The 57671-nt window shown below is 36.0% G+C and carries 58 protein-coding genes (1 of these 58 cut by a window edge); 9 read left to right on the top strand and 49 right to left on the bottom strand.

The window, feature by feature from the left end; translation table 11 throughout:
• The 7 genes from N8A89_RS12620 to N8A89_RS12590 form a co-directional block, all read right to left on the bottom strand.
• Nucleotides 1-191 carry the 5' portion of a hypothetical protein gene (locus tag N8A89_RS12620; protein ID WP_281542570.1) on the bottom strand. The gene continues 508 nt to the left of window position 1, outside the view, so the window shows 191 of its 699 coding nt (coding positions 1-191); its start codon is at nt 189-191; the stop codon falls past the left edge of the window.
• A gap of 365 nt (nt 192-556) precedes the next feature.
• Nucleotides 557-727, bottom strand: a complete 171-nt coding sequence (locus N8A89_RS12615) for a hypothetical protein (protein ID WP_281542569.1) — start codon at nt 725-727, stop codon at nt 557-559.
• A gap of 9 nt (nt 728-736) precedes the next feature.
• Nucleotides 737-1126: a hypothetical protein gene (locus tag N8A89_RS12610; RefSeq protein WP_281542568.1), complete on the bottom strand. Its 390-nt coding sequence runs from the start codon at nt 1124-1126 to the stop codon at nt 737-739.
• A 166-nt stretch (nt 1127-1292) separates the two neighbouring features.
• On the bottom strand, nt 1293-1769 hold the full coding sequence (locus tag N8A89_RS12605; protein WP_289644405.1) for a hypothetical protein: 477 nt from the start codon (nt 1767-1769) through the stop codon (nt 1293-1295).
• Between the two features lie 173 nt (nt 1770-1942).
• Complete coding sequence (locus tag N8A89_RS12600; protein ID WP_281542567.1) at nt 1943-2458, bottom strand: hypothetical protein; 516 nt, start codon at nt 2456-2458, stop codon at nt 1943-1945.
• A gap of 217 nt (nt 2459-2675) precedes the next feature.
• Entirely contained in the window at nt 2676-3935 is a 1260-nt protein-coding gene (locus N8A89_RS12595; RefSeq protein WP_289644404.1) for a serine hydrolase, read from the bottom strand.
• Entirely contained in the window at nt 3932-6847 is a 2916-nt protein-coding gene (locus N8A89_RS12590) for a PEP/pyruvate-binding domain-containing protein (protein WP_281542566.1), read from the bottom strand. Before N8A89_RS12590 ends, N8A89_RS12595 begins: the two co-directional genes overlap by 4 nt.
• A 226-nt stretch (nt 6848-7073) precedes the next feature.
• Here N8A89_RS12590 and N8A89_RS12585 point away from each other — a divergent pair, with 226 nt between their 5' ends.
• A complete protein-coding gene (locus N8A89_RS12585; RefSeq protein WP_281542565.1) occupies nt 7074-7382 on the top strand; it encodes a hypothetical protein in 309 nt (102 codons plus the stop codon).
• 179 nt (nt 7383-7561) lie between these two features.
• Entirely contained in the window at nt 7562-8311 is a 750-nt protein-coding gene (gene ppgK, locus N8A89_RS12580) for a polyphosphate--glucose phosphotransferase (RefSeq protein ID WP_281542564.1), read from the top strand.
• Nucleotides 8312-8346: 35 nt separating this feature from the next.
• On the opposite strand, the gene N8A89_RS12575 is transcribed toward ppgK, so the two are convergent.
• The 5 genes from N8A89_RS12575 to N8A89_RS12555 form a co-directional block, all read right to left on the bottom strand.
• Nucleotides 8347-9246 carry a DUF6503 family protein gene (locus tag N8A89_RS12575; RefSeq protein WP_281542563.1) on the bottom strand — a complete coding sequence of 300 codons (900 nt, stop codon included), beginning with the start codon at nt 9244-9246 and terminating at the stop codon, nt 8347-8349.
• Between the two features lie 33 nt (nt 9247-9279).
• A complete protein-coding gene (locus N8A89_RS12570; RefSeq protein ID WP_289644403.1) occupies nt 9280-10068 on the bottom strand; it encodes an SDR family NAD(P)-dependent oxidoreductase in 789 nt (262 codons plus the stop codon).
• 233 nt (nt 10069-10301) lie between these two features.
• The gene (gene typA / locus N8A89_RS12565; RefSeq protein ID WP_281542561.1) at nt 10302-12101 is read right to left on the bottom strand and encodes a translational GTPase TypA; all 1800 of its coding nucleotides are present in this window, start codon (nt 12099-12101) and stop codon (nt 10302-10304) included.
• Between the two features lie 106 nt (nt 12102-12207).
• On the bottom strand, nt 12208-12750 hold the full coding sequence (locus N8A89_RS12560) for a hypothetical protein (protein WP_281542560.1): 543 nt from the start codon (nt 12748-12750) through the stop codon (nt 12208-12210).
• Between the two features lie 68 nt (nt 12751-12818).
• Nucleotides 12819-15218, bottom strand: a complete 2400-nt coding sequence (locus tag N8A89_RS12555) for a TonB-dependent receptor (protein ID WP_289644401.1) — start codon at nt 15216-15218, stop codon at nt 12819-12821.
• Between the two features lie 197 nt (nt 15219-15415).
• Between N8A89_RS12555 and N8A89_RS12550 the strand changes: the two genes are divergently transcribed.
• From N8A89_RS12550 to N8A89_RS12540, 3 genes are read left to right on the top strand one after another with little or no spacing between them, the layout of a single operon-like run.
• The gene (locus N8A89_RS12550) at nt 15416-16006 is read left to right on the top strand and encodes a hypothetical protein (RefSeq protein ID WP_281542558.1); all 591 of its coding nucleotides are present in this window, start codon (nt 15416-15418) and stop codon (nt 16004-16006) included.
• A 20-nt stretch (nt 16007-16026) separates the two neighbouring features.
• A complete protein-coding gene (locus N8A89_RS12545) occupies nt 16027-17097 on the top strand; it encodes a sensor histidine kinase (protein WP_289644400.1) in 1071 nt (356 codons plus the stop codon).
• Nucleotides 17094-17816: a LytR/AlgR family response regulator transcription factor gene (locus N8A89_RS12540; RefSeq protein WP_289644399.1), complete on the top strand. Its 723-nt coding sequence runs from the start codon at nt 17094-17096 to the stop codon at nt 17814-17816. Before N8A89_RS12545 ends, N8A89_RS12540 begins: the two co-directional genes overlap by 4 nt.
• Here the strand turns inward: N8A89_RS12540 and N8A89_RS12535 are convergent.
• On the bottom strand, nt 17813-18397 hold the full coding sequence (locus tag N8A89_RS12535) for a hypothetical protein (RefSeq protein ID WP_289644398.1): 585 nt from the start codon (nt 18395-18397) through the stop codon (nt 17813-17815). The two genes, N8A89_RS12540 and N8A89_RS12535, sit on opposite strands and share 4 nt — an antisense overlap.
• A 73-nt stretch (nt 18398-18470) precedes the next feature.
• Between N8A89_RS12535 and kdsA the strand changes: the two genes are divergently transcribed.
• The gene (gene kdsA / locus N8A89_RS12530; RefSeq protein WP_289644397.1) at nt 18471-19289 is read left to right on the top strand and encodes a 3-deoxy-8-phosphooctulonate synthase; all 819 of its coding nucleotides are present in this window, start codon (nt 18471-18473) and stop codon (nt 19287-19289) included.
• On the opposite strand, the gene N8A89_RS12525 is transcribed toward kdsA, so the two are convergent.
• From N8A89_RS12525 to N8A89_RS12385, 29 genes are all read right to left on the bottom strand, one after another.
• Complete coding sequence (locus N8A89_RS12525) at nt 19286-19666, bottom strand: DUF1801 domain-containing protein (protein WP_281542552.1); 381 nt, start codon at nt 19664-19666, stop codon at nt 19286-19288. The two genes, kdsA and N8A89_RS12525, sit on opposite strands and share 4 nt — an antisense overlap.
• 545 nt (nt 19667-20211) lie before the next feature.
• Nucleotides 20212-20568: a cupin domain-containing protein gene (locus N8A89_RS12520; RefSeq protein WP_054557928.1), complete on the bottom strand. Its 357-nt coding sequence runs from the start codon at nt 20566-20568 to the stop codon at nt 20212-20214.
• 201 nt (nt 20569-20769) lie between these two features.
• The gene (locus tag N8A89_RS12515) at nt 20770-21681 is read right to left on the bottom strand and encodes a leucine-rich repeat domain-containing protein (protein ID WP_054557929.1); all 912 of its coding nucleotides are present in this window, start codon (nt 21679-21681) and stop codon (nt 20770-20772) included.
• Between the two features lies 1 nt (nt 21682).
• Nucleotides 21683-22252 (bottom strand): type 1 glutamine amidotransferase domain-containing protein, encoded by a 570-nt coding sequence (locus N8A89_RS12510; protein WP_289644396.1) that lies wholly within the window; start codon nt 22250-22252, stop codon nt 21683-21685.
• A 329-nt stretch (nt 22253-22581) separates the two neighbouring features.
• On the bottom strand, nt 22582-22806 hold the full coding sequence (locus N8A89_RS12505) for a hypothetical protein (RefSeq protein ID WP_241240861.1): 225 nt from the start codon (nt 22804-22806) through the stop codon (nt 22582-22584).
• A 112-nt stretch (nt 22807-22918) separates the two neighbouring features.
• On the bottom strand, nt 22919-23869 hold the full coding sequence (locus N8A89_RS12500) for an alpha/beta fold hydrolase (RefSeq protein WP_054557930.1): 951 nt from the start codon (nt 23867-23869) through the stop codon (nt 22919-22921).
• Nucleotide 23870: 1 nt separating this feature from the next.
• Entirely contained in the window at nt 23871-24731 is an 861-nt protein-coding gene (locus tag N8A89_RS12495; protein ID WP_054557931.1) for an alpha/beta fold hydrolase, read from the bottom strand.
• 302 nt (nt 24732-25033) lie between these two features.
• Nucleotides 25034-26467 carry an amidohydrolase family protein gene (locus N8A89_RS12490; RefSeq protein WP_054558033.1) on the bottom strand — a complete coding sequence of 478 codons (1434 nt, stop codon included), beginning with the start codon at nt 26465-26467 and terminating at the stop codon, nt 25034-25036.
• Nucleotides 26468-26637: 170 nt separating this feature from the next.
• Nucleotides 26638-27570 carry an NAD(P)-dependent alcohol dehydrogenase gene (locus tag N8A89_RS12485; protein WP_054557932.1) on the bottom strand — a complete coding sequence of 311 codons (933 nt, stop codon included), beginning with the start codon at nt 27568-27570 and terminating at the stop codon, nt 26638-26640.
• 85 nt (nt 27571-27655) lie between these two features.
• Complete coding sequence (locus N8A89_RS12480) at nt 27656-28561, bottom strand: TolB-like translocation protein (RefSeq protein WP_054557933.1); 906 nt, start codon at nt 28559-28561, stop codon at nt 27656-27658.
• Nucleotides 28562-28589: 28 nt separating this feature from the next.
• Nucleotides 28590-29159, bottom strand: a complete 570-nt coding sequence (locus N8A89_RS12475) for a hypothetical protein (RefSeq protein ID WP_054557934.1) — start codon at nt 29157-29159, stop codon at nt 28590-28592.
• Between the two features lie 345 nt (nt 29160-29504).
• Nucleotides 29505-30446 carry a tryptophan--tRNA ligase gene (gene trpS, locus N8A89_RS12470; protein WP_281542548.1) on the bottom strand — a complete coding sequence of 314 codons (942 nt, stop codon included), beginning with the start codon at nt 30444-30446 and terminating at the stop codon, nt 29505-29507.
• Nucleotides 30447-30508: 62 nt separating this feature from the next.
• Nucleotides 30509-31186 (bottom strand): hypothetical protein, encoded by a 678-nt coding sequence (locus N8A89_RS12465; RefSeq protein WP_054557936.1) that lies wholly within the window; start codon nt 31184-31186, stop codon nt 30509-30511.
• Nucleotides 31187-31251: 65 nt separating this feature from the next.
• Complete coding sequence (locus N8A89_RS12460) at nt 31252-31872, bottom strand: hypothetical protein (RefSeq protein WP_241240862.1); 621 nt, start codon at nt 31870-31872, stop codon at nt 31252-31254.
• Nucleotides 31873-31967: 95 nt separating this feature from the next.
• Complete coding sequence (locus N8A89_RS12455; protein WP_164674148.1) at nt 31968-32129, bottom strand: glycine zipper domain-containing protein; 162 nt, start codon at nt 32127-32129, stop codon at nt 31968-31970.
• Between the two features lie 383 nt (nt 32130-32512).
• Complete coding sequence (locus N8A89_RS12450; RefSeq protein ID WP_054557939.1) at nt 32513-33037, bottom strand: GNAT family N-acetyltransferase; 525 nt, start codon at nt 33035-33037, stop codon at nt 32513-32515.
• A 62-nt stretch (nt 33038-33099) separates the two neighbouring features.
• The gene (locus N8A89_RS12445; protein WP_281542546.1) at nt 33100-33708 is read right to left on the bottom strand and encodes an amidohydrolase family protein; all 609 of its coding nucleotides are present in this window, start codon (nt 33706-33708) and stop codon (nt 33100-33102) included.
• Complete coding sequence (locus N8A89_RS12440; RefSeq protein WP_281542545.1) at nt 33705-34592, bottom strand: amidohydrolase family protein; 888 nt, start codon at nt 34590-34592, stop codon at nt 33705-33707. The genes N8A89_RS12445 and N8A89_RS12440 overlap by 4 nt, the downstream gene beginning before the upstream one ends.
• Nucleotides 34593-34722: 130 nt before the next feature.
• The gene (locus tag N8A89_RS12435) at nt 34723-35634 is read right to left on the bottom strand and encodes a type 1 glutamine amidotransferase domain-containing protein (RefSeq protein ID WP_281542544.1); all 912 of its coding nucleotides are present in this window, start codon (nt 35632-35634) and stop codon (nt 34723-34725) included.
• Between the two features lie 75 nt (nt 35635-35709).
• A complete protein-coding gene (locus N8A89_RS12430; protein ID WP_289644395.1) occupies nt 35710-37110 on the bottom strand; it encodes an alpha/beta hydrolase family protein in 1401 nt (466 codons plus the stop codon).
• A gap of 109 nt (nt 37111-37219) precedes the next feature.
• Nucleotides 37220-37816, bottom strand: a complete 597-nt coding sequence (locus N8A89_RS12425; protein WP_054557943.1) for a hypothetical protein — start codon at nt 37814-37816, stop codon at nt 37220-37222.
• A gap of 7 nt (nt 37817-37823) precedes the next feature.
• A complete protein-coding gene (locus N8A89_RS12420) occupies nt 37824-38309 on the bottom strand; it encodes an RNA polymerase sigma factor (RefSeq protein ID WP_054557944.1) in 486 nt (161 codons plus the stop codon).
• A 174-nt stretch (nt 38310-38483) separates the two neighbouring features.
• Nucleotides 38484-40280 carry a helix-turn-helix domain-containing protein gene (locus N8A89_RS12415; RefSeq protein ID WP_054557945.1) on the bottom strand — a complete coding sequence of 599 codons (1797 nt, stop codon included), beginning with the start codon at nt 40278-40280 and terminating at the stop codon, nt 38484-38486.
• 432 nt (nt 40281-40712) lie between these two features.
• The gene (locus tag N8A89_RS12410) at nt 40713-42932 is read right to left on the bottom strand and encodes a CocE/NonD family hydrolase (RefSeq protein WP_206507180.1); all 2220 of its coding nucleotides are present in this window, start codon (nt 42930-42932) and stop codon (nt 40713-40715) included.
• A 45-nt stretch (nt 42933-42977) separates the two neighbouring features.
• Entirely contained in the window at nt 42978-43586 is a 609-nt protein-coding gene (locus tag N8A89_RS12405; protein WP_054557946.1) for a hypothetical protein, read from the bottom strand.
• Between the two features lie 129 nt (nt 43587-43715).
• Entirely contained in the window at nt 43716-44438 is a 723-nt protein-coding gene (locus N8A89_RS12400) for a LytR/AlgR family response regulator transcription factor (RefSeq protein WP_054557947.1), read from the bottom strand.
• The gene (locus tag N8A89_RS12395) at nt 44425-45516 is read right to left on the bottom strand and encodes a sensor histidine kinase (protein ID WP_054557948.1); all 1092 of its coding nucleotides are present in this window, start codon (nt 45514-45516) and stop codon (nt 44425-44427) included. Before N8A89_RS12395 ends, N8A89_RS12400 begins: the two co-directional genes overlap by 14 nt.
• 325 nt (nt 45517-45841) lie before the next feature.
• On the bottom strand, nt 45842-48997 hold the full coding sequence (locus N8A89_RS12390) for an ABC transporter permease/M1 family aminopeptidase (protein ID WP_281542539.1): 3156 nt from the start codon (nt 48995-48997) through the stop codon (nt 45842-45844).
• 137 nt (nt 48998-49134) lie between these two features.
• On the bottom strand, nt 49135-50022 hold the full coding sequence (locus N8A89_RS12385) for an ABC transporter ATP-binding protein (protein ID WP_126591578.1): 888 nt from the start codon (nt 50020-50022) through the stop codon (nt 49135-49137).
• Between the two features lie 208 nt (nt 50023-50230).
• Here N8A89_RS12385 and N8A89_RS12380 point away from each other — a divergent pair, with 208 nt between their 5' ends.
• Genes N8A89_RS12380 through N8A89_RS12370 form a run of 3 tightly spaced genes read left to right on the top strand, consistent with a single transcriptional unit; the run spans nt 50231 to nt 51721 of the window.
• Entirely contained in the window at nt 50231-51022 is a 792-nt protein-coding gene (locus tag N8A89_RS12380) for a sensor histidine kinase (protein WP_126591579.1), read from the top strand.
• The gene (locus N8A89_RS12375; protein WP_289644391.1) at nt 51022-51582 is read left to right on the top strand and encodes a LytR/AlgR family response regulator transcription factor; all 561 of its coding nucleotides are present in this window, start codon (nt 51022-51024) and stop codon (nt 51580-51582) included. Before N8A89_RS12380 ends, N8A89_RS12375 begins: the two co-directional genes overlap by 1 nt.
• Nucleotides 51521-51721 (top strand): LytTR family transcriptional regulator DNA-binding domain-containing protein, encoded by a 201-nt coding sequence (locus tag N8A89_RS12370; RefSeq protein WP_289644390.1) that lies wholly within the window; start codon nt 51521-51523, stop codon nt 51719-51721. The genes N8A89_RS12375 and N8A89_RS12370 overlap by 62 nt, the downstream gene beginning before the upstream one ends.
• Nucleotides 51722-52019: 298 nt before the next feature.
• Here N8A89_RS12370 and N8A89_RS12365 read toward each other — a convergent pair whose 3' ends face one another.
• From N8A89_RS12365 to N8A89_RS12335, 7 genes are all read right to left on the bottom strand, one after another.
• Nucleotides 52020-52706, bottom strand: coding sequence for a DUF4386 domain-containing protein (locus tag N8A89_RS12365; protein WP_126591581.1), 687 nt, complete (start codon nt 52704-52706; stop codon nt 52020-52022).
• 31 nt (nt 52707-52737) lie between these two features.
• Complete coding sequence (locus N8A89_RS12360) at nt 52738-53781, bottom strand: serine hydrolase domain-containing protein (RefSeq protein WP_126591582.1); 1044 nt, start codon at nt 53779-53781, stop codon at nt 52738-52740.
• 39 nt (nt 53782-53820) lie between these two features.
• Complete coding sequence (locus N8A89_RS12355) at nt 53821-54675, bottom strand: CPBP family intramembrane glutamic endopeptidase (RefSeq protein WP_126591583.1); 855 nt, start codon at nt 54673-54675, stop codon at nt 53821-53823.
• A 126-nt stretch (nt 54676-54801) separates the two neighbouring features.
• Nucleotides 54802-55911 (bottom strand): acyltransferase family protein, encoded by a 1110-nt coding sequence (locus N8A89_RS12350; protein ID WP_054557955.1) that lies wholly within the window; start codon nt 55909-55911, stop codon nt 54802-54804.
• 21 nt (nt 55912-55932) lie between these two features.
• On the bottom strand, nt 55933-56535 hold the full coding sequence (locus tag N8A89_RS12345; protein WP_054557956.1) for an ankyrin repeat domain-containing protein: 603 nt from the start codon (nt 56533-56535) through the stop codon (nt 55933-55935).
• A 187-nt stretch (nt 56536-56722) separates the two neighbouring features.
• Entirely contained in the window at nt 56723-57331 is a 609-nt protein-coding gene (locus N8A89_RS12340; RefSeq protein WP_054558036.1) for a hypothetical protein, read from the bottom strand.
• A 134-nt stretch (nt 57332-57465) separates the two neighbouring features.
• Nucleotides 57466-57591 carry a hypothetical protein gene (locus N8A89_RS12335; protein ID WP_257786209.1) on the bottom strand — a complete coding sequence of 42 codons (126 nt, stop codon included), beginning with the start codon at nt 57589-57591 and terminating at the stop codon, nt 57466-57468.
• Between the last annotated feature and the right edge of the window lie 80 nt (nt 57592-57671).

The raw sequence follows: 57671 nt of genomic DNA, 5'->3' as shown, positions 1-57671 counted from the left end.
AATCTAGGGGGAATCGAGTCTGTGAATTGGTAAAAACCAAGATATGCCAATACTGATTGTATAATTGACCAAATAATAATTAAGAGAGTCAACTTTTTAGGCTTTTCATTAGAATAATGAAACAGTCCAATTGTTAATATACAAGTGATTATAAAAATTAAGTCAATCCAATTTGGAAGATTTTCAATCATTCTATTCGTTTTTTCGAATGCTCCACAAAGGTCTCGGCTATGGCAAGTAGGGCAGGGAAGGAAACTTTTCGTTTCCGTCTGGTCTACGAGCCAGAGCTTTTTGTTTAGTAATTATCTTTATTTTTTTAATTGCCAAATCCAAAAGATTTGGCAATTAAAAAAATTACACAAACCCTGCGACTAAGCCCAAAGTCCGTATTGTTAATAGGTTTTATAATGTGCTTTAATTATTTCAGTTCTATTATCTCCGATTTATTGATACGAAACAAAAAGATTTTGCTAAAACCAGAGCTAATGGGATATTCAACTTTGATATTAGAAAAAGTGCCGGCATAATAATTACCTTCCTTTATCAACAGCCAATGCTAATCGCATTTCTGGTAATTTTTAAGTTTTTCTTCCTTCTTCAAAATAATTGGTTTAATGTGAGCATTTGTCATATCTGAAACTATTCCACCATCTGGTTTTTCATCATACGATTCTTCGAGTCCATCATAGCGTCCAAGTCGAATTGAATCAATTTCCTCCGGCAGCATTTTGAAGTCTTAAATTAAAACTCCATGCTTATTCTTTAGCTGCATCAAATGATTAATAGAAGCTTTAAAGGCTTTCATCACTAATTCTTTTTCCTTTGACTTTGTCAAATGATGAAAATCGCTGAAATGAATTGAAATATGAAAACTGAAGTCAACGAATTTTTGAAGCTCTAGGATTAATTTTTCCGTAAACTTACTCCTGTCCGATGAGCGTTGTTGATATTTTGAGTGACCATTATACGAATCCTGGAAAATTTCGGTAAGCTCTATTCCGATTTTCTTTTTTGCAGCTTGAATAAGAAAATCGGGCTTTTCTGTCTTTTCAATTTCTCCTTTAGGGAAAGGTTTATAGCAACACTTAAATTGCTCTAGAACATATTTTTCCTCCTCTGTTGTCATTTTTTATATTACCCATAACGTTTAGCTATGATTAGTTGCGATTGGAAATCCGACAGGATTTTCCAAGTTCGGAATCCAGCCGTTTTAAAGATAAGGTTTTTCAATTAGGGCAGGAGGTAAAGCTGAATTATAGCATCGATGTTGTATGCCGTTATCATTAAGTATTCTACAGGATAGACAGTCTATTATCTAATTCTGTCCAAAATTTATTATGAAGTTCCCTGTCACCGCCATTCAATACGAATAGAATCTGCGATATATTGTGATATTTAGGATCGACAAGCCATTTCGCCCCTTCGTTGTGTTCAGTTGTCTGTCTCATATCTTGAATGTAAGGTAATAGCTCCTTGCAATTGCATTCAGATTTTTGATTGATTGAGAAGTATTTTTCAAAAAAAGGCATAATTTCAGTAAATAGTTTTTCCTCCATTTCTTTAGTAAATGAAACACGCAAATAACTGTGAAGTTTCTTTTTAATAGAGGCTTTTCCTCTTTTTGAGAAAGTTGGTCGCACGCTATTACTTTGGCTGATTGATATTATGTGCTCAACTATTCCATCATCAATATTATTGAGCTTGATTTCCTTTTTGAGACAGTTCGCGTAATATTTCTTTAGAGATTCATTTAGATATATTCTGCTCATAGTTGATACATGACATTATTAATGGTATACAACGGCTCGTGTATGATTAGTTGCGGACTTTTCCAACGGAAAATGTCCGCCTGGTACTAAAGATAATTGATTGCAAAGGATTCCGTTTTAGGAATCCGACCGCAATTAATTATACACCGTGTTGGCAACTGGTTTTATTCCTTTCATTCCTCCGTTTCAAATCCGTAAATGGTGGTTTGCATTCCAGCAATTTTCCATTCTCCATTTACCTTTTCCATAAGTCTTGTTTCACGTTTTAGTCCTCGAATCGAGTCTTGTTGCTCATAGGTAACCCACGCTCCATTTCCATAAAGCCGTACATTGATTTTGTCCAATAGCTCAGGAACTGGTTCAGGTTCAGGATGTTCCTCTATAAATGTTTTGACGAACAGACTTATTTTTTCCCAGCCGACTGATTCCGAAAAAGTACTGTCCGCAAAGTCCACATAAACTTTTGATATGTTGGCGTCGTGGACCCAATTTTTAGTCCAAGCTTCGTAATCCCTTTGAAAAGCATCTTTTGTTTCGTTGTTCAATCTTTCCAAAATCACTTGTTTTTCCAATTCCGGATTTATTTGCTCACTAACAGTCCCATTATTTTCGGGGTCTTTCTTTTCACCACAACTTGCGAAGATGAAAAGTGTCAATATTGCTGATGATAATAAATTTCTGATTTTCATTTCCTTGTTTTTTTCTTGTTGCCAACAGTTGTGTAAACGTAAGAGCACGTTTATTTCTACTATCTCCACAATGTAATAAAAATCGGGTCAATACCCATATTCATTGTTTATAACGGTATAGCATACCATTACAAACGAAAACAAACGTTTAAAATCGGGTAAAAAAAGACCCAGTTCAATAAGCTGGGTCTTTAAAATAAATCGCTTTTTAATCTAACTATTTTCTAATAATCTTATCAATATTTCCTGCCAAGTACATATGGTCACTTGCGGAGTTTTTACGTAGTACGTTGGTCATCAATACAACCATATACCTGCAATTGTCCGGGTGTTCTACTATAATCACCGAATTCATAAAATTGGTTACGTTCCCCATGTATTTACCACAGGCCTCACCTTTGCTTCGGTCACATTTGTACAACGAACCGGATTTAAAATACACCGCTGCTTCCTTAAGTGCCGGTGACTGCGCATACCGTATCCTACGATCGGTCATATACATCAACCGCTTCATTTCTAGGCTAGACTTTTCGTCCACGACCTTACCTTGTTCCAGCTGAATCAGGAATTTCATTAATCCTTGTGGCGAACCAATACTACCGCCCTTGTCCCCTACATAGGTATTGGCACCTCGGGTAAAAAAACTGCCCAGTCGCCATTCATCGGCTCTTATTCCCAAATCCCGTAAGGGCAGGTTCACTACATCGTTGCCCAAATCCGTTAGTTCCTTTCTTGGGGTTTCCTTAAAATAGGCATCCGCCTCATCTTGGGTCAGCTCCGGATATTTCTCGCCAAAGACGGCCATCAGCACTACTTCGCGCCAAACGATACTTGCCGCACCGTTATTACTTACGGACAACATATGGTCCGTCCACTCATATAAGGTGAAAACATCGCTGGCGATTACCTGGCGTTTTACCAAAGTGTTCTTTTCAATATTGTAAATGGGAATGGTGTGCTCGTCCGTGAGTCCCCAAACCCCTGCTTTAACCGATTTGTTCTTCAACAGTTCCGTACGTTTTTCCCATGAGTCCGGATAAATTTTGGCCAACTGTACGAACAATCCATTCAAAACTGCCAGTTTTCCGACACTTCCCGGTTGGTAGCCGGCGGTTTCGTTGCGCTCTGCGTAGCGGATATCATTCACATCGGAAATATCCAAAACGGTTAACGAATAACTTCTGTCCAAACCACGGAACAAGGCGTTGATTTCCTTTTGAAAATCTTCATCCACAGTCATAAGCCCCATGGCGCTATCTTCCTTCCGTTCCAATAGATTCAGTTGAATCTCCTCCCACGATTTCATCGCACCGACAGGTAAGGTGCTGGCATCCTTAATTTCGCCGCTTTTAATACGTTCCAATCGTTTTAAACGTTTTATTCCGGTGCGCTCATAACCGTCTATAGGGTAATACGTATACGTGGTAAAGGCCGAAGCGACCATTACTACCAGGACTATAAGGATATATTTTCTCATTGTAATTTTGTTGAAAGTGAAATTGATTTGCTGCCATCTATTTTAGGGGTGATATACTCCAAGTAACCAGAACTCACTGCCTTTTTGTTCTCCACGAACGGACGTATTTGAAATAACCAAAGCTTGTTGTCCTCAAATCCCAGTTCTACATCGTAGGCACCCTCATAATCGGACTTGGTTTCTTTTGGAAGCTTTTTCCGAATGGTTGTAGCCAAATCCCTGATCGCCTCAAGGTTCTTGTTATTTAGTACAGGCTGCTCAAAAGATGCTGTTTTTTTTCCGGTGCCTCCGGTTTCCGGCAAACTGTTGTAATAAATTTCCCGAGCCGGGGCCAACAAACGGTATCCGCCGTCATGCTTTATGGTATAGGTCTCAGCAGATTGGCCATCCACAGCACCTCCTGCTCCACGACTAAAGGCAACCGTTAAGTCCTTGTCATTGCCGGAATTAATACCTTTGGTAATCAATACCCCTGAGTAATCTACATCCACACTGGGAATCACCAAAATAGAGGGAAATACATTCTCCGGGTTCAATAGATATTTTTGACGCCATTTAAAACTCCGCTCCGTGTAGGGAGATGCCCATACCTCTTTTACCCCGTTTAGGATTTTCTCCTTGTCCAATACATTGAACAGGGTAAGGTTTAGACCGGCGCCGGTAAAATCCTTCAAGTCCTCCATATTGGTATCACTTCGCAAGAAAACCGGAATCGAACCCAAATCTTTACCAAGAATTTTGATGAAACTGGTCTCCAGTTCAGAAAGAAAACTCTCTTTAAGCGGCATCTTTTTTATGGCAGCACGCAAGGTTTCCAATTGCCTAAGTTGAAAATTCTCCACCTCGGGATCCGGAACGTTGGCGCTCCTCATTTTTTCGGCCTCAGCAAACATCTCGTTTAGAAATCTCCAATACGAAACATTTTGTCCTGGCATGTTCTGATCCATGTGGTCCCTAAAAATACCGAAAGGAATAACCAAGCCCTCAACCACCTGCTCGGGGAACATCTTTTTCAATTGGCCCAGATTGGCGGCTTTTGGGCCGCATAACTCACCGGAATCACTGGCGTCCACATTTCGCATATTCAGGACACTCGTATTGTCCAACCGTATTTCCTCAATAGGTACTTCAATCTTATCCGTATTCCGTTCCTTCTTGGCAAAGAGTTCCCTTTCCTGGGCGGTCATTTGCGCTTCAGGTTTTAAAATCACGTTTCCTTTATTGGACACCGCATAAAAGACCCGTTGGCCGTCATATTTCTTTAAACTCTGTAAATTCTCATCCGATAAGGCGGCATTGGGAATTCCCAAATTACGGGCCAGCAATTGCACGTGTGACACCATGTTGCCCTCTGCCACCGTAGCAATTCCGGCCACTGGTTTTAGGTCGGATGGGGAACGTTGGAAAATGTAAATCTTATCCGAAGACACTTCAATATCCTCGGATGACCCGCCGATAACGACCAACTCCCCAAAAGCATAACCCGGGTTTAAGCCACGGAAAGAACTTTGATTGGGAATATCCATTACCTTATTCGTCAATTCCGATTCTTTAGCAATAAAATCTCCTAACTCCCCAACACTTTTGCCCAAATGCAAGGCTATGGAACCCCTTATCCGATCATCAATAAAACCGTACGCCTTTGGCTCAAAACCGGTGTAGGCATCCACGATATTCTGGTAATTGGCTTTAACCATAGCAGCGCTCCATTCCACGGCTCCGCGGGCGGTTTCCAAAATGGTCGTCAATTCCGCCAAGCTTAGTTCCTCTTTTTCAGATTGGCTCAAAGTGCTGGTAATTTGATCCCATTCCCAAAGTTCCAAATAACCTGCTCCCGTCACCGCCGTACCAAGCGCACATATCTTTTCCAGCTGCTCGCTTACGGTATTAGGTTCCCATTTCTGTGCGTTTTGGAATAAAATTTCCTCCAGTTTTAATGAAATATCCAATAGCTGTAAGCGCACCACAGGGTTCTTCTCGGAAAGGATACCTTCCCTGATGTCCAATAGCAAGGCTGCCGTCTCCGAAACCAACATTGAAGATGGTAAAGTTGGATTTACAAAATCGGCATAGTTCTTTAGCTTATCCCCTAACGGGCCAGTTTTGGCCAGGGTTGCTTTATCCACACGTTTTTTAACGTCCACAGGAGCGAAAAAATCTCTCATGGTGAGTACCAGACCATCCAACTTTTTATTCAAATCTGACGTGAGCTTTGCACTATTTTTTTGTTTAAAATCGATTACCTTTTGGATATCCGATTTCTCCGGAAGACTATGAATCTTAACCCTGAGGTCCATGAAAGGTAGGTAGGCATCCGAAATAACTTTGGATTGGCTACGCATCAATTGGGAGATATTGTCGTCCCCACTATGTGGTACATCCCTTAACGATTGCCGAATAAGGAAATAGTTCTGCTCCAGCACCTCATCTTTCGAGACCAACCATTTGTAAAAATCCACGCCCCAGGATTCCTCGTCCTCTACTTGTACCGCACCGCGATAAAACTGTCCTTTTTGATTGATCCAGCCATTGTCCACGGTTCGCAGGTATTTGTCCAATTGGTACTGTTTCAACCTGGAATGATCGGCTTCCTTATCCCAAAACTCTTCTTTGGTAGTATAGGCCAAAATCTGTCCCAAATAAATATGATGCGCTTTTCCAAGGGCAACTACCTCATCCTTGTACCTTGCGTGCTGCACCCCGGGACCAATGTTTTCGGGACAGGGATCTTTTGGGGCACGGACACTACCGTCCGTACAGAACCAACGGATGTCCTTGTAAGGGCCTCGAATATCATTCTTATAGGTATTTACCTGGACCTTTATCTGTTCAAAGGGAAGTTCTTTCTGAGCAGTGAGGATATAAAATCCACAAATCATCAATAGTGATGATAATAGGTAACGTTGCGTCATTTTTTTGAGTTAGCTGAAATCAAATTATATGCCAAAGGTAATATCAAATTTGGTGAGTTATCAAAATTCTTCTTAAAAAGATAGTGCTGTTTCTATAACTGAAAATCAACAATTTAATAGGTAATTCATCGTTGTAAATATGTCTAAAAATTTGTACTACTGTATGAAAATATTTACGTCATTTGTAACATAATTTTAGACCAATAATTAATTAAAAAAATAAATAATGAAAACACTTTTAGTTTCAATTTTCCTAGTAGTTGCATCCTTTTCAAATCTTGTCGGACAAGAAACCGAAACAATGACGGGTACCTTCAACGGCTATGAGGATGGCGTATTTAATTTTACGGATACCGATGGTTATTCTATGGAATTCAATCACATATCCGATAAAGCAAAAGCGATGATTGACTTGACTCAAGACCAGTTTGTTGGAAAGCTTTTTCAGGTCACCTTTACAAGTGAAACCGAGGTTGACGACGAGGACGAAGAGATGACCAGCAATACCATAGTCGGTATAAAGGTCATCGAATAGTAGCTTTGGCGTACACTTAATTAGCGCAAGGGTTACAATTGTTGCATCATTTCAAAGGGACTTCGAGTCCCTTTTTTAATGCTTAAAGATCTTTAGCGATGGAGGGTTTGGACAAAATTGAATCAAATTCCAAGAGCCAATTCTTTTTCGTTACTTTGCGCATAACATAAAAGATTAGCATGGAAATTCTAGGTATAGATGTTGGCGGTTCGGGTATCAAGGGAGCTATAGTAGACGTGGAAACAGGTGAAATGTTGACGGAGCGTCACCGTATCAGCACTCCCGAATCGCGCAATCCTGAAGACATGGCCAATGTTGTAGCAGAAATCGTAAAACATTTTAATTATAAGGGAAAGGTTGGTTGCGGTTTTCCAACAGTCATTAAAAAAGGTATTTGCAAATCTCCTGGAAATTTAGACCCTAGCTGGCTCGGGGTAAATATTGAAAAACTTTTTGAAGATAAGACCGGTTTGGATTTTACGGTAATTAATGATGCCGATGCAGCGGGTTACGCGACTATGACCTATGGTATTGGACAAGGCAAAAAAGGTCTTGTGGTCATGATTACCATCGGTACCGGTCTAGGTAGCGGCGCCTTTTTTGATGGTCGTCTGATTCCGAATTTTGAACTGGGCCAAATCCCCTATAAAAAATATAAGAAAATTGAACTTTGGGCTGCCGGTTCTGCGATGGAACGCGAGGGTTTGAGCTACAAGAAATGGGGAAAGCGGTTTAATAAGTTTTTGAAGTACGTTGACCTTATTATAGCACCCGACCTTATTATTCTTGGTGGCGGTGCATCCAAGGATTTTGATGAGTTTAAGGATTGTATTACCATTGAAACGCCTGTTATACCAGCAGAACTAAGAAACCAGGCCGGTATTATTGGTGCAGCGGCGGCAGCAATGCATAAAGCACCTAAAATCTAAAACTACAAGCGCCATTATTTTTTATAAAGGAGTACTTATTCTATCACCTTCGCACCTTCGGGCATGTCAAAGAAATCTTGGGGAAGATTATTTTCAAAATGAACGTCCGACACATCGATCTTGGTGATATACTCACCAGGTTCTTCATCCTCCGTAAGCCAATGTGTTTTGTAACCCGTTGGGAAGAGAATTCCGTCCACCCTGTTTTCGCCAATAACTTCCATAAATTTTTCAGGCAAATGTCCACCATCCTTAAAGTAGGCAGGATAGGATACGATGTATCGGATAGCGCTTAAAAGATGGTTATCCTCTTGAAAATAAAGAATATAATAATCGTCCGGAGCGTCCCCGGTACCTTCGTCAAAAGTGACCTTTACCACATCATGGGATTTGTTCTTGTACATCTTTTTAGGCAAGACCTCTAGATTGACGCCTTCTCCGTCCAAAATAAAAGGTTGTCCTAAAAAATAAATTGGGGTCAAGGCCCAAAACTTGGTGTCGTACTTAAAAGCCGTACTATCTTGAGCTTTCATCCAAGCCGTATCACCGGTCCAACCATAATGCGCCGTACTATCCGTAGTACTTGTATGTCTGGCCTTATTGCTCCAAGTGTCTATGGTTTGATAACTGTCGCGCTGCGTACTACCATCCACCGGTTGATAGTTAAACCGAAAGGACAAAGGTCCGTTAGAATACCACTTTGCCAAGCCCCCATGGGCCTCCATGGCATTCCACACAATGCTGCCCGCCTCGGTTTCTTCTAGCTTCGACTTCGCTTTTTCAACACGATTTAAAATCCAAGACTGGGGAATGTATTGAGAAGACTCCGTTTCCGCTGGGTTAGCTTTTGCCTCTACTTCGGTTTTGGATTTCTCCTTACAGGCAATTGTCGTCAATAAAACTAGGATTATTAGGGCTTTGGAATAAATGCGCATCGTATAACTATAATTTTTTGAAATTGACCAATCTTAGATTGCCCTATGATTTGCACTTTTCTCTTCCCATTGTTTGTAGTTCTTGGCAATCTGTGCATCAAACTTTGCAGGACTCTCAAAGTTCATTTTATTTTCCATCAGTCGTTTCTCTCCACCAAAGATTACATGTAATTCCTTTTTCATTAAACCTTCCAATGACCTTTGTGCGACCATCTCCGGAGAATCCATTTCTCTTTCTTTAAACTTTTGCATCATATCGGTATCTGTTGCCGTCGGGTAAGCACAAGTGACGCTTATCTTGTGTGGAGCAAGCTCTCTTCGTGTAGCATCGGAAAATTGTCGGACAGCCGCTTTTGTACTCCCGTACACAGTGTAGAAGGGCATTCCCAAAAGACCAAGTCCCGAGGAAATATTAAGGATGGCTGCCTCCTCAGAGGATTTTAGTAACGGAATACAATATTTCGTAAGCAAAAGGACTGCGGTAAGATTCACCGCAACTTGATCATACAGATCTTCATCTGAAATATCTTCCAAGGGACCGGCGGATATAATTCCCGCATTATTGATAAGAATATCCAAATACCCCCATTTATCCTCTATTCTGGCAGCGGCTTCCCTGAGCACATCTATATCGGCCACATCGCCCGCAATACGCAAAAACTTCACTTCCTGAAATTCGGTGGCAAGTTTTTTAAGGTTTTGTTTATCCCGTGCGATTACGGCAATATGTCGAACTCCATTTTTAACCAGTTCTTCTACCAAGCATTTGCCAATACCACGGGTACCTCCCGTTATCAAAACTTTTTTTCCTTCAAAGTCCATAAACACTAAAATTGATTTAGGTTGTATTCTTAGCCTTAAAATAGAGAAATTAGGACGCCCATACCAAGAAATACTATTGGGAATGAGAAGAATTATCAAAGCACCAATTTTGGATACTCCTCTTTACGGAATCATCAAAAAGAAACCCCTTTTACCTACCTAAATTTTGCAACCTTAATTTTGGAAAACTTAAACGTGCATAAAAAAACCCTGAGGTCATCAGGGCTTTTGTCTTATGCTATTTTATTCCGTTTCCGGTCGTTCTCCGTGAGGTAAATCTTCCGAAGCCTTAGATGTTTTGGTGTAACTTCCACATACTCATCTTTCTGGATGTATTCTAAAGCTTCCTCCAAAGAGAACTTGATGGCCGGAACAATTTTAGCTTTATCATCCGCTCCTGAGGAACGCACATTCGACAACTTTTTTGTTTTGGTGATATTGATAACCATATCGTCACCACGAGAGTTCTCGCCAATGACCTGACCTTCATAGATATCCTCACCTGGATCTACGAAAAACTTACCCCTATCCTGTAGTTTATCAATTGAATATGGTATCGCTTTTCCTTTTTCCATGGAAACTAAAGAACCGTTCTGTCTCTGTGGTATATCGCCTTTCATGGGCTGATACTCCAAAAAGCGGTGTGCCATGATGGCTTCACCGGCCGTTGCGGTCAATAATTGATTACGTAATCCGATAATACCCCGTGATGGAATCAAAAACTCGCATACCATGCGATTTCCTTTGGCTTCCATACTGGTCATCTCTCCCTTACGGATAGAGACCATTTCCACGGCCCTACCTGAAACTTCTTCCGGTAAATCTATGGTCAAACTTTCGATAGGTTCACATTTCACACCATCAATCTCCTTGATGATTACCTGTGGTTGTCCTATCTGTAATTCATATCCTTCTCGCCTCATGGTCTCTATTAATACCGAAAGGTGTAACACCCCACGGCCAAAAACCAAAAACTTATCGGCACTATCCGTTTCGTTAACGCGCAAGGCCAAATTTTTCTCCAATTCACGCTCCAAACGTTCTTTGATGTGTCTTGATGTCACGAATTTTCCGTCCTGACCAAAGAAAGGACTGTCGTTAATGGTGAACAACATACTCATCGTAGGTTCGTCAATGGCGATGGTCTTTAATCCTTCCGGATTTTCTAGATCGGCAACAGTATCGCCAATCTCAAAACCTTCTACACCAACCAAAGCACAAATATCCCCAGTTTCAACCTGCTCAACTTTCTTACGACCCAGGCCTTCAAAAATGAACAACTCCTTTATTTTCGATTTTACGATACTTCCGTTTCTTTTGACCAAAGAAATTTGTTGACCTTCTTTTAATATTCCTCTTGTTAACCTACCAATTGCGATACGACCCGTGAATGAGGAGAAATCCAAGGAAGTAATCAACATTTGCGTATTACCTTCCGTTGGTTTGAACGTCGGGATATGCTCAATAACCATATCCAAAAGCGGTTCAATGGAATCGGTTTCGTTCTTCCAATCGTCACTCATCCAGTTGTTCTTCGCCGAACCGTAAACGGTAGGGAAATCCAATTGCCATTCTTCTGCACCCAGTTCAAACATTAAATCGAATACCTTTTCGTGCACTTCTTCTGGCGTACAATTTTCTTTATCTACCTTATTGATGACAACACATGGTTTCAACCCTAAATCAACGGCCTTTTGCAATACAAAACGTGTTTGTGGCATAGGCCCCTCAAAAGCATCCACTAATAAGAGAACGCCATCGGCCATATTTAATACGCGTTCCACTTCCCCACCAAAATCGGCGTGACCGGGCGTATCAATAATGTTTATTTTGGTATCCTTATAAACTACGGAAACGTTCTTGGAAGTAATGGTAATACCACGTTCACGTTCCAAATCGTTATTATCTAGAATGAGGTCGCCCGTATTCTCGTTTTCACGGAAAAGGCTACAATGGTACATGATTTTATCCACCAAGGTGGTCTTACCGTGGTCAACGTGTGCAATGATTGCAATATTCTTAGTGTTGGACATTAGGGTCTATTTTAAGCGTGCAAAGATACTTCTATTTTTCACTCCGCAACTTAAAGTTATGTTATTTTTATCTTACTGATTTTGAGATGGTTTGCTTTGAGAAGGACTACTTTTTTCTTCCACCGATCACCCAACCCAACCTGGCGTCAACCAGTATTCCCGGATCCGTGCTAAAATTGTCTATAAAAATAGCGGGGCCAAAGGATACGCCCCAATAAAAGCCCTTAGGTCGTGTACGCTGAATACCATATACGGCGGCCACATTGTAAAAATAATCGGAAGTGAATTCCAAATCCCCAATTAATGGGGTTCCAAACTGGAATTGATTTAAAAAACTGATGTAATTCCCTGAGTTTCCTGAAATGTTCTTGTTTTTTCGAAGTCGCCTATCCATATTCACATAATTCCTGTACTCTGCCTGAAGGCCCGGATAAATGCCAAACTCGGTATCCCTATCAGAACCCCCGTTTATGGCAAAGCCAATGATGGCCTCAAAATTCAAGGTAGAAGTTTCTGCAAGACCCAACTCATAGGAGACTCCTGGCAAGAGTGCGTTAACCTTAAAAAGACCATCCTCAACTTTTTTGTCTGGTTGTGCGTTAATCCCGATTACGGAGCTGAAAAGGAAAAGAAAGAAGTATTTTTTCATAATTGGTTTTTAATTTAAAATTGATTCTGGGTATGCAATCAATTTCTATACCAATAGTGATTTCAATATCAGTTTTCTATTCTATCTTTTTCATCTTCCAATCCGGTCTTTCTGCTACGGGCCTTTTTTATCTCATCCCTTCCAAAATCATAGCTGACACTAAAGGCTACTTGCCTACTATCGCTACCTCCGCTACCATCAATGAACAGGTCACCAAATTGATTGGTTCCTTGCCAAGGTATGGTATACAGAATATCATTAAAGGACAATCGGGTGGTTAGTTTATCGCCTAAAAATTTCTTCTGAAAAGCTAGGTTCAAAGAGCCTAATGCCTTGATGGTGTAGGTTCCTCCCCAAACACTCGGGGAACTGTACCATCCGGAAACTTCCATAGTGATAGCGCTTGGCAAGGTAAACGTATGTTGCATGTACATGGACAGCGTTTCTTGTTTTAGCGATATAAATTCTGCACTATTTGCTTTATAAGAACTGGTGTAGGCATTAAGACTTAAATAGACATTCCACCAGTCCTTAATTTTCTTCGGATAGGAAATACCCAGATTGATAATTTCTTGGTCCGCGACATTCCTTGTTGTTATAAAACTTCTGTTCCCTTCCTCAGGTACGGTTACCCTAGCAAAAAAATCGGATACATAGCTATAACTCAAAGAGGTGGTCAACCTGTAATTGTACGTGTGCGAGAACTTTATGTTATCCGTGTACTGGGGTTGTAGGAAAGGATTTCCCTGACTGGAGTAAAGTTCGTCTATCACGTATTCAAAAGGATTTAGGGACTCGTAAGTAGGTCTTTGTATACGTTTACTGTACGTTAATGCAAACTGATTTTTTCGATTTAGTTGATAGGTCAGCCCCCCGGATGGAAACCAGTTCGTATAATTACGTTTTACTTGGTCCTGCTCGTTCTGCTGCATGCTTAACAGGTTGCCTTCGGATATTGTGTTCTCCATACGGAGACCTGCCTGAATATTCCACTTTTCCCATTTGTAATTATAGTTGATGTATCCTGCATTAATTTTTTCTGTGTATTCAAAAGTATTACTACGGGTATTATCCAGTATGAAATCACCGTTGATTCGATTAAAGAAGTCGAAAATATTATTGGACCGTACATTGGATAATTTAAAGCCTAGACCCAGTTTACCCTTAAACAAGTTTTGTTCGTAATCCGTTCTAAACGTGGTAATGGAAATATCCGTTGGCGTTACCTGCCGCGTAGCATTTTCCCTAATTATTTGCGTTTCTGCCCCATTGAAATATATGTTTGGCTGTATGGATGCTCGATCACTATCGTATTTACCAAAATCCAAATCCATATTCAAACTATATCCTAGCGTGTCCGCATATTTATAGTTTAGGTTTCCGTTTAGATTGTACGAGGTGCTGGAACTCCTATTATCGGATACCAATACACTATCGTTCACCCTTGTTCCCACGGGTCTTATGGGCGTCCTGGAATTGCTTTCATTAAAACTGTTATTAAAATTTCCGTTTATTATAGCACCCACCGTACTCTTGTCCGTCGCGTAGAAATCATAACCCAATTTCAAATTGTTGCTATTTCTATCATTGATGCTGTTCGTCCGGGCCAATAATTGCGTACCTGACTGGGTTCTTAGTAAATTTAGATATCCAGTGCTCTTACCGAAGCGGTTACTGTAGGTCCCATATAAATTCCCCTTCTTTGAGCGGTTGTTGAAATTTATACTGCTATTGGTACGGGCAAAATCACCTACGGTCACACCTGCAGTGATGCTGCCGTTAGTTCCCAAACTTTTATCTTTTTTTAGCTTAATGTTGATGATGCCGGCACTACCCGCTGCGTCATATTTGGACGAGGGCTGTGTAATAATTTCAATGGCCTCAATATCGGTAGCCTGTAGACTTTCCAGATAATTCATTAAATCCTCCCCTTGTAGCACAGAGAGTCGGTCATCTATAAAAAACTGTACCCCCGCTTTGCCTTCAACGATTATGCCACCGGAATTATCTATAATTACCCCAGGGGCCTTTCGCAAGAGCTCAAAGGCACTGGTACCCGTTGCGTTTATGGTATTCTCTACGTTGAAAACCGTTTTATCCGCCAGTACTTGTACCATGGGTTTCTCTGCGACCACTTCTACCTCATCCAGCATTTCCGCAGTTGTCTCCAAAACAATATTACCCAGGTCTAAAGAAGTTTCAGTTAATTGAACTTGTTTTTGATAGTCCGCAAATCCGATGTTGGTAATATTCAGATTGAAGGTACCGCTCGGCACATTCTTGATTTCAAAATAGCCCTGTTCATTGGTAATGACCGCTTTTACCAACGTAGAATCTTGTACTTGATTCAGTGTCACAGCTGCGAAAGGAACAGTCTCTTGCTCCTGGGAAAGAACCCGCCCGGAAATGGATTGCGCATTTGCCTGAGTACAGCTAATTACTAGAAATAATGTAAAAATGATTCTCATGTTTTTTTGTGCTTAGCTTATATGCCCAAAATACTTGCTTTTGTTACAGATTAAAAAGTCCAACCTGATGAACGGGCCTATGTGGGGTTGAATCGCCCAAGGACCGTTCAACCCCACATAGGGCCACTCGTCTGAAAGTGCTTTCAAAAATAAGGTTGGTCCCTTAGATTTGGGTGAGAATCAAAAAATAAACTATTATGAGAATTATACTATTACTACTGTCTTTATTTCTAAGTTACTTCGTTTCGGCACAAGATTATTTTGCGCTGGTTGTCAAGAATGATAACACTACTTATAACTATCCTGAAAATGCGGAGATTACCGTAATTGATAGTGTAGGAAATAAGACTATGATTACAAAAAATGATGCGGTTACACTAAAAGGTGATTACACCTTGTCCATTGCCACTCCATGGCAAACAGAGCCCGAAATCCTGAAAAGTGATGGGGGTATTTTAGAGATCTTCATACTCCCGGTAGAACGAAGGAACTGGACACCAGAAATAGATGAGAATTCAGAAACTGTATGGTATGAACCAAAGGATGATTCCCCATCACTTGAGCGGAAAGAAATTATGTATTCAAAAAAGAATCCGGAACGCTATAATGTATTGGCGGTTTTCAACAACGGTCTTGTCTTTAAATATGAGGATGGTAACGTTAGGGCCTGGTTGGATAACGAAGAGGTTCACGTAACAAATCATTATCTTGTGGAAACGCCAGAGGGTCTTTTAAAAGTAAGTTTTGACCCAGAAGATGGCGCGTTTTGGTATGTCTTTGATATTTAATGAAATTATAGAACTCAGTAATGCTCAAAAAACAAAATACCGTATTTAATAATTCTACCGTAAAGGAAGTAGGGGCAATATTGCTGTTCTATTTTGCCTTTGCATGGCTATATCGTATTGTTCTGTGGTATAACGGCATGCGCTATATTGAAGGTGGATTTTGGGGTTGGCTGAATCTTCGTGGTTTTTGGCTTGCCTCGGGAAGGCAATATCTTTTCTTACTTCTGGGTTCTGTAGTCATATGGTTTTTGGGATACTATCTATTGCGCCACAAATCACGGAAACTACAACTTGGGGTAGTGCTACTACTTCTTCCTGTAGTAACTTATTTCATAAGGGAAATTAGATATATAATTATTGATGCTATAGGGGAAAATAGATTGACTGGTTCCGGAGAAATCTGGGATTGGTATATTCCCCTACTTTTTCTATTCTTCCAATTTAGCTGTTTCTTTGCCTACCGCTATTTTGTGGAAAACCAGCGAAAAATTATACTGGAAGGAGAACTTAGACAAGCCGCACTCAAGAGTGAGTTATCGGCCATAAAAGCACAACTTAATCCACATTTTCTCTATAACGTATTCAATACCATCAACGCTTCCATACCCCCGGAAAATGAAAATACCCGGAATATGATTGCGCAACTTAGTGACCTTTTCAGATACCAATTACAAGCTTCCCAATCCGAATTGGTTCCACTCAGGGATGAATTGGAGTTTGTAAAGAAATATTTGGATTTGGAGAAAGCACGGTTTGACGAAAGGTTAGACATTGACATTAACGTACCCGAGGAACTATTGGACGAAATGGTGCCTCCTATGTTGCTACAGCCTCTCGTAGAAAATTCTGTTAAGCATGGCCTGGCCAGTCTCATCGACGGGGGTTCCATAGCAATAAATATTAAAAAAAGTGAAGGGAAGCTGAAATTTGAGATTTCGGATACGGGTATTGGGATTAAGGATAAATCATCGGTATTTAAAAAAGGAATAGGCTTAACAAATACACGTTTACGTTTACAAAAGATGTATAATTCCCAATTAGAGTTAGTGGACAATGAGCCGCAGGGACTTACTATTAAATTTTCCCTATGAAAAAGGTGCTGATAGCAGATGACGAAAAAGCTGGAAGACATCTTATTAAAGAATATATGGTGGATTTTCCTGATCTTATCTTGATAGCCGAGGTCAATAACGGGGTAGACGCCGTTAAGGAAATAAATAAGTTTAAACCAGATTTGGTCTTTCTGGACATTCAAATGCCCGGGTTAACCGGCTTTGAAGTATTGACCAGGCTAGAGGAAATACCCAATATTATTTTTTCTACCGCTTACGACAAATATGCGCTCCAAGCTTTTGAAGTCCACGCCATAGACTACCTGCTGAAACCCTACACGAAAGATCGCTTTAAGAAAGCCATAGAAAAACTGAATCAGACTACGGAAAAAGTGGGCTCTTTGGCACAATCCCTACTCATGGATAAAGCAGAATATCCAGAGCGGGTTTTGGTAGAGAAAAAGGATAAGCTCATCACTATTGCCGTATCCGATATCATTTGGATAGAAGCCTATGGAGATTACTCAAAATTGCATACGGCGAAGGACATTTTGGTCAGCAACTACGGTATATCCTCATTAGAAGATAAATTGAATCCAAAATCCTTTCTACGGGTACATCGCTCTTCCATCATAAATTTGAACAAAGTGAAAGAACTGCATAAATATGGGAAGTCCTACGACATTACCATGGTGAATAACGAAGTTGTTCGGGTCAGTAGAGGCTACATGGATGCCATCAAAAAAATAATGCTCTAATCAAATGTGGGTTTTCTTGATTTTCGTTTGGTCGCCACCCAACCGAAGGTAAAATTGAACAGCGGACCATAACCCGATGGAACTCCGTCGCCACGGTAATAACCCGCACCTAGTTCCGCATTAAAATTGAAGCCGTTTTCATAAGTGCGCTGAATACCATAAGTAACCCCGTAAACGCCCAAGTTAAAATCATCGGGTCCCTCAATATTGGTTGCCAATCGCGCTTGGGAGAAAAAAATACTTCTAGCGGCCGCTATGTAATTTCCAGAATTGCCCGAAACATTCTTGTTCATAGCTATTCTTCTATTAAAATTATGATAATACCTTACCCTTGTGTGGAGTGTCAGTCCTAAGGCGTAACCCTCTTCGTAGGTGGCGTATCCCAAGCCTAATCCTCCCGAAGCGCTCACATTCTTAAAAAGACCAAGCTCATAACTGATACCGGGACTTAGTAAATCGAACTTAAACTGATGCCGTTCCAGATTTACGATACCCCACCCCTTTTCATTTAGACCACTGATTTGCGCTTTTAGCCCAAGCGATAGTAAAATTGCTAAAATCGTGAAGTAATTCTTCGTCATAGGTTCTAGGTTGCTGAGCTAAATCTAAAAAGGAAACCACAACTAAATACTATCTTTATGCAAAATTTAAGAAATGGACCTTACCAAAATACCGCAGATCAAACATACCGCTTCCAATAATTTCTTTTTGCTCTCCGGACCTTGTGCTATTGAGGGCGAGACAATGGCCATGCGCATTGCAGAACATATTGTCACAATTACAGATGATTTAAAGATACCTTACGTTTTTAAAGGCAGCTTTAAAAAAGCCAACCGAAGCCGACTGGATTCCTTTACCGGAATAGGTGACGAAAAAGCACTTAAGATATTGCGAAAGGTATCTGAGACTTTTAAGATACCCACGATTACCGACATTCATACCGAACAAGATGCTGCTATAGCGGCCAAGTATGTGGACATACTTCAAATTCCGGCCTTTTTAGCACGTCAGACAGATTTAGTCGTAGCAGCGGCAGAAACAGGAAAAACGGTAAACATTAAAAAAGGACAGTTTATGAGTCCGGACAGTATGAAGCATGCCGTTAACAAAGTAACGGAAACGGGAAATGAACAAGCCATCATCACGGAACGTGGGGCAATGTTCGGATACCAAGATATGATCGTTGATTTCCGAGGTGTACCTACCATGCAACAATACGCACCTGTGGTACTGGACGTCACCCACTCGTTACAACAACCCAACCAGTCCTCTGGAGTAACAGGGGGTAGGCCTGCACTAATTGGTACAATGGCCAGAGCTGGTATTGCAGCCGGAGTTGACGGGCTTTTTATAGAAACCCATTTTGATCCAGCTAACGCCAAGAGTGATGGCGCCAATATGCTAGATTTAAGTTTGATGAAAAAGCTATTGACGGACTTGGTCGCACTTAGAACAGTTGTGAATCAATTTTAGCGCAAATCTTCACGCTTATAAAAGCCATTTTTTCTAACAGCGTAGGCGTCTTGTAGCACTTCCATCAAGACCACATCATCTATTTGTTCGAGCGATGTATAACGAAGGGACCGTACCACCTTTCGCTTCTCAGAAACCATTTTATCCAAATGCGTGGTCAAATACGCTGAATTCCAAAATCCGAGGTCTACGAAATTTTTCTTTAGAGAAACGTTCATATAGCAGAGGGGCGACTTCCCGCAATAGAAACAGGGAATGTTCCACTTATACTTTAATTCAACCCCTGGAATATTGTTTTCTATGACCATCTGCAGGTGTAACAAGATGCTTCTAAAAGGTTCCGGTTGCCGCAGTATATAATTTTCTGCCGGGTTCATAACCCGGAGGCCGAGGGTTCAAGTCCCTCTCTCGCTACAACTAATCCGTTGAAATTGAATGATTTACATTCAGTATCAACGGATTTTTTTTTGAAGCTCACGGTATACGGTAGCGTATGCGGTTACTAATTAAATCATATAAAATACTGTTATTCTGTACTTTAAAAATCTAAAACCGTCGGGTTTATAATATTTAAGCTAAATCTAAATTTACTATTATTTACTATTCTGTAAATGAGGAAGGGGTTAAGCGTCTTTTTAGTACCAAATAGTCACCCAAACGTAAACACTTTATGTGATATTAGTGATATCAAATGGGTTCCTTAAACACAAAAAGGCAATGATTCCAAAAAAATCCAACCCTTTAATGATTGGATTTTCTCGGTCGGGGTGGCAGAATTGCAACTTTTCATTATAATTAATTATATATCAATCATTTATACAGAATCCTAATTTTATCTGCTTCTTTAGGTTGTGTATAAGCGAATGCTACAATCAACAACAATAGCAGACTTAAACACCTTTTTTTATAGTTCATTATCATACTAGATTTGATTTTTAATAGGCTTAGTAATTTCATTAACAACCTCTCCTGTATGCAATGTTGATTTATTTTCAATAAGCATTATATGGCATTCGTTTTTAGAACTTACCTTATGACTGATTCCCTTTTTCACAATAAACAAGTCTCCCTTTTTCATGGTAAACGGTTCTTGATTTTCTATTTCAAACAGAAGCGCTCCTTTGATAATAAGAAATAATTCATCTTCATTTTTATGATGATGCCAAGGAACTTTATTACCCTGTATTTTCACCAGTTTTATAAAAACATCATTTACTTCACCAATTATTTTTGGAGCATAGTAGTCATTAATGGTGTTTAGTTGTTCGGTTATATTCATCTCAAAATTTGATTATAATAATAGTACTCTATTCTTTGATTATCATGAATATCCACAAGCTCAATATCAGATAGTAAAATCCCGAAATAAATAGGGTGCCAATAATTTTACTTATGTCTACTATAATGAAATATTGTTCTATTGCATTTTATAGTAAGCCCGCAAATTAAATAGATTGTATCTCAAAGTTTTATGGCGTTTTTAATTGCAATCAGCATTTAGCTCTTGATAATCTGATTTAGAAATCTGTGGTATACTTTGTCCATCAAGAACTTTAATGCATGACAGATTTGGATTTCTATCTACTTTTAAATCAATAAGGTTTTGATTAAAACTCACGTTTAACCTATCCAGTGAATTACTGGTGATATAAAGATGCGTTAAATCATTATTTTCTAAGAGATTAATAGTTTGCAGCTCATTATCAGAAACCAGTAATGTTTCTAACTTTTTATTTGAAATCACCTCTAAACTTTGCAATTTATTTGATGTTAAAAGTAGGTTTTTTAGATTTGGATCTGAACTAATGTCGAGTGAATACAAATCATTATTACTCATATGTAAAACCTCTAACGACTCGCTAGAAATACTAAAAGTTTCAAAATAATTCCAAGACAAATCCAAGTCTTTTAATTCACCTAATTCTGATAATCCAACTACTGAATTCATTTCATTAGCAGTCAAATCAAGTAAAACTAGTTTACTGTTGTTGCTAATATCAATACTTAACAATTTATTACCCGCAAGATTTAACGTATCCAAATTTAAATTATCACTTAAATCAATTTGTGCTATATCATGCTGGGTGGCAATTAATTTCCTTAAACTAGTGAAGCCTTCTATTCCTGTTAAATCAGTAATAGCTCCATAATCTAGATTGCTTAAATCAAGGGTAGCTATTCCTTCAGCATCACTGCTTAGCATTTGCTGATTTATAATACCATCAGAATCTACACCTGTTTTTATAAGTATCGCTTCAAAACTTGAATCGGGTATGCTTACATAAGCACGATTAAAACCTGCAATATTATCACCATTTGAGCATGAAACTGTACTACCCATCAATACTATTATGCAAAAATATGTTAGTGAAATTTGGTTGGCTTTTTTCATTTTATTGACTGATTTCTCGATTATTTAAATTTTCGATTATTTTTAATGCTACATCTTTAGATGATAAATAATTTTGACCTGTAATTACATTTCCTTGTACCTCTACATGTACCGAGTTTCTAGGAGAATATTTAAATATTCCACCTCTTTCTTCTATGGTCTTTTGAATTAAAAAAGGGAATTGCTTAAAATATTCGGCACCCTCTTTTTCATAAGCTTCTGGGTATCCACTAATTATTTTATTATTTACCAAGTACTTCCCATCTTTTGTTTTTAAATCAACAATACCAGCCGTTCCATGACATACTGAAGAGACAATACCATTATATTCTTCAAAAATGGTCATTGTTATTTTTTGAATTTCTTTATTCTTAGGCACATCATACATTGCACTTCCACCTCCGATATAATGAACCGCTTTATAATCTTTTGCAATAATTTCTTTAGGCTTTTTGGTGTGTTTTAAAGCATACATAAAGTATTCACTGTAAAGCAGTTTTTTTTGGAGTGCGTCAGATGTATTAATATAAGCTAGTGGAATACTACCTCCATATGGACTAACGAAGTCCACAGTAAACCCTTCCTTTTTAAACGTATCATAAGCATTAACAATTTCAGAGAAGCTATTACCCGTTGGAAGTTTAGATGTTCCATGGAATGAGGCATTGGATACTATAAATAATATTTTATCACCATTTTGGTTACTTTTTTCACTGCTAGCAGTTTTGCTAATAATTTTCCACTCGTTTTCAATTTTTTTAAAAGAAACAAATCAATGTATCTTAAACCACTCTTAGGGATAATAATTTCTGCTTTTGCAGTAGCAACACCTTCAAAGTTGTCAATCGATAAAATGTTACCTATTCTTCCCGTAAATTCTCCTTCTTTTTTATTTTTATATCAACTTGCATATTCTTTGACAGGAACGGTCCAAAGTGTTTTGTTACTTTTTTCTAAATACAGGTTTGCATTGGTATAAAATGCTTTTTCAATAAGTGCAGATTTATTGTAAGAAGTACCATTTATATAATTTAAAAGCGTGTTTTCTATTTTAGATACTTCCGTTTGTGCAAAAACTGAAGCGTTTAACATTAGGAATCCGATGAATAAAAGAAAATGTTTCATACGTATTTTTAGTATTGTTAATTAAATGGATTCAAAAATTAAGGCTTGTCTATAGTCTCAAACAAATTCTGCTCCTTCTCTATAAAATACCATTCTTGTTTCCATTTCTTTTTTAACCATTAAATTTTGCCAACCATTTTAAAATCGATTCATTTGTTTCATGTGGTAACTCTTGTTGAATGTGATGGCCACACTCTAGACAAATCACATCCAGATTCGGAACAAAATCCTGTAGCCTTTCAAATTTTGGAATCATATCTAGATTACCATAGATCATAAGTGTAGGCTGTTTGATGATTGGGTCTATATCTGCTAATACGTGCCAGTTTCGGTCAAGGTTTCTATACCAATTAATAGCGCCATTAAACCCAGAATTTTTAAAGGCCGTTACAAATACAGACAAATCAACGTCGTTCATAATAGGCTCACCAAAAGGCTTTTCCGCTTTTGCAAGATTCATCATTAACATTCCTGGTTCTGGTGGTGCAAGAGGCACATTCTTACGAAATAAATTACGAAGAAAGTTTTCTGCATGATTCTCTAACACAGCATCTGCTACTCCTGGTTTTTTATTAAAATGAACAAAATAGAAATCTTCACCAAAAATCTCTTCCATAAACTGAATCCATGGTTTTTCACCTCGTTCTTGATAAGGTAATGCAAGATTTAGTATTTTATTGACACGCTCTGGATGCAAGAGTGCAAGGTTCCAAACTACATTTGCGCCCCAATCATGCCCCACAAAAACAGCATCTCTGTAGTTGTAATAATCAAGTAAGGCCACTAAATCATCTGTTAAATGGGTTATATCATATGCCGTTACTTCTTTAGGGCGCGATGAATTGCCATATCCTCTTTGATTTGGAACAATGACATGATAACCAGCTTTAGCAAGCGCTGGTATTTGATAACGCCAAGAAAAGGCATGTTCGGGAAAGCCATGACAGAGTACAATTGGATTGCCAATATTTTCTTTACCCGCTTCAAATACTTCTAACTCAATTCCATTTATTGAAATTATATTGGATTTGGGAAATTTTAAAGATTTAATTTCTTGTATCATTTCAGTGCCTGTTTTTATCAATAATTAAATCTTCTATTTTTTTAAAATCCTTTGAATTTGGTACGTGTTTAGCATCTTCAATCAAAACAACTTCTTCTATAGAAGAAAATATTCGTTTTGCTCTTTTAATCATTTTTTTTCCGGGAAACATGATATCCTTTTCACAGGCAAAAATGGTAATCGGTGTTTTTATTCTATTTGCATCATTTTTAGATAGTATTGGTAAAGGAGAAAAATCCATATTGCAGTGTTGAAACGTAGAAGACATAAACTCTAATGCAAAATCATCGTATTCAGAAAAAAGTACGTTCATTACCTTTTTAATGTGCTTTTGATTGTTAGTTTTTATAAACTTTTTTAATGGTAGGAACATTTTAAACAAACCTACAAGAGGATTACCATTAACAATATAGACTGGTGCAATTAAGAATACCTGTTTTATAGTCGTTTCATTAAACACTAGTGCTTTTAAGCTAATGAAACCTCCAAAGGAAAAGCCTACCAGGGTCACGTCTTTCAGTCTTAGTTTTATGATTACTTCAATAAGCCATTTTCCATAATCTAAAGATTTCATGTCTAATCGATTCTCTGCACTTTTATTGGGTTGTGCTAACACATCTACTGCATAGACACAATATTTTGAAGCTAGATTGGGGAAAGAATCTAAAATTTGTGGTGCACAACCTCCTGTGCCGTGAATCAGTACTAATGGAGGGTTTTTAGTGTCGCCAGTAATGATAACATTAGTGACTCCAAACTTTGTTTCTATAAATTTTTCTGAATATTCAATATTCAGCTCATTCAACTTTTGATTGTAAAGGGATAAGATTTTTTCTTTTCCTTCTTTTGATTTGAAAAACATGTACTGTTCGTTTTTTGATTGATGATTATGATTGATGATTATGATTGATGTATTTTGAATGTTATGACGAGCGATGATAGGTATTTGTTACACTTTAATTTTTATTATTAATAGCTCAATTTTTGTTTCTACAAATATCTATCAAGAAGCAATATGCTTCTAACCACTTATGAAGCCTTATGTATAAAGTTTGATGATAGATTGAAAATTATGACGCAGTTCTATAAATTATGATGCAAACAAGCCTTTCTATTAAATCTTATTTTAATTTTTCTGATTTCATATACATTTTTACCAGTAGTTTATTTTTCAATGATTAGGTTTTCCAAATACCTCAGAGCAGTAGCTATTAAATTCTTTCGATTTTTTGCCTTTTCATTAAAAGAATCCAAAGTCGCTCTGTCCAATTTTCGCCCCTTCACAAAAACATAGGTGGGTTTTTTAAGCGAAGACAACTTAAAAAGCGGGTTTTCATCCACTAATAACAAATTAGCAATCTTGCCCTCTTCAATAGTTCCAAGTTGATTCATCATTGAATGCGTTCGAGAAGCATTGACAGTAGCTGTTTTCAACACTTCATAATTAGAAAGGCCAGCTTCTTTGTAAAAGGCCAGTTCTGTATGAATTGAAAACCCTGGAAGCGTAACTCCAATACCACCATCAGTGCCACAAATTATAGGTACTCCAGCTTCATGCAGTTTATTAACGATGTTCATGTGAAAATCATGCTGTTTTTTTATCCGCTCAACGGTCGTAGGATCTTCTTGCTTGGCATTATACCAACGCTCAAATTGTCTTTTGCTATCATCCATTTTAATGAGTGGATTCATATACTTCAATGATTCTGAATCTAAAATGTCATCATCCATCATCATTTGATAAATATTATGAAACACCGTAAGTGTAGGACTATAACTTGTATGTTTAGACGCGGAAATAGAATCAATAACAGCCTGAAGCTTAAGGGTATCTAAATCAAACTGCAAAGGTTGCTGCACAATTTCTTCAGCATGTTCAATGGATTTGATTTGTGGGTTTAAATGATATGAAAATGGTACTTTTTGAGAAGGGTGAGCAACAATGTCCATTTCAGAAATCTTGGCTTGTTCAATCACTGCATCAAAAACTTCCTTATCCAATCCATAATACGTTTTGATGAAATCGTAACCTCTGTCTTTATATTCTACAACCTTGTCTTTAGCTTCACTCGGATTACTTAGATTTAAATTGTCATCACCAATGAATTCAGAGCCTGTTAGTTTTGGTCCTGTTGTAAAAAACGATGGTGAAAAAATATTTTCTTCCATTACATCTTCTTTAATTCTTAAATGCATTGGCATACCCCAAAGATTTCTAACTGCTGTTACACCGTTGGATAGGTAGAGTCCGAGTTCATATCTATCCCACACATGCACATGCATATCTATAAGTCCTGGTGTTAGGTATTTGTTCTTTGCATTAATAATTTCAATCCCTTTGACCTCAATAGTGTCTGCAATCTTTTCAATAACTCCTTTTTTTATATACACCATTTTATCAACTAAAACAGTGTCCTGATTCATTGGGATGACATTGACTTTTTTTATCAGGTAAGAATTATTAGATGCAGTTTCATTCTTATTAATCTCAAGGTAATTTGTTCCTGATGAATCAACCCAAAGTGTAATGATTCCTATTAGCACAAGCAGGCCAATGAGAGCGAATACAATTTTTAAAAGTCGTTTTACTATTTTCATTTGGTTAAATTTAAACATCAGATTATATCAGTCAGAAATAAGTGGTAGTTGTGGTTATATTTTTTCTTTTCCTTCTTTTGATTTGACAAAAATACACTGTTCGTTTTTTGATGCTTCGACTGGGCTCAGCACGAGTTGATGATTTATAAATTGGGAAAATCCATAGCGAGCTAAATAGTGATGACCACATTTCCTCTTTTATGACCCATCTCCACATATTTATGAGCTTCGGCCATTTTTTCTAAAGAATATACTCTATCAATAACAGGTCTTAGTTTCTCTTGTTCTGCTAACCTTTTTAAATTAAAAAAAGCTTCTTTTGGTGTTAATGGAGTGCCATGATCTATGGATATGTATTTGCCATTCAAAGCCAATACTTTTTTGCTCTTTTCTTTTAGTATCGATGATTTTGAGTTGCCTACGGCATCAATCACATATTTATACCTTTCCAATTGTTTTTCAGCATTTTCTATCGTGTAGTCAATCACCTTATCACTTCCTAAAGAAGTTACTAATTCGAAGTTTCTACCACTACAAACACTAGTGACATGAGCACCCAAATGCTTCGCCAATTGAATGACCATTGTGCCTATACTTCCTGACGCTCCATAAATTAAAACATTGTCGCCCTTGTTTATGCTCGTCTTTTTTAATAAATGAGTAGCAAGCAAGCCACCATAAGGTATCGCTGCAGCTTCCTCAAAACTAAGATTTACAGGTTTTAGGGCTAGATTCCAATCTTCTGGTAAACAAATATATTCTGCATAAGAACCAAAACGAAGTTTGGTAGGCGAGATTGAACCATACGCAAAAACCTCATCCCCAATTTCGAACAATGTTACATCTTTACCTTTACGCTCAACAATACCAGCTGTTACCATCCCCAATACAGGGTTTCTTGGACGGCCAAAACCAAATATGAGTTGGAGTATAAGTTTAGGAATGAAAGGTTCATTCATTCTCCGAATTAGAACATCGCTTGTGGTAACTGAAGTTGCATGTATCTTTATTAGTACTTCATTAGCTTTTGGTGATGGTTTTTTTACATGACTTAGCACCAGATTATCTACCTCCCCATATTTTAGACATTCTATTGCTTTCATAATTGTTTTTGTTGATAGCAAAGTTGGTTAAAATGTGGGGTACAAAAGTTCGCATTTTGAAATTGGAACAAACCTTTCCTTTTCATTATTCCTTTTTAAGAGCATAGATAACTTTTGCATCTACCCAAAAAACATCTACATTTTCAAAATCGTCTGATCCAACATTTCTACTAAAGAAAAGGTACTTGCCATCTGGCGTTATACTTGCTGAAGCTTCCCAGGCGTTGGTGTTTATTTTATCTCCCAAATTAATTCCATTACCCCAAGTACCATCTTTTTGTTTAAAACTGATGTAAATATCTGAATCTCCATAACCATCTTCTCTTTGAGCATCAAATAACAAATACGATTCATCTGGTGCTATAAAAGGATGGCTCAAAAAGGTTCCTTTATTTATTGCTTTGGGTAAGGCCTTGGGCTCTTCATGTTTACCGTTAATTAAACGCGAATAGCGAATTGGAAACGTTGAATCATTCTCTTTATAGGTGTCAAAATAGTACGTCCCATTTGAAGATGATGAGAGGCGCATAATATACATAGAATCATTACTTACAGTTGGAGGTTCTAGTTTTTGTAATTCTGACCATCCAGATTCCGTTCTTTTTAAATATCTGTCACCTAAATGCATGGTTTGTCCATCTGGGGATATTACCGGTCTTCCTATCCATGGAGATGCTATTTCAGATTTCTTCCATTCCCCATTAATTTCGCTGTATTTGTATTCGTAAAAAGCTGATTTTTTATTTTCTTCTCCTCTTCTAATAAAATAAAACGCTTTCATATCTGGGGTGAATGCACTATTGACTTCATACAAATCCGTAGACACAAGACCTGGAGCAAATGGTAAAGGTCTTAATCCTGGTGGTTTTTGTCCCAGATATGGGTTTTTAATGGTTGGTATATTATTATCTTTAGTTTTTTGTTTTTTTGCATCACAAGATTGCAAAGAAAGTATTCCAGCGATAAGTAGTGTTATGAAGGTCTTTTCCATTTTGATATTCAAATTATTATTGTTTTTGCTAAAACCTATATCCTATACGCAAGTGCATATTTAATTCCATTTCACTTTTGTTGTTTAAATAACCAGCACGTTTAGCAAATGTGTAACTAAATCCTGCACCAAGACCTGCTTCATAATTAAAGTGTTTACCTAAATTTCTTCTAATTCCCCAAGTGGGTATAATAGAAAAATCACTTACCACAGGAGCATCGTCAGTATTGAATAAGACAAACCAATCTGGATGATAACCCATTTTTAAAGCAATAAAGTTGCCACTATTCCCATCAATTCTTTTTGAGTTTTTTGAACGTTTTTCGAGGTTATAATAAAATCTTGGCTCCACAACTATTACAGGTGTTAGTAGAAATGGAGAATCATAATCATCATAATACGTAGATTCCCAAATACCAAAATCAAAACCAATCTCTGTTCTCAGTGCTAGGGTATTTGATAGTTTTGCTTCATTATATGCCCAGATTCCTAGAACTCCAGTTTGTAATCCGAATGTTGATTTTTCTACACTTGTGTTTTGAGCTTTGGCGATTAATGTTAGTCCGCACAAAGTCAAGGTAATTAAAGTTTTTTTCATGATGATGTTTTTTGATTAATGATGATTATTGATTGATTGATATTTGTATGAAGTTTACCTTCTTGAAAAAGTAGAATTAAGTAATGGTTTTAGTTATTTTGTTTTTTTGAAATGCTTCCGTTCGCTTTATTTGTTCTTCGAGATTCCATTCAAAATCAAATCTATTCTTTCAAAATAAAAAGATTGAATCGAGTCCGATTTCAGTTCTTTGCTGGATGTAGTGCTATTATATTTTCATATTCATTGCCTCAGTGACTTCACTCAACGTTCCAATAGCTGTTTCTCTCGCTTTACTTATACCTTTAAGCAAAATATCCCTGACATAATCTTTATTTTTTTCAAGCTCTATTCTTTTTTTCTAATAGGCTCAAAATATGTGTTTATGGCTTCTTCTGTTAGCTGTTTAAGTTTTCCTGAACCTTGGTCGCCAATTTTATCAGCAATATCTGTTGGACTTTTATCTGAACATAAGGAAGCTAACTTAAGTAAGTTGGAAACCTCTGGTCTGTTTTCGGGGTCGTAAGATATGTAACGACTTGAATCAGTTTTGGCAGATTTTATTAGTTTTGCTGTTTCGTCAGCTGTTGACTTTATCATAATTGAATTGTTGCGACTTTTACTCATTTTTTGAATACCGTCTAACCCAAGAATAGTAGGGGTATCAGTAAAAAATGCAACTGGTTCTGTAAAAATATTTTTATTGAATTTGGTATTAAAGCGCTTTGCAATTTTCCGAGTTAATTCTATATGAGGTAATTGATCTTTTCCAACAGGAACCACATTACTTTTACAAAACAAAATGTCAGCAGCTTGATGAACTGGATAGATATACATTCCTGCATTAATATTACTCAGTCCTGAAGCAGTAATTTCTTCTTTAACAGTTGGATTTTTGTTTAATTCTGAACTGGAAACTAATGTCAGAAATGGAATAGTTAGTTGATTTAATTCAGGAATATGACTATGTGGAAAAATATGAGTTTTATAATTTTCAGGGTCTAATCCACAGGCTAAATAGTCCAAAGTTAGTTCATAGGTGAATTTTGAAATTTCATTAAAAACATTTCTATCTGTCAACACTTGATAATCAGCAATTAAAATATAAGTCTCAATTCCCAAGCTTTGTAATTTTAATCGGTTTATAATAGAGCCAAAATAGTGTCCAAGATGCAAATTACCTGTAGGTCTATCTCCCGTTAATACGCGGTACTTTTGAGGATTCTTATACAAATCATTTTCTAATAATTTACTTTGCTCTTTTGCTTTTTCAAAACTTTTATTTATCATTTAGCTTGTTTGAATGAAACCTAACAATTAGTTAGGAATAATTAAAAATTTTTGTTCGCATATTAACTTGATTCCTTGTGAGCAAACGATTTATGTGGTTTACGAATCATTGCTATTCCAATCCATACAAACCAAACAATCTGACTAATCCCAAAAATTTCTTTGAATACGACGAAAGGTAAAATGGTTAGAATGCCTGCAAGCGCAACAAGTAGGCCTAAAAAGTTCAATGGTTTTGAGAAAAACGAATATTTTAAAGCTGCTATACTTAAAAGTAATACCCAAATTGCTCCAACAATTTCATTTCCTCCACCAAGTCCTTCTGAAACAATACCAGTACTTGTCCAGATTGATATAGCTTTTTGTGGCTCCTCAATTCCAATTTTAATGACAGAATTAAGTCCAATATTTGCAATCATTCCACTGGCTATAACTAAGCCAACCCAGATTACTCCAAAAACAGAAGCGAGTATCGAAAAATTTGGCAAATTATCTTTTATTTTTTGGTGTATTGAAACAACTAATACAGCAAGTAAAATTCCAAATAAAACATAACTTATTAAGTTTGTTGTTGAAAGCATTACATAGTTTTCAGACAAGAAGTTTACTCTTTCAATATCCGTTGCGTCTGCCTTTGGATACGCTAATATTCCACCATAAACTATAAACGCTATGATGTAGATTAATCCAAGTGAAATTGAGCAAAATCCACCAAGTTTTTGTAATGTTTTTGTATTCATAATTATAAAAAGTTTCTTTTTAATAGGGTTGTGAATAGGGGATAACTCACTATTTATGTTAAAGCTTATAACCAGCTAAAGCCTAACCCTATATTAAAGATTACTGCATCTCTGTGTGCATCTCCTTCTAAAGACGCACGACCCAAAACTAGTTTTGACTGCACATTAAGTGCGAAGTTTTTCTTTTTGTAAATTTCGTAACCTGTACTTGCCATAACAGCGCAACCAAAATTCCAATCGTCATTTACATTGTCTTTAATATCATATAATGCTGGCGAATCTATTGCTAAACCAATTCCACCGTGAATCCACCAACGATCTTTTACCCAATATTGTAGCGATGGAATAAAACCTCCGAAATGCCTGTCATTATCCTGAAATTCATAAATATTTCCTGGCATTGCGGCAGTAATGGCTAGTTTTTCATTTAACATATAGCCCAACTTTAAATCTGGTAAAACAAACGTTCCTTGAGATGTGTCGAACGTTTGAATACCTTCACTATCTTCTAAACTGATTAGACCTCCACCTACTGAAAATTCAATAATAAAGCCATCTCGCTGTGTTGTTGTTGTTTCTGGATTTGCGTTTTGAGCGTATGTTATACTTGATACTAATGCAAAGGCTACGCAAGCCATTCTTGATACCATTTGTTTTTTGATTGTTTTCATTTTAATTGATTTCATGATTGTTCGCTTTTTGATTTTTTGATTTTTGTTTCTGATGTTACAAGCATTAATAGCTAATGCTTAAAAAAAGTGGAATGTGTAATGAGTGATTTTTATTTTTTATGATTTTTTTTGGCACCATATTCTAATGCTGAACCTATGGCAATCCCTAAAACAAACCACAATTGCATATTTGAGGTCAAGTAACCAACTATAGCACCTAGTATAATCCCTATTCCTAATTTTAGACCCTTTCCACTTTTTTCAATTTTCATTTTTGTTATAATTATTAGATTTTTGATAAAATTAAATAGACTTTGCAACCAAAAAGTTCTACTTTAAAAACCAGAACCAAATCTTTTAATCAGCAAACAGCATTCTAATTAATTGATTTTGAATTTTTAGAATAACTGTTCCGATTTGATGGTACAAAGATGCGATGAACCTTGAAGCAACAGTAAACAGTTATGAAGCAAGAGTTAATAAGTTTAGCGCAGTACTATAAATTATGAGGCAAGACTATAAATTATGACGCATTTTTAAATATTACCAAAGAAAACAACAAGCGGTCTATTATTGTTAATAATTTATGAGGTAAAATTAATTGTCAACTTTAAAGAAAAGTTCTAGTTTAAAAATCAAAACTAATTTCAAGCCCCTAAAAGGATTTAAAAATTTTAGGGTGATTATTGGAAACAAACTTTTGGAAGCTTTCATTAGATATCGAGTTAGGGTACGTCATAACCAATAAATCAATTTTACGATCATCAATACTTGATGGGACCTTATATTCGTGTAAGTTTAACTTAAACCCAAGTCGCTCATAAAATCGAATTCTTCTATTATTGATTGAGCTATCTGGTAATTCAACCTCTAATAAAGTGGGATTAGAATTTCCCTTTATAAAATCTTCCAATATTTTGGCTCCATAACCTTTACTTCTTAGAGATTTTGTTACGGCAAAGTGATCTATGTATTGAAAATCTTCAAAATCCCACCACATAACGAAACCGATGAACACATTCTTTTCAATGAATACATCAAACTTGTAAATAGGGTTTTCCAGTAAACATGATTGTGCCTCCAATGTTCTTCTCTCATAAACTGGAAAGGCTTCTTCATAAAGCCCCCAAGCTGAAGCGAAGTAGTCATCATCAATATTATTTAAATTGAGTTGTATCATAAACTAAAAGGACATTAATTATTTGTTTCCGATAAATGATTCATTTCCTGTTTTCACATGTATTAATCGGCAAACTGCACGCGTATTAAAGGACTGTTCAGTAAGCTTACAAAAGTTTTTACATTCATATGAAAACTACCAGCAGCCGTTTCTGTAAACGCCTTTAGTTCTCTGAGTTTTTCTTCATCATAATACACACCGTTTAACAGTACTCCATTGATGCTTTTTGTATTATTTATATCCTGTAAGGGATTTTTATCCAGTAAAACCAAGTCTGCTTTTTTGCCTATTTCAATGGTTCCATAATCCTCGATTGCATTTGAGTAGGTGGCTGGAACCATAGTTGCACTTTGTAAAGCTTCAAGGTTGGTCAACCCAGCAGAAGTCAATTCGTATAATTCATCGTGCAAACTAAATCCGGCAAACACATAAGAGTCCATAACATCTGTTCCTGCCATAATGGGCACCCCCATTCTATGTGCCATGGATAGTTGATTTTTCGAAGCTTCAAAAAATTGTTCACTTACATTTTCACCTTTTCTTTCTAGATTTTTTTCTTTGTTATGGTCTGTATCATATTTCCACCATAACCGCTTTCTAATGTTGGTTACATATTTTAGATTTTCATTGTTGGTAAACTCATTTTTATGCGCATTGGCCTCAAACTTCAAGGTCTGTAAGGTAGGTGTCCAATAAGCTTTTTTTGCTGCATTAAACGCATCAATGCTTTTGCTTGAACACTGTCAAACTGGTGTACAATCTTTGCTTTTGATTTAGAAAAATAGGCTTTCCAATTCGTTGAATGCTTTAAACTATCCGTTTCCGGGAAACATTCGTACATGAATATTCGTCCGTGTTCAAAACTTCTTTGTCCTAGGTTAACCGCATCTTCCAAACTTAGAAACATGGGTTTATGACCTGCTAGATGCAACCCATATTCTGGTGCTTTTAATGCTAATGTTTTATAGGTGTCCTTTGGTAGCTGTTGGTACACCTTAATAAAATCCACCTTTTCATTTTTATAGAATTGTAGCAATGAATCTACTTGGGATGGATTTTGCAGTTTAAAAAAGTCTGGTGCATCTTCAGGAATGGCTTTTACACCATCCATTTGGTAACTGCTTTGTAATACGTATCTAGGTGTAACCCTGGTGTTAAGTTCTAAATCTTTATTCCATTGCAAACGTTCCTTACTACCCACCCAATAACTATCCTTTTCATTCAATTGACCAGACATATCTCTTACCCCAGTAATGCCATTTGCGATGTACAGTGGATGATGCAACCATTCTGAATGTTGATCGGAATGGGTATGCATATCCCATAAACCTGGAATTAGGAATTTATCGGTGCCATCGATTATTAAAGCATCATCGGAAACTATGATATTTGTACTATCAATTTTTGTAATACGAGAGTGCTCAATTAAAACAAACTGATGCTTAGCTATTTTACCTGTTTTAACATCGACAATACTTACATTTTTAATGATAGTTTCTTCGAAAGATTTTGGTGGTTGTAATGTATTCGTTGGCCATATATAAGCTGTTGCCATAACTATAACTACTATAGAAATTAATGCGCAACTAACTTTTAAAAAAATAAAACTTTTTTCTTCATTATTTAGCTTTTAGTAATCCCATTAAGTAACGTTGTAGCTTCCTCTTTTAAAAGATTTTTTTCAATTAGCTCTTCAAGTGTTTTTTTGCTTGTTCTGTGTTTTGAAGATTCAGCTGTGTTTTTGCTACTAATAACTGAAAGTTTTCATTGAAAAAATAAGGTTTACCAAAAGTGATTAAACGCATCCCTTTTTCTAACTTCTCTTTACTATCCTTAGCTCTTTGCACAGGCTTCACTCCTAAAGCATTCACCACAGCTTCCGCCGAAACTTTTGTGGAAGCTGGATTCTGCCCTGTTATAAACTTGCCAGAAATGACCACGTTTTCTAGCATAAAACTACTTTTTTGATATTTTGCACCTCTAGACTTTACGGCATCTTCCAATAAAAATGGGAATTCATCTATCCATTTACTCTTAAAAATTTTTTCTTCCTCATTAGAAAATCCTGTAATCCTTTCATTATCTAAAATATAATTGTTTTGGTGTTTCACATTAATAAAGGCAGAAGTACCATGACAAACAGAAGCCAAAACTGTACCTTTTCGATTGTATAGATTTAGTATTATATCTTGTAATGAAGGGTCATATGGAACATCGAACATTGCACCCTTACCACCAATAATATAGATAGCATCATAGTCATCTGCGTCTACCTGTGAAGTGGCTACTGTTTGTGAAAGTATGGAAGCTGTATTCTTATTTGTAAAAAAAGCATTATTTTTTTCTTTGGTTGCGTCAAATTTATCTGCCACAACACTACCACCTTTAGGACTAGCCACGGTAACCTTACTATTATTTGAAGTAAAAATATTGTAGGCATCTACAAACTCTTCAAACTCAAATCCTGGTCGTGTTTTACCATTATCTTTACCGTAACTACTTACAATTATGAGCACATTCTTTTGATTTTTGGAAGCAGACTGTGCAAAAGTTATCATTGTAAACAATAACAGAACTACAGTTATATATTTTCTCATGATTTAAAATTTATTATTAGACAAAACTAAGTTTAAGCCATTCTTAAACCATTCTGTTTTATGAATCCGAACGAATTAATTTACATGCTCTAATATCCAACTCGAAATTTCTTTTAATGCTATTGGGGAAAACGTTTGCTCTATCTTTTGATATTCGTCCATCTTTCCAGTTTCACACTCTTGAAAAAAGTGGTTTAAGTTTTCTAATTCTATGATTTTATAATCTTGATTACCTCCTTTAATCAAAGCTTGACGTATTCCATTTTGATTTATTTTGGCTTTTACTTGGGTATCTTTACTACCATTTAAGGACAATACAGGAATTTTTAATTTTTCGATTTCAGTAGCAGGATTGTAATTATAAAAATAGCGAACCCAAGGTGTAGTTCTTGTTTCGATTAAACCTTCAATAATTTCATTCACTTTGGCATCATTACCAACTAATGGTTCTAATATAGGAGCAATCGTTTTGTTGTAATGATTTGTCAATTCTTTTTTAATTATTGATAATTCGTTGTCTGAAGACGCAATTTTAATTGCTTTTCTAATGGCTCGTTCATATTCTGCTTCATTTGGTACAGGAAAAGGCCTCATTGATATAGACTGCATTAATGATATTTCACTCCCAGGAATTCCTGTAGAAGCCAATAAAACCATAAAAGACACGCCTTTTGTTTGATTTGCTGCTAAAGGAGCAATAATACCACCTTCGCTATGACCTATTAATCCGATATCATTAGCATCAATATCTGCTCTTGATTTTAGATACTTTACAGCACTTACTACATCTGTTGAAAAATCTTTTGTAGTAGCATTACTAAAATTACCTGTCGATTTTCCTACACCACGATCATCAAAACGCAAAACTGCAATACCTTGGCGAGTTAAATGATCTGCAATTATCCAAAAAAGTTTGTGATTTGCAAATGTTTCGTCTCTATCTTGTGGACCACTACCACTTATTAAAATAACAGCTGGAGATTTTCCAGATTTTTTAGGTATGGTTAATGTTCCAACAAGTGATACATTAGCTTCCTTATTCTCAAAAACTACTTCTTCTTCATTATAGGGATACGGTTTAACAGGTTCTTGAGGTCTATTATTTTTAGCTTCCAATTTTAGCTTTCCTTTTTTCAAGTTTAAAGGAAGTTGATTCACACCTTCGGTAAATGTGCCTTCAAACTGTTTTAATGTTTGATTGAATTTACCTTCGTACTTTACACCTAAGTTTGCACCATCTATAAGTAATACACCATTTTCAAAAGTCGTTTTTTGAGGTTTTAGAGCAGTAACACGTTGCTTGGGTATTGAAAACTCCGTAACATATTCATTTTCAATGTTTTTAATATTAAAAATAAAACTGATTTCTTTGTCTTCTCCTAATTTTGCTGTTCCGTTCCATATGCCTGTAATGTCTTGAGAAAAACTCAAAACCGAGTACATAAGTATAGCGCATGTGATGTGTATTTTTTTCATTTTATGAAGTTTAAATGTGTTAGAATTTGAACGTATTTTTCCTATCCGAATAACATTCAGAATTAAAATAAATACGTTACCTAGTTATGATTATTAGATTATGATAGGGCTAGTCTTCTAGTTCCTGCAATATGGTATTTGCTGACTCTGTTGCCTTCTTGTATTTTTTTAGTACCCATTGTGAGAATATAAACAAGACCCCAATACCAGAAGGGACTAACCAATTTAGCTTTTCTGTCATTGTAAATACATCGATATCTTTTATGATTTTACCAAATACAATAACCAAAGCTACCAGTACTAAAAAGCTGGTGTAAAAACTTATTTTTTGAATTTGCATAAACTTTGATTTACCTTTTGCATATGCTTCTACAGTTTCTTTAAAAGTGCTTTTAGATATATGCACAGACTTCATTTTTTGAATTGATTTTAAAGACAGCACAGGTAGTACCAAACAAGCAATAATTGCAAATACACCTGAAAGCTTTAAGTACCATACATCTAATGAATTAAAATTGCTAATAATAAACAGTACAGCAGCAAAACACATGAGTGCTGATATTGATTCTGGGACAGATATAGCCCGCATTTTAGTATTAAAACGTTCCTTGGTTAAATCTATAATCAATTGATCTGTCAATATTTTTTGTTGGTCAACTTTGTGACTCATATCTACCCATTGGGATTTCATTTCTTCTAGTTCCATTATTCTATTATTTCTTAATTTGAGATTTTAATTTGCTTTTAATCCTACCTAAACGTGTACCAATATTGGTATTTGTAAAACCAGTTATTGTAGCAATTTCATCATAGTTTTTACCTTCCAAATAAAGTAGTATAATTCCTCTTTCTACAATGCTGAGTTTTTTTATATGCGCATATAACAGTGTTACCCGTTCTTCCATAACCGTGTCAACATGGTCTATTTTATTTAAAAGAAAATCGTCAATGGATATTCGAGTTCCTTTTCTTTTTTCTTTTTTCAAATTGTTGATTGCGGTATTTAGTGCAATACGATACATCCAAGTACTTATTTTAGAATGCTCTTTAAAAGAATCGTAAGATTTCCAGAGTTGATACACAATTTCTTGGTATAGGTCCTTTTGATCTTCAGTATTATTTGAATAAATTCTAGAAGTTTTATAAATAATACCTTCGTTTTCTTTTATATCCTGAATGAATTTCTTTTTTGAATGCATTTAAAGATTATTACACTCTATTAGTTTATGAAGTGTCTAAAAAATCACAAAAAATGTGGTTTTAATTTTATAAAATATCCGTAAGGCATTGTTTTTCAAATATATACTATTTTAAAAAACTAACTAAAATTATATCGATAGAGAGCTTATAAAAGTAAAGTAAGAAATATAAGACTACTTTTTTTGGACACTTTTTAGGTAAGTGTTTGGTGTTGTGCCTTCTATTTTTTTAAAAAACGTATTAAATACGGTTTTAGAATTAAAACCACTATCGTATGCCACAGCCATTATGGTTAATCCTTTGTTTTCTTCTAGAAGAACGCGCTCTTTAAATTCGTTAACCCTAAAGGTATTGATATACTCAGAGAAGTTTTTTTGAAACCCCAAGTTTAATAATTGCGAGACATAATTGGCAGGAAGTTCCAAGTAAGAAGCTAAATCTTTTAAGGATAGGTCTGGATTTAAATACAGTTTGTAGTCTATCATTATTTGCTCTAGTTCCTTGCAGTACTTTTTGATTTCGTTGGAATCTAGTAAAGCCTGTTTATACTTCTTTTTCTGTTTATAATTTAAATTATCTGGAATGGCTTTTAGCATGATGTCTTTAAACCTTTTGTGATTTTTAACAGGTTTAAGAATTGGTGATGGATTAAGTAATAAAATTACGGGCAAACGATTATTGTATGCTTGAGTTATTAAATCAATTACCTTTTCGTTATTACCTAACAAGGCATTTACTAATATCAAAAACGTAAATGCCTTATCTACAAGATCAGTATTTAAATACGTCTCTAATTCTTTTAATCCATCATTACACTTTTCCGTTTCATTGAGTTTTGCATAGCACATGGTTTCACCTCCTAATTTGGTGAGGTCTTTCACAGAAACTCCTTCAAGTGAACCGAAATATGTCAAAGCTTCATTTGGTTTGCCTGACATCAATAAACAAATCCCTATATAAATTGGTGGAAAGGGTAACTTAGGGTCTAAATCTAATGCCTTTTTTAGATAAGGTATCGCAGTTTTATAATCTTCCTTCAAGTAGTATAAAAAACCCTTGTAATGATGATTTATAGCGGCATAAGGATCTAACTGTAAGGCTTTGTCAAGATAATTACTTGCCGCATCTAATTTTCCTTCTACGGTCAAAAAATTAGAAATGGTTAAGTAAATATCGTCTGCTTGTTGCATCTCCAAAGCCTTATTGGCATGTTCGTAAGCTTTCTTAAGATTCCAGTTTTGCCAGCATTCTATCCAAGCCAAATTCAATTGTGACCTTGATGAGTTTGGGTCTAGCTCTAATGCCTTTAACAAATAAGGTTGGGCCTTCTCGTATGCTTCAAATGCGGGCAAAAGCCCCATAGTTCCCATATTAACATAGGCTAGATTTATATCTAAATAGGGATTTGAAAAATTGGGTGATTTATGTATTACTTCTTTTAAGATATTGATACCCTTTATAGAGTTTTTATAATCTAGTTTCATGATGTAGTACCTTCCTTTCAAATATTCTCTATAAATAGCTACAGGTACATCAATAGCTTCTACTAGCTTATCTTCGATTTCGAGATGCCCTATGTGTTCGCGTAATTTTTCAGCGATAAACAGACTAATTTCATCTTGAATTTCAAAAATATTTTCAGGATTTCTATCAAAAGTTTCTGACCAGAAATGAAAGTCATCCAAAGCATCTATCATTTGCACAGTAATGCGCATTTTATTTTTGGATGTCCTTACACTGCCTTCTATAAATGTAGCTACCTTTAGTTTTTCCCTTATTTCTTTAGAGGTTGCTTTTTTGTTTTTAAAATAGAAGGAAGAAGTACGAGAGGTCACTAATAATACCTTTATAGATGCTAAGGCGTTAATTATTTCTTCGGTTAAGCCATCGCAGAAATATTCATTGTTAATATCATTACTCAAATTAACAAATGGCAAGACAGCTATTGATTTCTTATCGATTACAGGCATTATTCAAAGCTAAATTTACAAAAACCATATAGTTTATTTAACGATATATGGGAGAACCTTGCAAATACTTCTAAAGCTTGAAATGCCATAGAAACAAGTAACCAATTTGGATTCCATATTTACTTCTATGTATATCAATGATACCCCTTTTCAAAATAACTTTTTCAGGGCCTTAAACCTAGATACCGAAAAACAGGAAGTAAAGGTCATGGACTTCACTCTATTCCATAACTATTTGTGAGATGATACCAAATCCATTAAATTAGCCTATGGGGCTCGTTTTCTCAAATATCTTTACAATGGGACTCACCGCATCGTTACTTTTGCTTTGATCAATAGGTGCAACCCTGCAGCCCCTGTCCACGGAAAAAAATAGCCAAAAGGAGAATCGAATAGGCCTTTTTTGCCAATGATATACTAATAAGAATTTGGTTATTCCTTTAGGGAATACCAAACCGGTAAGGAAATACTACTATTACCTGAAAATATAATTTTTAACGGGACTTCTGCATCTTTAATATTTTCTTCATTCACATCCTTCCCCGTTCCATAATTAAGTTGTGCATTATTGTTTTTATTCACATTGACCACAGCTACCATCCTACTTCCTTTTTGTAGCTTTTTACTGATTAGTTTAGAATTGTCGAAAGACACTTGCGTTTTTTGATTCGGTGTCAATAAATTTCTTTGTTCTCGATCTGTAGCATAACTCGCTCTACCAATATAATAGCTTAAATGAAAGTAGTTCCCTTCTGGCGTTAAGTGATATAGGATAACGGAATAATCCACATCTTTTTTATTGATAGTAAATTCAAGATTTCCGAGGAAGGATCCATTTATAATCACATCCTCCTCTAAGGGTTCCGATTTAAAAAGCAATCCATCCTTTATATTGATGTTTTCTTTTTCTAAAGGCCAAGGATAATACCCTGTGTTATTCATGCTTTCTCTATCTTTAAAATCAACGGTTAAGTTAATTTTGGAAGCATTCGATTTCGATTTAAGCGCATAAAATTCATCCGATTTAGCATCACTTAAATGAAAAGTCAAGGTATCGTTGGTCATGGCACTTAAACTCGGTTTGTGCATCCATGTATTGGTTCCCATTACCTGAAAATTCACTTTATCCTTTAGAATACTTGGTTTTTCTTTACCTTTTAAGATGTAATCGAACCATTGATAAACCAAGTCATATCTAATGTCAATTAAGGCGGTTTTATCTAATTTGTAATTCCTTAAGAACTCCTGAGGTTGGGTTTGTGCCGTCCAATGATCGTAAGGTCCAACCAATACATAGTGATTTGGATTTTTTACATACTTAGTATGCTGGTCATAATAATATAGGGCTCCTCTTTGAGAATCGTCATAATAGCCTGTTATGGTCAAAATTGGAATGTTGATTTTTGAAAATTCTTGTTTATAAGGAATCATTTTCTTCCAATAAGCATCATAACTAGGATGCTGCATATAGGTATTCCATAATCTATTTACGTGTCCATCCAAGCTATCTAATCTATTAAAGGCAACTCCAGAGGTATACCACGTATTTTTTAAGGTATTCCATCGAGTAAAATCTTGGGAGGCTTTAAAATCCAAAAACTTAGTATTGGTTACATAAAAATTCCAAGAATAGGAATAATTATGTAGTATATTATTTTCCATTGGGTAATCAATTCCTGGTGCAATGGCTACCATGGGAACAATGGTTTTTAAAGCTGGATGCACTTTATATTTCATGGATGCCCATTGGGTAAATCCGTTATAACTACCACCGTACATTCCTACTTTTTGATTGGACCAAGGCTGCTTGCTAATCCAATCAATCACTTCATAAACATCTGTATTTTCATGTTCTAGAGGCTTTACCGCTCCTTTGCTTAATCGTTTCCCCCTTGTATTGGCGATTACTCCAACATAGCCTTTTGAGGCGGATAACATTGCCCCAGTCTCATTGGTACCTGCATAAATAGAAGCAATTAAGATGGCCGGTTTCTTCGCTTTAACAGATTCTTTTCTTTCAACCACTACTACGGAAACCTCTGCCCCATCTTTCATGGGCACTATTATACTGTCATTTATACGATATCTGCGTTTATGGTCTTGTTTTATTGCTTCAAAAAACAGATCTCTTGTGGATTCATAAACCATTTTCAAGAAATATTTGTGGATTAAATTTTGTGCAGTATCATTCGAAATCGTTTCAGTAGTTAAATTTTCATAAGTACGTTCAAAATCAGCAATAAAATAGTCCGTACCATCTCTCGCAATTAATGTGTCATCTAAATTCAGTGCCTGAAAATCATCGGCCTTTGTCACATAGGATTTATATAATTCTCTAAAGGCCACTTGAAAGTTAGGTGTGAGTTTTGCTTTGGCATACTGGTGATATAAATCTAAATAGATCTGTTCCGTTTTTGGCTTGTCCTTAGTTTCTTTCTCGATAGTTGCTATGGCATCGTCATATTTTTCACTTACGATTTGAACCTTGATTAAGTCCAATCCTGCCAATTCTTTTAGCGGATAGGATACAGCCAAAGCTTGCATTTGATTGGCAAGCGCCTTAGCATTGGACTTTGGTACCGTTTTAAATTCAAATCCTTGTCCAAAAGAAGTAAGATGAATTAGAAATAATATCAGCAATATTCTTTTCATGGTTTCCTTTTTAAAAGTGCAATTGAAAAATGCTCAATTTTCATTTTAGTTTGAATACAGTTTTAACTCCTCTTCGTATAAAAAATCATCTTGGGTTTGGATAAGTTTTATGAAATTTTTTATAGCCGGAGCATACAACCACACTTCATCCGTTTTGGCATTATACCCTCTCGAATTTGTAATTACACCTTTGTATTGAATCGTATAGGCCATGAATGTTCCTGCTTCTACTGTTTCTTCCTTAAAGGATAAAACCTCTACATCTTGACTTTGCTTTCCTGTGGTACCATCTTGACTTGTCCAATTTTTTTCATATTTCCACTTTTTACCCACTTCCAAAGGCCAGTCATATCTTGGCGTTTCGCTTTCTTCCGGTTTTACAATGTCTGTTATTGGAATCGTATCATTACCCATTGTCATCCCCAAAACACCATCTGCAATAACTACTTCTCTTGTATCTTCTCCCTCTGAACGTACCTCGCCTTCGGTAGTAACACCTTTATACTTCCAGATCCATTTTTCTCCAACGGAATAATCGGATAAAGTAGGTTGCGCAGCGATTTTTAAGGTGTCATTGGTGCATGAATATAGTCCCATAATGATCAAAACAATTAGAATTACAGGTAGGTGATAATTATTTTTGAAGTTACACATCGTTCTATTTTTTTAATTAAAATTTTATTTCTGAAGCAAAGAAATGATGAATATATACATGTGTAAAGGGAAAGTACAGGAACGTGAATAAAAGAAAATAAGCGTAAAATTAATTTACAAACCAATCAATTATAAGCTATTCCAGTTTTTAAACTTAACAGACTGTCGGCTTGAAACTTCAATCTTTTCACCAGAAATCAAGATGATGTGTAGCTTATTATTAAAATGCGGGTGAATTTCTTTAATAAAATGTGTGTTGATAATTTGACTCCTATTGGCTCTAAAAAACACGGTGGTATCTAACTTTTTTTCAAGTAGATTTAATGAACGTTTGATCATAGCCTTTTTACCACCAAAGTATAGGCGCGCATAATTATCCATCGATTCAATATAGTAGATATCAGAAATTGGAATGAAATAACATTTTTCGCCGTCTTTAATAAAAATCTTTTTATGCATGGGCAAAACATCTTGTGACACCTTTGCCTTCTCTGCCAACTCCTGTTTTACTTTTTCTATGGTTTTTGCAAAGCGTTCTTCCCGTAAAGGTTTAACCAAATAGTCCAATGCGTTTAATTCGAAAGCTTTTACAGCGTATTGGTCATACGCAGTTGTAAAAACAACTTCTGGAACGGTGGTTAATTCTTCTAATAAATCAAATCCTGACTTTTCAGGCATGTGTATGTCCAAAAACAATAGGTCTGGATCTTCGTCCGCTACTAATTTTATAGCCGCATCCACATTGTTTGCCTCTCCAACCACGATAAATTCCGGATATTTTTTTAAAGCACGTTTTACCTCTTCTCGCGCTAAACGTTCATCATCGATAATAACCGCTTTATATGTTTTCATCTGCTCTGTAGGGTACTAGTATAGTCGCTTGTACTATATTATTAGCTATTTCTTCTAAAGTAAAAGAAGCCTCTTTATTATATTGAAGCTCCAAGCGCTTCTTTAAGTTCATTAAACCTAAACCATTTGCAGATTTAGTATCATTTAATTTTCCTGGATTTTGAACTTGTATATAGACTTGATCTCCGTTCTTATCAATTTTCAAAGTTATTAACCCACCTTCAATAACTTTGTCAATTCCGTGTTTAATGGCATTTTCTATCAATAATTGGATGCTCAAGGTTGGAATTTTAAAATGGGCTAACGTCTTATCAAGAGTGATGTCTATTTCCAATCGTTCTTCAAAACGAAGTTTTTCCAACTCTATGTAATCATTTACTAAAGCTAATTCGTTTTTTACTGAAATTAAGTCTTTATCTTTTTCATATAAAGAGGAACGTAATAAGTCGGACAATAAGTCTATCCCACGTCTGGCTACATTAGGGTTCTCAACAATTAAGGACTTTATGGAATTCAAGGAATTAAATAAAAAATGTGGGTTTAGTTGAGCCGATAAATTATCTAATTGTGCTTGTTTCGCCACTAAGGAAAGTTGAGCATATTCTCTTGCCGTTACAACTTCTTTTTGATAATAATGATACAGATGATACGCTAAAATCCAGATAGACATTAACCGTAAACCGGTAAGTAATATGGGATCCCAATAAAGAAGCGATACCCATATATTCTTATCTTCTTCCGCTATCAAGGTCCAATAGCCATACCACTTCAAATTGTTTAAAAGCACATATAAAAAAGCCAATAAAAGTATACTGGGAATTACACGAACAAGCAGCTTTTTAATGGGTAATTGACTCCAATTTGCCTTTAAAGCATATGTTCTGTACATGTGGGTCAGGAAAATTCCAATGGCAACATCTAAAACATAATTACAGAAAGTGTAAAACACCCCATAGTCATCTCTTGTGTATACCGTGTATGCCCAATAAACAGAAACAGTACACCATCCTAGTAATTGGCACTTCCAATAAAGGGCGTTTGTTCTATTACTTTTGAGTGTTTTTGTACTGATATTCATTCATATACAAAGAAACACATTGATTTTAAATTCGGAAAGGAAAAATACATAGACGCACGATTGAAGGTTTAAACGTAATTCGAAATAAATTTTTCTCCCATACCTATTACCCTCCCCTCCCCCTATAGCTATTGGGCCAGGGCCTATAATTAGTGTTTACTCGGGTCATTACTTTTTTTAAAATAATACTTATCTGACTTTCCGCTGCAGCATATTCATTGTTAGTTATTTAGTTTGGTATTCATGGCCCTCGTAATAAACTATAATTTTTATAAGATGTTCAAACTTAATTTCGCAACCTGGTAAAGTGCCATAAGCCAAGAAATTACAATTCTACAGGCTTAACACTTTCAAATTGATCAACTAGTATATGCTGTAACGAATCTGGTGTAACCGCTCTAAAATAGCCTAACAAGTCTTGACTGGTGGCATAGCGATTGGTTTTCATTTTAAGCTTACCGTTAGTGGTATTCCAATTTTCCAAAAAGCGTCTTAAAGCTTTATTGACCTGCTCCTCGCCTATTGCCTTTTGAAATTGATACATGTTAATGGCACCTTTAGCATAATAAATATAGTCTTGATTATCTACTAATGCTAGCGTTGGTTCTGCTCCAGATTCTCTGAGTTTGCCTTCTTCGTATTTCTCTAATTGCAACTCTAAAAATTGATGAACCTTTTCTTTTGGATAGTGCGCTTTTAAAACCATCATGGCTGCATATTGAGAAAGTGTTTCCAAAATAAAGTATTGCCCTTTTACATTTGCGGCTTCTACTTGCATAGCAAACCATTGGTGGGCAATTTCGTGTGCAGTTACATAAAATGCCATATCTACATCGGTTTCATCATCAATATCTAAAACAAAACCTATAGATTCTGAGAATGGAACAGTGCCCGGAAATGATTGTGCAAATTGCGCATAACGCGGAAACTCCATGATACGTAACTGTTCATATTGATACGGACTGAAATTTGTGCTATAGTAATCCAATGAGGCTTTCATAGCCATCATCATTCTATCTATGTTATACTCATGACCTTTATGATAGTAAACTTCTAAATCTACTTGTTTCGAAATAGCATCAGATTTTGAAATCCATTGGTCTTTTTTTATGTCATACCTTGCTGAAACAATTGAGTAAAAATCAATCATTGGAATTTCCATTTTATAATGAAAATAATTACGATTATTTTCTGTCCACTCCCTCAATAAATTCCCAGGAACTAAAGCTGTTTGGTTAATTTCTGTTCCTATGACCATTTCAAAATGAATACCGTCAGAATCACTACCAGATCTTGCATTAACTAATTCTTTAGGGTCATTTCTATTTGCTCTATTTGTTCTTTCAGATAAATTATATTCTGAACGTTCATCCCTATCACTTAGCTCATATTTTCTGTTGTAGCCTAATGTTGGAAAGTCTTTATTGTTAAAGAATGTTCCATTTTCAACAATATTAGCATTTGAATTACCTGCTTCAAATCCATTCGTAGTGAATGATTGCTTAAAGTTCATTTTAATTGAATCTCCAGGATTCAAAGAGCTATGCAACTGATAGATAGTATAATCGTAGGTAGCGTATGTATTATTTTCTGTTGCGCCTCCATCAAAAGTGACAGCATCTAATGTGATATTCTCTTCAATTAGTTTCTGAATATGAATCTCATTAATGGGTTGCGCATTGGTGTTTTTTAATATATAATACCCTTCCACAGTATAATCTCTTGATGAAGGATACAATTCCACTTTTAAATTCACATCTACTATTTTGGGCTGTGGTACATATTCAAACTGTTTGAGTTCTTTTTCATAAGCTACTCTAAATTCAGTTGCTTTAGTATTGGTCCAATAGGTGTTTAAAATATTCGTATTGTAAAAGATTAAACTTCCCATTAGTATAAATACTAAAAAGACCATAGAAGCAACTATAAAAAGCGGCTTGCTCAATCTGTTTTTGCTAGCTCTTATGCGTTGCATTAAATTGGTTTCAGTACCTCTTACGTTTACTAAAGACCCAATAATTAGTAATAGTATTCCGAAGAGAAACCAATACAATTTAATTAACAGATAGGGTTTTAAAAAATGACCATAACCATTCATATCAGAATACGTTCCTAAAGCACTGCCTCCGAAAAAATATAAATCGTGATCAAACCCGAATAAACCTAAAGCAACATTGGCAATAAAAAATACAATCACCAACATTATGCCTACAAACTTATGGTTTACCATAGATTGAATAAAAAATGCAATGCATGTATACAGTGCTAAAAACGGTAAAATCTCTAAGAAGAAACCATAAAAATAGACTTGGAATTCATATTTGTAATACCCTCTTAATGTTTGAAATATAATTCCCGACCCAATTAAAGCGAGCATGAGTACAACATAAATTAAGTTCAACCCAATGTACTTACCGGCTAATTTTAAAAAGCTAGACATGGGTGTTGCATCATAAATTAGATTGAGCTTTGCACTCCTCTCCTTCCAGACCAATTCTCCGGAATAAAAGACCAAAACGATGATAAAGAAATAAATGGATGTTTCTTGAAGTTCTTCAACAATAAAGTAGGTTGCCGGATAGCTATCAACGCCATATACCGTACCGAGATTTACGGAATTAATGAGGATGATAATCATCCCACAAATAACAATTCCCCAAAATGATGCTTGCTTGCAAATACTGATAAAGTAAAACCACGAAAACTCTTTTAACTGTGTCCATTTAGATGGTAAACCATATTGTTTTTTAACTTTAGGGATTTCTATATCAGTATTTACATAGGCACTTTTAGCTGCCAATTTTTGAATTCGTTTTCGCTTTGATTGCTTTTCTTTAACAACATTAAAATTGAATTTTTTATAACCATAGATTAGCGCAAGTATTCCTAGAGTTACCCAAAACAGTTTGTTATACATCAATACCCCTAAAAAAGTTAGTTCTTGTGTACTTTTTTCTAACGCTGACCAAGACTTTGTCGCAAAAGTGGTTGTTGTTAGCGAAAATGGATCTAGAATGGCTTGCCAAAATTCATGAGTGATAGCTTTGGTTAGCATAAAAATCACAAATAAAATAATACCTTGTGTATAGACTACCACCAGGTTTCTGCTTAAAGCACCTGTAACAAAAAATAACGAAGCTCCAAAAAACAACGTTGGTAACGTTACCATTAAAAATGTCTTTATATAAACAATGGCATTAAACCCTAATAGATCTTCTGGATTATGCCATGGCATAAATTCGCTTAGCATCATGCCAAATAAAATACCTGTAAATGCAAATAGCAAAACTGCAAACGATCCTAAAAATCGACCTTGTAAATAATCTTTTTTGTTGATTGGTGCAGAAAATAGCAATGATTCAATATTGTATTCAAAATCCCTTAGTACGGAAACGCCCATTATCATTGACGCTAAAATCATAAATATACCGGTAATGGCTCCCATAGTTTTTGCAATCACTATGGGTGAATTATTTTTCATCAACCCCATGTCTGAACCTTGAAAAATAAAGTCAACACCAACAATTGAAAATAGAAATAGAAAAAGGAAGAATACATAGGTGTCCGGTCGTTTAATTCGGTATTGTATTTCGAACTTAAAAATAGTATACCACATAACTAATTAGATTTAAGGTTAGTATTATTGAATATTTCCGAAAAATAGACATCCTCTAATTCGGCATTAATAAGCGAAAAGCCGTCTCCTGGATTCGTATCACTTACGATATGAATGGTTGGTTTTCCAAGAAATAATCGTTCACTGATGACCTGATAATTTTCTTTATATAGGTTCAATTCTGATTTTTCGATTGTTTTTTGATAAACTCTACCTTTTAAACTTTCTAGAATCTTTAGAGGCTTTCCTTTTAAACAAACTTGCCCTTTATTAATAATGGCCATATTTGTGCAGAGTTCTTTGACATCGTCAACAATGTGTGTGGATAAAATAACCACGGTATGTTCCCCAAGCTCGCTTAGAACATTGTAAAATCGATTGCGTTCTACAGGATCCAATCCTGCTGTTGGTTCATCTACAATAAGTAACTTCGGATTGTTAAGTAAGGCTTGTGCAATACCAAAACGTTGCTTCATCCCACCAGAAAATCCTTTAAGATTTTGTTGTCGCACCTCATATAAATTGGTTTTATACAATAGCGCTTTCACCAATTCTTTGCGTTCGTTTTTATTAGTGATGCCTTTAAGCACTGCGAAATGATTGAGTAATACCTCGGCAGATATTTTTGGATACAAACCAAACTGTTGCGGTAAATAACCTAATACCTGCCGCAATTCATTTTTTTGTTTTAATACATCGATGTCTCCAAGAATAATGGAACCAGCATCGGCTTCTTGCAGTGTTGCAATAGTTCGCATTAACGTAGACTTGCCTGCACCATTTGGGCCTAATAGACCAAACATGCCTGTCGGTATATCTAGTGAAATGTTTTGTAAAGCTTTGATTCCGTTTGAATACGTTTTTGATAGATTGTCAATTCTAAGTTCCATACTGTTCGTTTTTTGATTGATTGAGGCAAACTTATGGTGGGCCTTAATTGTAAAAAACAAAAAGTGACACATCTCATGTTAGGCGTGATACAAGACCTTAAGAAGGGTGCAAACGTACTTTATCCCTACTAAGTAGGTGTTTATCCCTCTGTATCTATTGTTTGTCAACTAATTTGTAGGAGGAATTTTATTTAATTAATCTTGACCTATGAAGTTGAAAATATCAGATAGAAAAAAGAAAATTATAAACAGGGTTTATAAGATATCCCTTGTAATTATAGGTTTAGTCATTGTAATCTTTAATGACACTTTTGGTAAATTAGAAGGGTTTGCTGAGTTTGTTGTATTGTACTTTATTCTCTTAATCATTACAATTGCCCACTGGGTTTTTAAACAGATCAAATCAATTATTCGATTAAAGAATGAAAAAGAAAAAACAGAATTACTGCATTTAAAAAGTCAGGTAAACCCACATTTCTTCTTCAATACACTCAACAATTTGTATGGATTAATGGAAAAAGATTCTAAGGAAAGGGAAATGGTACTTAAACTTTCTGATATGATGCGATATAGTATTTATGAGGGCCAAAAAGATCGGGTTAGCCTCAAACAAGAATTAGATTACTTAAAAAACTATATTGAACTTCAAGGAATACGCTATCATAAAAAGTCTGATGTTCAATTTAATTCTGAAATTGAGCATCCGCAAGTTAAAATTATGCCTTTACTATTTATTATTCTAGTAGAGAATGCGTTTAAGCATGGCTTGGAAAATTTAGAAAAAGACGCGTATATCCATATTAATTTAACCGAAAAGGATAATAACGTAAACTTCACAATTGAAAATAATTTTGAATTACAACAAACACCCAATACAGAAGGTATTGGTTTAAAAAACTTAAAGAGAAGATTAGAGCTAGTTTACTCCAATAAGCATTCTCTTTCTTTTGACGTAACCGCCAATAGTTATAAAGTTAAACTATCTCTAAAATTAAAATAATGAGATATCTAATCATAGATGATGAACATATAGCCCACAAGATTATCATGGAATATTGTGAAATGCTTCCGCATATGAAGTTGCAGAAAAACTGTTATAGCGCTTTGGAAGCGCTTGAGTATTTGAATACACATCAAGTTGACTTAATCTTTTTAGATATAAATATGCCCAAATTAAAAGGATTTGAATTTTTAAGAACCTTATCATCACCTCCTAAAGTTATTGTCACGACAGCCTATAGTGAATTCGCAATTGAAGGCTACGAATTAAACGTTGTAGATTACCTGTTAAAACCTTTTAGTTTAGAACGTTTTTTGAGTGCTATTAATAAAGTAACGTCTTCGACCATTAGTACAATAAGTATGGCAAGGCAGCAGAATATAAAGCCTGAAGGACAACATATTTTTTTAAAGCAAAATAATAGTCATGTTCAGTTAGCTATAGATTCCATACTATTTATTGAAGCTTCTGGCAACTATACCAAAGTTGTTACTACTGATGGCATCATCAGCATTCGAGAAAAAAATATCGGATACGATACAATTATTTTCAGACAATGATTTTCTTCAAGTTCATAAGTCTTTTGCCGTTGCAAAAAAGCATATACGTAGTGTAGAAGGCAACAGAATTTACATTGGAGATCATATTGTGCCTATTGGTAAACTGTATAAAACAAATATCATTCAATTATTGAAATAAGTAATTGTTTGTTCTAACAGTAAGTTGCCAACTGTTTTGTGTATGTGTAGTAGCGAATTTAGAAACACTAACTTTCAAAAAGTAATTTACAAAATAAAAAATAATAGCGATTTGAATTAGAACTCAAATCACTAGTTCTTATAGACCTCTTAAGTTTGATTCTTTTTAAATTGATTGTATAATAAGAAAGAACAAAAGAGAGCTTTAAGGTTAGTAATTAAGGTGAAGCTTAAAACTTCGATAATCCCAAAGCTTCGGGAGTAATACTCTCTTTGTTGTATGCCTTTTTAATTTAATTTTACTCGTTGCTAGGTCTTATGCCAAACATTAATAAATAACCTATCATCCAAAATTCTCCGATGGTTGCTGGTAGAATAAGGAATCTATTGTAGCTAAAATCAATTCCTGCGTAGCGGATAAAGGTGGTAATTAGATAGCCTATACCCCCTAAAATAATAACTCTCCCTAACCAGACGGGCATCCTTTTAGATTTAATGACGATATAACCCATGGGAAACAGCCAAAGCCCAAAGAAAAGACCACCAATACCCCAAGCATTTGAAATTATATTTTGAAAAACCTGAATTAGTACAACCTTATCTTCCATAACACTTATGTCAGAATTAGCAACACCTATTGCAGAGGCGATTGAAATTGCACTTATCATAATCGCTAAAGCATTTACCATTCCCCATATACCTAAAGTCCAAGCTTCCAATTCATAACTATCTTTAAACAATTTGTAAAACCAAACTGCGGTAAGTGCTTGAGATATTACGATAGCAAACTCAAAGAGCAACCTAATTCTTGCGGTGGATTCTAATTCTACCAAATTCGTTAGCGTTTGTTCGGGGTTTCCAGAAACAAATATTTGAGAATGAAAGACCATAAACCCTAAAATCCCTGAAATAGCCATCATTAAATACCACACTCCAGTTATTCTTGCAGTTTTAATCAATTGTTTTTGTTCTGTATTTCCGATCATAAATGATTTGATTTTAATTTTAAGGTATTGGTTACTTTCTGCTTTTCAGGATTTTTACAATTCTATTATTAATTTTTTCTGATACGTTCCAAGAGTATCCGCCACTAGTATTTACAAATTGAACAACCACAGCATCAATATCCTTGTGATACTTGGCAATACTGCTGTAACCTGGTAATAATCCTGTATGTTCATATACATAGATTGATGTATAAATAGCTTGTTCCTTATCATTTAGCAAGGAGCCGTCGTTCAACGCCCTCAAGAATATACCCACATCCTGTGCTGTAGCCACCATGGAGCCGGCAGGGCTTACAAAATCATTGGGCTTTAGGTCTGGCTCATAGTCTACGGCATATCCGCTCATAACATCGTCTAAATTCACTTCACTTAGCAAACTGTAGGTATCGTTGAGCCCAAGGGGCATTAAAACTTCCTTTTTGATAAATTGGTGATGACTGTATCCCAATGTTTTATCCAAGATTTCGCCAATCAACAGATAATTGGTATTTGAGTACCTATATTTTTTATCCGGTTTAAAATCGGCAGGAGTATCGAGGACCAAATCGAGCGATTCTTTAGTGTTTTTAGAATAATCGTTTACCCAAAAACCTGGAAAGTCCGTGTAGTTCGGAATACCAGACCGATGTTGCACCATCATTCTCAAGGTGATTTTATCGGCATTTTCAATTCGTCCCACCAGTTCCGGCATATAATCAGCGAGCGTTTTGTCTAAAGACAACTGATTGTCATTAACTAATTTTGCTACGGCAACAGCAACATACAACTTGCTAATGCTGGCAATCCGGAATAAAGCTTTTGGGTTGGCAGGAATCTTATTTTTTCGATCCTGCCAGCCAGCGGCATAAAACTCAGGTGGCTTTCCAGCTTGGTCTACATAAACAATCATGCCGTCCAAACCGTATCCAATGGCATCATTGACCTGTTCCTGAACCGTATCTGGTAATGGTGTTAACAGTAATCTTAGCAAAATCCATGGCACAAAGAATAGTGAGCTGATGCTTGCCATAATTAATATGATTTTGAGTATTCGTTTTGATTGTTTCTTTGCCATAATACGATTGTTTGTTTTTTCATTTTATTGTCTTAAAACCTATAGGTTCTCAACTTTCGCCTTTCGCCAAAAATAGATGGCAAATAGCGTCGTAATAATCGGTAGCATGAGTCCGTATTCATCTATCCAAAAAGTCGTGCAGTTATTTGTTATCGTCAACGGCGTGAAAATCTTCTGTATGAATATATTGTGTACGGAATGAAATAGGGCCGCAGGCCACAAGCTGTTGGATTTAAAAGTATAGTAGGCCAAAATGACCGAAATTGCAACTATCATTACGGTAAAAGCTGTAATGTGTAGCAACAGGTTTCCACTTCCCTTGTATATCAAAAAGATAATTGGCCAATGCCATATCGCCCAAATCAATCCGCTAATCATGGAAACACCACCAAAGGAAAATAGTTTCCGAAGTTCGTAGTTGAAGAATCCCCGCCATCCTATTTCCTCGCCCAATGTCGAACCAATGTTCTTTACAACACCAACAATAGATAAGAGAACAATCATAGTCAATAGTATAATTGTACTACTGAAACCTTCCATGCCTAATTCTTGCGACCACTCGGTGATAGTTTCCTGATTGAGCACATTTCCAAAACCGAAAACCCAAATCAATACATAGGCAATCATAATATAGGCTACCGGAATCAAATAGGATAGGCGTAAATTTTTCAAACTTTTCAGACCCCATGGAAGACTTGAAATCGGTCTTTTCAGTAGCTTTAATGTAATAAAGGCGGATAATGCAGGGCTCATCATTAAAGCCCCGACATAGATGCTTGTAGGGTTCAGCTTGAGTATTGCGTAATAACAGATAGTACTTAGCAGGGTCAAAATACCCAAAAACAACAGTATCGTTTTCCGGACTTCTTTGGGATGGCTTAATTTTTCCGACATTTTAATATTTTTAAAGAACACTTAATAAACCGAGGCTTGTTACATTTCAACTTTCAAGACTATCAAAAAAGTAACATTAAAGTATCTTAAAAAGTGTGACCAATCGTTCGGTTTTTTAAATTGGAACTAATTTGAAGAGTCCTTAATTTTTAGATGATACATTTTCATGAGCTTTTTTGCTTTATTGGATTTCCATTTAAGTCCAAACAATGGCTTTAAGAATCCAATCCTTTTAATAATAAATTCATAAATGAGATAGCAGGCTAAACCTGTAAAAGCTACAATACCTACGAATTTCAATAAGATAGGTATTTCCAATGGCAATATGAACATAGCCCCTGCGTACAAAACAAACATGTGTATGATATAAACAGGATACGCTGCTTGGCTCAAATAACTCAGGATTTTACTTGGTTTGTTCAAGTACTTATATCCGAGGCCGAAAACGCCGAAAATCCAACAATTGGATTCGATAGCCGTAAGATAACCGGGTGCTTCCGTCGCGTAATTAAAATATCTTATGCCGAACAGCACGGCGGCCAAACCAATATATAACCAGCGCCATTTTAAAACGGTCTGCCAGAATGTTTTACCACTGTACACGAAAAGAAAGCCGAAAAAGAAGGCCAAAAATCCAATAAAAAAGCCATGCCAAGTCTCCGCATATAGGGCGAATAGCTGGGGTTTTACCAGTAATGCTTCAAGCACAAAAAATATAGAAATCGACAAAGGCCCAACAGGATTACCCATGAATTTGGACAAGCCGTTTTTAAATCTTCCATTCTCGTTCTTTTTCAGATAGAAAAATAAGGGCAGTAACAGCAGGACGTATGCAAAAATATTCCCTAGAAACCATAAATGCCCTACATGCGGATAATAGCCCAACGGCATATCATAATACGTCTGAAAAATATACATGTGTAAGGTGGTTATGGCTATAAAGCCAAAGACGAAGGGTAAAAGAATACGCTTTGTCCGTTCCAGAAGCAATTGTTTCCAGTTTCTCTTGCGCATGGCAAAATAGAGCCCCATTCCCGAGACGTAGAACAAAAGTGGAATCCGCCAGACGTTTAACATGGTCATTGGTTTCCATAAACCTTCTAGAAATTCATCGCTTCTGATAAAGCCAATGAACATGGCCCAAGGTTGAAATACAATGGCGATGTGATAAATGAGCAGCAAGCCAATGGCAATAACCCTTAACCAATCAATATCATATCTTCTTTCAGTTTTCATCATGTTTAATTTTAAAATCGATTATTGCAACATCATTGCTATGACCGGGCGGGTTTTTTCGATTTCGGTCAACTCAATTTGTAAACCTATCGGCCCTAATTGCTGCTGTAGCATTTCATAAATGGGTTTTATTTCTGCAAATGGCCCCATAACACTTTCCCTTGGTGTCATACCAAAGTTGTTTTTAGCGGTCTTATCGGCTTTGGCATCAATAAGTGACTGTACGACTTCGACTCTACAAAAGAATGCGGCCGTATGCAAAGCTGTTGCACCATCGTTATTTTTAGCCGATAAATCCGCACCGGCATCAATAAGGGCTTGCGCAATTTTATGCTTTCCAAAGCTCGCGGCAGTGATTAGTGGTGTGGCCCCGGTCATAGGGTCTTTTTTGTTCAAATCTGTTCCTGCCGAAATATGCTGTTTAACGGCTTCAAGATTGTCCGATAGTATCGCTGTTTGAATATCCATTTCTGGTGCATCAACTACCGACTTGGTTTCGGTACTGGTGGTTACTTCGGTTTTTGATTTACTGCTTGTTTGACCACATGCGGTCGTAAGTAAAAGAAGGCCTAATGACATGTATCCCAAGGTTCTTAATGTGTTAATTCTAAATGGTTTATTCATGATTATGTTATTTAATTTTAATAGGTATTCGTGAATCTTTGATTTCATGATTATATTTTTTTGATTATTGCTATTATTTTTTCTTTAGTAAACGACCTCGGGGCAAGCCCGCAATGCATTCGTAGGAAACGGACTTTTAATTTCGAGGCAAGCCTTGGGATATTATACCCTTTGGCGGTGCAAATGATTAAAACCAGCTAAAGCCAATTCCTAAACTAAATTGCACCACCTCTCTGTCATTATTATTATCTAGCTTTACACCACCCAGGAGTAATTTGGATTGGACGTTTAAGGCAAATTTGTTTTTTCTGTACACTTCGTAACCCGTGCTCGCCATAACAGCTAAACCCGTATTCCAATCTTCATTTATGTTATCTTCAATATCATATAATGCAGGGCCATCTATGGCTAAACCGGCACCACCATGTATCCACCACCGGTCTTTTACCCAGTACTGAACAGAAGGTATAATGCCTCCAAAGTGCCTGTCGTTATCATTAAGCGTGTAAATCATTCCAGGTGCAGAAACGGTAACGGCTAAACGGTTGTTCAGCATATAGCCAAACTTTAATTCAGGAAAAGTGCCACCGCCTTGGGTATCATCAAAACTTTGGGTTCCAGCACTATCTTCTATACTGATTATACCGCCACCTAGACCAAATTCGAAGATAAAACCATCTCGGTTAAAGCTGTTTTGAGTGTTAGAAATGTTTTGTGCAAATGCTAGTGCAGATATTAAAGTAAAGGCAGCACACGCCACTTTTAACTTAGCTTGTTTTTTGATTGTTTTACTCATGTCTTTGTTATTTAATTTTAATAGGTATTCGTGAATCTTTGATTTCATAATTACATTTTTAATTATTGTTATAATTTTGTTATGGTAAGGGATAGACTTTGATTAGGGCCTACCCCTTTTTTCAAACCAACAAACTAGGCTTCTAAATGAAGGTAAGGTCTGGAATGTGACCAACGGATTCTCTTGCTGTCCTCAAAATGGGTAAAGAAAGTGAACCTTCTAGATTCCGTTGGCGATTGATTGATGCCCGTTTTACTCATGGCTTTGTTATTTAATTTTTATAGGTATTCGTGAATCTTCGATTTCATGACTGTGTTGTTTTTTGATTTTTTCATATTGA

The sequence above is a fragment of the Maribacter aestuarii genome (genome assembly GCF_027474845.2).
GTDB lineage: Bacteria > Bacteroidota > Bacteroidia > Flavobacteriales > Flavobacteriaceae > Maribacter > Maribacter aestuarii.
The sequence above is the reverse complement of the archived record's forward strand: the minus strand, read 5'-3'. Positions and strand labels throughout refer to the sequence as shown.

Excerpts from the sequence above, each read along its gene's own strand:
- N8A89_RS12585 (WP_281542565.1), top strand. The coding sequence starts at position 7,074 with ATGAAAACACTTTTAGTTTCAATTTTCCTAGTAGTTGCATCCTTTTCA.
- N8A89_RS12425 (WP_054557943.1), bottom strand. The coding sequence starts at position 37,816 with ATGGAACTAGAAGAAATGAAATCCCAATGGGTAGATATGAGTCACAAA.
- N8A89_RS12435 (WP_281542544.1), bottom strand. The coding sequence starts at position 35,634 with ATGAGAAAATATATAACTGTAGTTCTGTTATTGTTTACAATGATAACT.
- N8A89_RS12365 (WP_126591581.1), bottom strand. The coding sequence starts at position 52,706 with ATGATCGGAAATACAGAACAAAAACAATTGATTAAAACTGCAAGAATA.
- N8A89_RS12410 (WP_206507180.1), bottom strand. The coding sequence starts at position 42,932 with ATGAAAAGAATATTGCTGATATTATTTCTAATTCATCTTACTTCTTTT.
- N8A89_RS12605 (WP_289644405.1), bottom strand. The coding sequence starts at position 1,769 with ATGAGCAGAATATATCTAAATGAATCTCTAAAGAAATATTACGCGAAC.
- N8A89_RS12485 (WP_054557932.1), bottom strand. The coding sequence starts at position 27,570 with ATGAAAGCAATAGAATGTCTAAAATATGGGGAGGTAGATAATCTGGTG.
- N8A89_RS12370 (WP_289644390.1), top strand. The coding sequence starts at position 51,521 with ATGGCATCATCAGCATTCGAGAAAAAAATATCGGATACGATACAATTA.
- N8A89_RS12355 (WP_126591583.1), bottom strand. The coding sequence starts at position 54,675 with ATGTCGGAAAAATTAAGCCATCCCAAAGAAGTCCGGAAAACGATACTG.
- N8A89_RS12560 (WP_281542560.1), bottom strand. The coding sequence starts at position 12,750 with ATGAAAAAATACTTCTTTCTTTTCCTTTTCAGCTCCGTAATCGGGATT.
- N8A89_RS12540 (WP_289644399.1), top strand. The coding sequence starts at position 17,094 with ATGAAAAAGGTGCTGATAGCAGATGACGAAAAAGCTGGAAGACATCTT.
- N8A89_RS12590 (WP_281542566.1), bottom strand. The coding sequence starts at position 6,847 with ATGACGCAACGTTACCTATTATCATCACTATTGATGATTTGTGGATTT.
- N8A89_RS12380 (WP_126591579.1), top strand. The coding sequence starts at position 50,231 with ATGAAGTTGAAAATATCAGATAGAAAAAAGAAAATTATAAACAGGGTT.
- N8A89_RS12420 (WP_054557944.1), bottom strand. The coding sequence starts at position 38,309 with ATGCATTCAAAAAAGAAATTCATTCAGGATATAAAAGAAAACGAAGGT.
- N8A89_RS12595 (WP_289644404.1), bottom strand. The coding sequence starts at position 3,935 with ATGAGAAAATATATCCTTATAGTCCTGGTAGTAATGGTCGCTTCGGCC.
- N8A89_RS12490 (WP_054558033.1), bottom strand. The coding sequence starts at position 26,467 with ATGAAAATAGTAAAACGACTTTTAAAAATTGTATTCGCTCTCATTGGC.
- kdsA (WP_289644397.1), top strand. The coding sequence starts at position 18,471 with ATGGACCTTACCAAAATACCGCAGATCAAACATACCGCTTCCAATAAT.
- N8A89_RS12450 (WP_054557939.1), bottom strand. The coding sequence starts at position 33,037 with ATGATACAACTCAATTTAAATAATATTGATGATGACTACTTCGCTTCA.
- N8A89_RS12610 (WP_281542568.1), bottom strand. The coding sequence starts at position 1,126 with ATGACAACAGAGGAGGAAAAATATGTTCTAGAGCAATTTAAGTGTTGC.
- typA (WP_281542561.1), bottom strand. The coding sequence starts at position 12,101 with ATGTCCAACACTAAGAATATTGCAATCATTGCACACGTTGACCACGGT.
- N8A89_RS12455 (WP_164674148.1), bottom strand. The coding sequence starts at position 32,129 with ATGAAAATTGAAAAAAGTGGAAAGGGTCTAAAATTAGGAATAGGGATT.
- N8A89_RS12545 (WP_289644400.1), top strand. The coding sequence starts at position 16,027 with ATGCTCAAAAAACAAAATACCGTATTTAATAATTCTACCGTAAAGGAA.
- N8A89_RS12340 (WP_054558036.1), bottom strand. The coding sequence starts at position 57,331 with ATGAGTAAAACAATCAAAAAACAAGCTAAGTTAAAAGTGGCGTGTGCT.
- N8A89_RS12525 (WP_281542552.1), bottom strand. The coding sequence starts at position 19,666 with ATGAACCCGGCAGAAAATTATATACTGCGGCAACCGGAACCTTTTAGA.
- N8A89_RS12515 (WP_054557929.1), bottom strand. The coding sequence starts at position 21,681 with ATGAAAAAAGCCAACCAAATTTCACTAACATATTTTTGCATAATAGTA.
- N8A89_RS12600 (WP_281542567.1), bottom strand. The coding sequence starts at position 2,458 with ATGAAAATCAGAAATTTATTATCATCAGCAATATTGACACTTTTCATC.
- N8A89_RS12520 (WP_054557928.1), bottom strand. The coding sequence starts at position 20,568 with ATGAATATAACCGAACAACTAAACACCATTAATGACTACTATGCTCCA.
- N8A89_RS12415 (WP_054557945.1), bottom strand. The coding sequence starts at position 40,280 with ATGCCTGTAATCGATAAGAAATCAATAGCTGTCTTGCCATTTGTTAAT.
- N8A89_RS12570 (WP_289644403.1), bottom strand. The coding sequence starts at position 10,068 with ATGGACTTTGAAGGAAAAAAAGTTTTGATAACGGGAGGTACCCGTGGT.
- N8A89_RS12350 (WP_054557955.1), bottom strand. The coding sequence starts at position 55,911 with ATGAAAACTGAAAGAAGATATGATATTGATTGGTTAAGGGTTATTGCC.
- N8A89_RS12375 (WP_289644391.1), top strand. The coding sequence starts at position 51,022 with ATGAGATATCTAATCATAGATGATGAACATATAGCCCACAAGATTATC.
- N8A89_RS12430 (WP_289644395.1), bottom strand. The coding sequence starts at position 37,110 with ATGAAAAAAATACACATCACATGCGCTATACTTATGTACTCGGTTTTG.
- N8A89_RS12345 (WP_054557956.1), bottom strand. The coding sequence starts at position 56,535 with ATGAATAAACCATTTAGAATTAACACATTAAGAACCTTGGGATACATG.
- N8A89_RS12405 (WP_054557946.1), bottom strand. The coding sequence starts at position 43,586 with ATGTGTAACTTCAAAAATAATTATCACCTACCTGTAATTCTAATTGTT.
- N8A89_RS12460 (WP_241240862.1), bottom strand. The coding sequence starts at position 31,872 with ATGAAATCAATTAAAATGAAAACAATCAAAAAACAAATGGTATCAAGA.
- N8A89_RS12535 (WP_289644398.1), bottom strand. The coding sequence starts at position 18,397 with ATGACGAAGAATTACTTCACGATTTTAGCAATTTTACTATCGCTTGGG.
- ppgK (WP_281542564.1), top strand. The coding sequence starts at position 7,562 with ATGGAAATTCTAGGTATAGATGTTGGCGGTTCGGGTATCAAGGGAGCT.
- trpS (WP_281542548.1), bottom strand. The coding sequence starts at position 30,446 with ATGATAAATAAAAGTTTTGAAAAAGCAAAAGAGCAAAGTAAATTATTA.
- N8A89_RS12395 (WP_054557948.1), bottom strand. The coding sequence starts at position 45,516 with ATGAATATCAGTACAAAAACACTCAAAAGTAATAGAACAAACGCCCTT.
- N8A89_RS12360 (WP_126591582.1), bottom strand. The coding sequence starts at position 53,781 with ATGGCAAAGAAACAATCAAAACGAATACTCAAAATCATATTAATTATG.
- N8A89_RS12385 (WP_126591578.1), bottom strand. The coding sequence starts at position 50,022 with ATGGAACTTAGAATTGACAATCTATCAAAAACGTATTCAAACGGAATC.
- N8A89_RS12390 (WP_281542539.1), bottom strand. The coding sequence starts at position 48,997 with ATGAAAAATAATTCACCCATAGTGATTGCAAAAACTATGGGAGCCATT.
- N8A89_RS12440 (WP_281542545.1), bottom strand. The coding sequence starts at position 34,592 with ATGGCAACAGCTTATATATGGCCAACGAATACATTACAACCACCAAAA.
- N8A89_RS12615 (WP_281542569.1), bottom strand. The coding sequence starts at position 727 with ATGCTGCCGGAGGAAATTGATTCAATTCGACTTGGACGCTATGATGGA.
- N8A89_RS12500 (WP_054557930.1), bottom strand. The coding sequence starts at position 23,869 with ATGATACAAGAAATTAAATCTTTAAAATTTCCCAAATCCAATATAATT.
- N8A89_RS12475 (WP_054557934.1), bottom strand. The coding sequence starts at position 29,159 with ATGAAAAAAACTTTAATTACCTTGACTTTGTGCGGACTAACATTAATC.
- N8A89_RS12465 (WP_054557936.1), bottom strand. The coding sequence starts at position 31,186 with ATGAATACAAAAACATTACAAAAACTTGGTGGATTTTGCTCAATTTCA.
- N8A89_RS12400 (WP_054557947.1), bottom strand. The coding sequence starts at position 44,438 with ATGAAAACATATAAAGCGGTTATTATCGATGATGAACGTTTAGCGCGA.
- N8A89_RS12495 (WP_054557931.1), bottom strand. The coding sequence starts at position 24,731 with ATGTTTTTCAAATCAAAAGAAGGAAAAGAAAAAATCTTATCCCTTTAC.
- N8A89_RS12505 (WP_241240861.1), bottom strand. The coding sequence starts at position 22,806 with ATGAAACATTTTCTTTTATTCATCGGATTCCTAATGTTAAACGCTTCA.
- N8A89_RS12575 (WP_281542563.1), bottom strand. The coding sequence starts at position 9,246 with ATGCGCATTTATTCCAAAGCCCTAATAATCCTAGTTTTATTGACGACA.
- N8A89_RS12480 (WP_054557933.1), bottom strand. The coding sequence starts at position 28,561 with ATGGAAAAGACCTTCATAACACTACTTATCGCTGGAATACTTTCTTTG.
- N8A89_RS12335 (WP_257786209.1), bottom strand. The coding sequence starts at position 57,591 with ATGAGTAAAACGGGCATCAATCAATCGCCAACGGAATCTAGAAGGTTC.
- N8A89_RS12555 (WP_289644401.1), bottom strand. The coding sequence starts at position 15,218 with ATGAGAATCATTTTTACATTATTTCTAGTAATTAGCTGTACTCAGGCA.
- N8A89_RS12550 (WP_281542558.1), top strand. The coding sequence starts at position 15,416 with ATGAGAATTATACTATTACTACTGTCTTTATTTCTAAGTTACTTCGTT.